Here is a 54,430-nt window from a genome sequence, read left to right as displayed (position 1 = left end):
GCGTGCGCTATCCACGCGAATGGCGTGATTCGGTGGAGGCGTTGCGTCAGCTGCCGATCTACACCTCGCAGGGCGGCCAGCTGACGCTCGGCAGCGTGGCCCGCATACGTATTGCTGATGGCCCGCCCATGCTGAAGAGCGAGAATGCTCGCCCCTCGGGCTGGGTGTACATCGACGTGCGCGGCCGGGACCTTTCGTCTGTTGTTGCAGACTTACGTCAGGCGATCGACAGCGAGGTAAAGCTCGATTCAGGCATGAGCTTGAGCTACTCCGGCCAGTTCGAATACCTGGAGCGGGCGAACGCCCGTCTGGCCTGGGTGGTGCCAGCGACGCTGGCCATCATCTTCGTGCTGCTCTACCTGACCTTCGGCCGCCTCGGTGAAGCACTGCTCATCATGGGCACTTTACCTTTTGCCCTGACCGGGGGCGTCTGGCTGCTCTACCTGCTGGGCTACAACCTTTCAGTGGCCACAGGCGTTGGCTTCATTGCCCTGGCCGGCGTAGCGGCGGAGTTCGGAGTGATCATGCTCATCTACCTGAATAACGCTTGGGCTGAGCGTCAGGCCAACGGCGAAACTACACGAGCAGCGCTGCTCGACGCGATCCGTGAGGGCGCGGTGCAACGCATCAGGCCCAAGGCAATGACTGTGGCAGTCATCGTTGCAGGCCTGCTGCCCATCCTCTGGAGCAGCGGTACCGGCAGCGAGGTCATGAGCCGCATCGCGGTGCCCATGGTGGGCGGCATGCTCACCGCCCCCTTGCTTTCACTTTTTGTAATCCCTGCGGCGTACTGGCTGATCCGTCGCCGCGAACTTGCTGTAACTACCCCCAACCTCTCAGGAGAAATCCAATGAAAAAGCTAATTGTCATCGCAGGCCTGGTCACAGCTTTCGCCGCCAGTGTGCATGCCCAGGACATGGATGGTATGGACATGAAGAAAATGCCAGCCTCCGCCGAGGGTGGCCAAGGCAGCCAGGCGGCGCCCACTGCGCATGCGGAAGGGACAATTAAGGCGCTGGATCCTCAAAGCGGGAAAATCACCTTGGCGCACGGCCCGGTAGCAGAGCTCAAATGGCCGGCGATGACCATGGGCTTCCAAGCTGAGCCTGCACAGCTGAAGGGCTTGAACGTAGGAGACAAGGTGAAATTTGGGTTCCGTATGGAGGGAAGTGTCGCGAAAATCGTGAGCATCCAGAAGCAGTGATTGAAAAGCCTTGAATGATCGGGCACGCCTTCATACCGAGATGATTCGGACAAGCTTACAGAAATGTAATCAATCTTCAGGCCCCCGTCAGGTCGAACGCTACATACCGTCATGAGACGGTGCACTGGCATCTCATCGACCCGATACCGGAGATATGATCATGAACAGTAGCTTTGATGAATGCATCTCGGAATGCATGCGCTGCGCGCTGGCCTGTGAAGTCTGCGCGTCAGCCTGCCTGCGAGAGCAGGACGTAAAAATGATGGCTGACTGCATCAAGCTGGACAGGGATTGCGCAGATATGTGCAAGCTGGCGGCTACCTTGATGACACGAGAAAGCATGCTCGCCAAGGAATTTTGTGCGTTGTGCGCAAGGATTTGCCGCGCCTGCGGGGAGGCGTGCGGTAAGCATAAGGCAGACCACTGTCAGCATTGCGCACAGACCTGTTTGGCCTGCGCTGCATCCTGCGAAGCAATGGCTGCGTAAGCGTTTTCGCCCAGTCAGCTTTCCATGCGCCTGACAAAGGATATGGATACGTCGTTAACCGTCTGGCTAGGGAGACGGGTAGACCGCTGATGTTGAGCATGCGCTCTGGCGGAGCCTAGCTTGGGCAGCCATTCACCAAGGCGCTGCCTTACGGATCTGATGACAAAAAAGCCCGCCTCGGCGGCGGGCTATCAGATGTCTCCCAGGGGAGGCTGTAGGCCAACAAGTCTCGGAGCAAGCATTTGTAGGATACGCCTCTTGGCTCACGCCCACCAGCCAGCTTCGGCCGGAGCGAATGGTTCTACGTCGAGGGCATTGGAAACGGCTTATGTAGGCCCCGTCAATTGGCAGGGCAATCCGCAAAGACAAAGCAGGCCGATTATCCCCTGGCGGTATACCCCCAGGCAGAGTCAAAGGCAAAGCTAGGGGGGAAATCTAGCGGGTACCCCGATTTGAGGGCAGAATCACCAGCTTCACCTACGTTGCACTGGGTTGAGGGGCAGTTTGAAACTGCTATCTAGCGCGACAGCGACCATCGCCGCCATGAGCAAGAGCACAGGTGCGCCTTGAGTACTCAGCACAAAGGCCGTAGCAAACGGCCCCGTGGCCTGCGCCAAGACCATTGGGCGAGCTAATGCTCCCATGCGTGCGCGATACCCTTGCCAAACAGCACCAGAGGCAAGATGACTCTGGCAATAGTGAGAATCCCGATGCCGGCGCCCTACAGCGCTGCTGCAGGGAATGCCAGCCAAGGCACGCCAGGAATGAATAAGCAGATGCCGATGAAGCTCACCAACACGCCGGCACGGCCGACCAGGTTGGGTGAAGATGCCGAGCAAGCGAGAACTCCAATACTCTTGCCACCACCTGGGCCGGCCCAAGGACCATCCCCACCGCCAACACCGTGACCGTTGGAAGGCCAAGTTCCTTGAGCGAGGTGAGAAGATGCACAGAGAGGGTGGCCATGACGAAGGCAATGACCGTGAGTAGCCCTGCAACGAACCAGAAAAGCCGGCGGGCGCCATCATCGTTGAGCGGCGACTGAGCCTGCTTGGTGCTGTAGTCGGGAGGTTAACCTCATCGCCGGCGCACAGTATCAGAGGTAAGCCATGGCGCTGTTAAAAACAATGTCCGCTGAGCGTGCGTCAGCTCTGGCATACGCTTGGCCTTCCGTTACCTGTTGATAATCTATGCTATACCTTATGTCCAGCACACCTCATACGTTTAGTGAGGAAACGCGCGCTAAGGGTCAAAAACAGTATGGCTCGACTTACATGCATGATCCCTGGCTCTGTTTTCATGACTAAGTAGCGGGCGATCAACGCTTCTCAAGCACATAGCCCACACCGCGAAGCGTATGGATCAGCTTCGTCTCGAAAGGGTCATCGATCTTGGCTCTAAGTCTTCGAATCGACACTTCTACAACGTTTGTATCGCAGTCGAAGTTCATATCCCAGACCTGTGAGATGATCTGTGTGCGGCTGAGCACCACGCCGGTATTGCGCATTAGGTAGTGCAGAAGTGCAAACTCTTTCGTCGTCAGATCAATACGCTGGCCGTCCCTGAAGGCCCTGTGACGGCTCTGGTCTAGCTCCAGGTCAGCGACACGAATGATCTCCACAGATGCAGGGTGTTCAGACCTGCGCATTAAGGCGCGAACCCGGGCTAGCAGTTCTGGGAACTCAAATGGTTTGATCAGGTAGTCATCTGCACCGTTCTCCAAACCCCGGACCTTATCTGCCAAACGACTTCTCGCCGTGAGCATCATGATGCGGGAGGGGCAATTTTTACGCCTCAAAAGCTCAAGTACCTGCCACCCATCCATTTCTGGCAGATTGATATCAAGAATAATCAACTCGTATTCGTGTTGCTTGGCTAGGAATAGCCCATCTGACCCGGTATGCACGCAATCGACGACATAACCGCATTCTGTAAGGCCTTGACGCACATATTCCGCAGTTTTTACTTCGTCCTCAATTACCAGAATTCGCATGGGATTTTGTCTCGATATCACTGAGCAATTAACCGCGCACGCGCGCCGGCATTATTGAAAGGAATGGTAAATCAAAATGAGCTGGGTGGGGCCTAAATGACGGATTTGTAATTTCCAGGTAATATGATTGATAGTCTGGAGGTATATCTTTTCGCGGTTTGGGTTCGACAGGTGCGGGCCCTCTCTCCAATAGGTAATTTGACCTTATGAAGTATGTGGTTGTTTTCTTCTTTGTGTTGAGTTTGTTCCGTTCAGATGACGGCGAAGTTACTCATGTCGAGGAAACTGGTCATTGGTGCAGCCATGAGTTTCACCGGCATGCAATGCGTACACTCGAACGGTTGATTGAATTTTAGGTAAAAAAAAGGCGCCCAAAGGGCGCCAAATATCCACCTTTTACCAAAGGAGCACTTAAGCCACTCAAGGTGAATTCGTAATGCACATTTTTCTGAAGAGACCAGTTTACGAATAAACTGATCCCCTTAGAGAATCACAGGATCGAAAGCGGGTACTCAATGATCACACGAGTTTCATCCAGATCCGATTCGAATGCAGTGGCACGCGTGGTGGCCTGGCGCAACCGGAAGGACAGGTCTTTTGCTGGACCAGTTTGCACGACATATTTAACCTCTACGTCACGCTCCCAACGTTTCTGATTGGTGAGCGGATCACCGTTGGCGTCGGTGCGCATGTAGAACTGGTTGGCGTTCGAGTAGTCTGCGCCCGAGCCTCTAGCGTAGCGGGTCATGAACGTCAGACCAGGAATGCCGTAGCTGGTGAAGTTCAGGTCGTAGCGCAGCATCCAGGAACGCTCTTTCGGCGAGTTGAAGTCGCTGTACTGGATAGAGTTGTCGACGAAAATCGAGTCTGACTGACGCAGGTAGTCGAAATCATCGTCGCCGTTGTTGCGTTGGTGCGACAGGGCCAGGGTGTGAGCGCCGTAACGGACCCCGACCTTGGCACTCCAGATATCGTTGTCAAACTCGCCTAGGCGCTGCTTCCCTTCATCCACGGCTTTGTAATAGTTGAAGCCGCCAATCAGCGCAAGGTCGTCATTCAGTGGATAGGCGAAGCTGGTGCCAGCGTAGTACTGGTTCCAGACTTCTTTCAACTGACTGGCGTATACGCTCACGGTCCAGTTATCGTTGATCGCGTAATCACCGCCACCGTAGCCTACCCAAGGCGAGTTAACCGGGCCACCGTAGAAAGTTGCGAAGTTATCATTCAGATTGCTGGAGACCGGCTGGCTCATCGCATGCAGTCGGCCACCCTGCAGGGTGAGGCCCTGGATGCTGGTGTTCTCAACGGTCACACCGCGGAAGCTTTCAGGCAACAGGCGCGAGTCGCCTGATGCAACAACTGGCGTCGACGGGAAAACATCACCCACTTTCACGACCGTATCAAACAAGCGAACTTTAGCCGCCCCGCCAACCTTGGTGTATTCGTCGCGAGCTTCGCCTTTGTTATCAACAGGCATGACGTCGAATGAACTACGACCGCCGTTGCGCCCGTCACCAGTATCGAGCTTAAGCCCTATCATGGCAAAGGCATCAACACCAACGCCGACCGTCCCTTGGGTAAAACCAGAGTTGAATTTGGTGATGATCCCGTGCGCCCAGGCCTCGGAGTAGCCATTGGTGTTGCCCTTGCCGCTGTTGTAAGTGGGAGCTGAGCTGTCGCGGTTATCACGATTGAAATAGAAGTTGCGGTTGAGCACTGTAAGGCTGCTACCTTCGATGAAACCTTCGGGCTTATCTTCAGCTTGAGCAGTAACTGCATAGCTTCCAGACAGCGCCGAAACTGCCGCCAAATACAGTGGTACTTTGATTTTCATCCGATGCTCCTTTGATTTACGGCAGTTTTTATTATGTTTCCGGCGCGGGTGTCGTTATAAGTTCTGAGCCGGCGGCGCGCCTCGCGTAGCGCCGAGCTCATATTTGCAGGCGGAAGATAACGGGATGGTGATAGGAAAATTACAATTTCGTCATCTGGTCGTTATTTTGGTCATTGACGCCGCATGCTAGCCATCTCTCGCGTTCGCAATGAAATTCGGTGGTTCGACTGTGTCATCAGCGTTTTCGGGCATTACAAGCTTTTCTTACGAAATTGTAATTTTCTAGCCACCCCTCTGATAGCTACCGCTCTTTAGAGTGCCATCACCTAATCCAGTGGGGCTTGGCAGCTATTTCGGCGTTCTGGCCAAGCTAACGAAGTTTGTGCACGAGGACCAAGAAAGTGCTCCGGTATAACCGCAATGTCTTATCCAAGACCTACGTCTCACCGTGGAAAATTGCCGCTCTCTGTGCGGTGATTTCCGGGTTGCTGGCACCCACCGCATTTGCCCAAAGCATCAGCTTGCCCCAAGCGCTGTCGACGGCAATGGATGCCAACCCAGACCTCGCGGCGGCACGTCAGGAAATCGGCATCGCGGACGGTGCGCGCAAGCAAGCCGGGCTGATTCCAAACCCCGAAATCTCGTATGAGATGGAGGACACACGGCGTAACACCAGCACAACGACCGTTACGCTAAGTCAGACCTTGGAGCTCGGTGGTAAGCGGGGAGCCCGCGTAGATGTCGCCACATACGGCCAGAGTGTTGCACAACTGGAACTGGACCGACGCGTGAATGGTCTGCGTGCAGACGTCGTGCAGGCGTTTTACGCTGCATTACGAGCCCAAACCGGACTCGACCTCGCTAAACAATCCCTTGAACTTACTGAGCGCGGCCTTCGCATTGTCGATGGTCGAGTTCGCGCAGGTAAATCTTCACCTGTGGAGGCTACCCGCGCCCAGGTTCAACTGGCTGAAGCCCGGTTGCAGGTCCGTCGCGCCGAAACGGAAAAAGCGAATGCTTACCAGCAACTCGCCCAAGTCACGGGGAGTTCTGTGACCATATTCGATCGCCTTGAATCACCAACCTTGTCTCCTGGCTTGCCGCCGCGCACTGAAGAGTTGCTGGCAAAGCTCGATCAGACTCCGGAAATGCGGCAGGCAGTGGTGGAGATTGATAAGAGCGATGCCTCGCTTGGCGCAGAAAAAGCTCAGCGTATTCCAAACCTCACGGTAAGCGTGGGTAGCCAGTACGACCGCTCGGTGCGCGAGCGAGTCAATGTCGTTGGTCTGTCCATGCCTTTGCCGCTGTTTGATCGTAACCAAGGCAACATTCTTTCCGCTTCTCGACGTGCCGATCAGGCCCGCGACCTGCGTAACGCTGTCGAGTTGAGATTGCGCGCCCAAACCCAAACCGCGCTGAACCAGTGGTCCACCGCCATGCAAGAAGTTGAGTCCTACGACAAGACCATTCTGCCCTCAGCCCAGCAGGCCGTGGATACCGCAACCCGCGGATTCGAGATGGGGAAATTCGGCTTTATCGAAGTACTGGACGCCCAGCGCACCTTGATCCTTGCTCGTGGCCAGTATCTCGACTCGCTGGCAGCGGCGACCAATGCGCGTGCGCAAGTAGAAAGGGTTTATGGCGAAGTAGGCTCGACCGCCGGCGCACGCTGAACGGGGCATACATTTTTCTCGGCACTCGGCGTTTAAACCTGCCGGTGCCTACGATCAGCAGGAGTAGCAATGGAAAACAAACGCAAGATCGCCCTCGCGGTAGCCGCTGTGGCAATCCTTGGATTTGGCAGCCTCGCCTGGAACAGCAGTTCCGATCAACAAGCGGCGACTAACGCAGAACATGGTGCTGACGATGGTCATGGCCATGACAAGAAGGCCGGATCAGCTAACAAAGAGAACAGTGAAGCGGAGCATAGTGAAGATGGGCACGGTGAAGAAGGTCATGGCGAGGAGGGCCACAGTGAAGAGGGCGGTGAGGAAGAAGGTAAGCTAACCCTTAGTGCTGAACAGATCAAAGCAGCTGGCGTGACTCTGGAATCGGCAGCGCCTCGTGATTTGGGAACCGTCGTGAGCTTCCCGGGTGAGATTCGTTTTGACGAGGACCGCACTGCGCACGTTGTTCCTCGCGTTCCAGGCGTTGTCGAAACAGTCCAGGCGAATTTGGGTGAGTCCGTCAAGAAGGGTCAAGTCCTTGCGGTGATTGCCAGCCAGCAGATCTCTGACCTGCGCAGCGAGCAACAAGCCGCTCAGCGTCGTGTCGAACTTGCGCGCGTGACTTTTAGCCGAGAGAAGCAGCTCTGGCAGGACAAGATTTCTGCGGAGCAGGACTACCTCCAGGCTCGCCAGGCGCTGCAGGAAGCCGAAATCTCTCTGGCCAACGCCAAGCAAAAAGTCAGCGCGATCGGTGCCTCGGTCAATTCGGTAGGCGGTAACCGTTACGAACTCAGGGCTCCCTTTGACGCCGTAGTGGTGGAGAAACACTTGACCGTCGGGGAAGTCGTCAGCGAGGCGACTAACGCCTTTATTCTGTCCGACCTTAACCAAGTTTGGGCCACTTTCGCTGTACCGCCTACCGATTTGGCCAAGGTCACTACCGGCCGCGCCGTGAAGGTTTCCTCACCTGACATGAACGTGGAGGTCGAGGGCAAGGTGGGTTATGTCGGCAGCCTGTTGGGCGAGCAAAACCGAGCAGCGACCGTCCGCGTTACGTTGACCAATCCCAACGGGGCCTGGCGTCCTGGTCTTTTCGTGAACATCGCAGTCACGTCCCAGACTGATCGCGTGGCGGTGGCTGTCCCGGAACACGCCGTGCAGACCGTTGAGGACAAACCATCGGTCTTCGTACGCACCGCCGAGGGCTTCGACACCCGCCCAGTAAAGCTGGGCCGCCGTGACAGTGGGTACGTGGAAATCACGGACGGCATCGAAGCGGGCGCTCAAGTGGCTACCAATGGCAGCTTCACACTCAAGTCTGAGCTCGGCAAAGCCTCTGCCGAGCACAGTCACTGATGCGAACTGACAGGATGATTTCTTATGTTTGAACGTATCATCAGATTTGCCATTGAACAGCGGATCGTTGTAATGATCGCTGTCCTGATCATTGCCGGTATCGGCATCTACAGCTACCAAAAGCTGCCGATCGATGCCGTTCCTGACATTACCAACGTCCAGGTGCAGATCAACACTGCAGCGCCTGGCTATTCCCCATTGGAAACCGAGCAACGGATCACGTTTCCAGTTGAAACGGCCATGGCTGGTCTTCCAGGTCTTCAGCAGACCCGTTCGCTGTCTCGCTCGGGCCTGTCTCAGGTGACCGTGATTTTCAAGGACGGCACCGACATCTTCTTTGCCCGCCAGCTGATCAATGAGCGGCTACAGGTTGCAAAGGAACAGCTGCCAGAGGGCGTAGATGCCGTCATGGGCCCGGTCTCAACCGGCCTCGGCGAAATTTTCCTGTGGACCGTTGAAGCCGAAGAGGGCGCGGTCAAAGAAGACGGTACGCCCTACACGCCCACCGACCTGCGGGTAATCCAGGACTGGATCATCAAGCCTCAGCTGCGCAACGTACCTGGCGTGGCAGAGATCAATACCATCGGTGGCTTTGCCAAGCAGTTCCTGGTTGCGCCGGATCCGAAGCGCCTGGCTACCTACAAGTTGACCCTGAATGATCTGGTAGCCGCGTTGGAAAGCAACAACGCCAACGTAGGCGCCGGTTACATCGAGCGTAATGGTGAGCAGTTGCTCATTCGTGCACCGGGCCAAGTCGGCAACATCGAAGACATCGCCAACATCGTAATCACCAGTGTGGATGGTGCACCGATTCGCATCAGCAACGTCGCCGACGTCAGCATCGGTAAGGAGCTTCGTACTGGTGCTGCCACTGAGAATGGCCGCGAGGTCGTGCTCGGTACAGTATTCATGCTGATCGGTGAGAACAGCCGCACTGTGTCCCAAGCTGTCGCAGCGAAGCTTGCGGACATCAACCGTACTCTGCCAAAGGGCGTGGTTGCGGTCACCGTTTACGATCGTACCAACTTGGTTGAAAAAGCCATTGCGACGGTGAAGAAGAACTTGGTTGAAGGTGCGATCCTGGTTATCGCCATTCTGTTCCTGTTCCTCGGCAACATCCGTGCAGCGTTGATCACCGCGATGGTGATCCCGCTGTCCATGCTGTTCACCTTCACAGGGATGTTCAATAACAAGGTCAGTGCCAACCTAATGAGTTTGGGCGCACTCGACTTCGGCATCATCGTCGACGGGGCCGTGGTCATCGTGGAGAACGCGATCCGTCGATTAGCACATGCGCAGCACAAACATGGCCGTATGCTCACCAAAACCGAACGCTTCCATGAGGTCTTTGCTGCTGCCCGCGAAGCGCGTCGGCCACTGATCTTCGGGCAACTGATCATTATGGTGGTGTACCTGCCTATCTTCGCCCTCACCGGCGTGGAGGGCAAAATGTTCCACCCCATGGCATTCACCGTTGTGATGGCGCTATTGGGTGCAATGATCCTCTCCGTTACCTTCGTGCCGGCAGCGATCGCCATGTTCGTCACTGGCAAGGTCAAGGAGGAAGAGGGCGTTGTTATGCGCACTGCGCGGCTGCGTTATGAGCCTGTGCTGCAGTGGGTGCTTGGGCATCGGAATATCGCTTTCTCCGCAGCAGTAGCACTGGTCGTTCTCAGCGGTGTACTTGCCAGTCGCATGGGGAGCGAGTTCATCCCAAGTCTCAGTGAGGGGGACTTCGCTCTTCAAGCCTTGCGCGTACCTGGTACTAGCCTCAGCCAGTCGGTGGACATGCAGGAGCGTTTGGAAAAAGCAGTCATCGAGCAGGTACCGGAAGTTGAGCGTATGTTCGGCCGAACCGGTACGGCTGAAATCGCCTCTGACCCAATGCCACCGAATATCTCCGATGCTTACGTCATGCTCAAACCAAAGGACCAATGGGCCGATCCCGACAAGTCGCGGGAGGAGCTCATTGCCGAGGTTCAAAAGGCGGCAGCCAGTGTCCCGGGCAGTAACTATGAACTCTCCCAGCCTATCCAGCTTCGTTTCAACGAACTGATCTCCGGGGTGCGCAGCGATGTTGCGGTGAAGGTTTATGGTGACGACATGGATGTGCTCAACAGCACGGCCAATAAGATCGCCGCAGCGCTCAAAGCGGTACCAGGCTCCTCGGAGGTCAAGGTTGAGCAGACCACAGGTCTGCCAGTGCTGACCATTAACATCGACCGGGAAAAAGCAGCACGCTACGGCCTGAACATTGCGGACGTGCAGAATTCGATCGCGATTGCTGTGGGTGGTCGTACAGCGGGAACGTTGTACGAGGGTGATCGCCGATTCGACATGGTGGTGCGCCTGCCTGAGGCTGTACGCACCGACGTCGCGGGTATGTCTAGTTTGCTGATTCCTGTGCCTGCCAATGCGGCTCAGGGCGCTAATCAGATCGGTTTCATTCCACTTTCGCAGGTCGCTAAGCTGGACTTGCAGTTGGGCCCGAACCAGATCAGCCGCGAGAACGGTAAGCGCTTGGTTATTGTAAGCGCCAACGTCCGGGGCCGTGACCTTGGGTCGTTCGTTGATGAGGCGGCATCTACCTTGTCAACGAAGGTGGAAATTCCAGCAGGCTACTGGACCAGTTGGGGCGGCCAGTTCGAGCAGCTGCAGTCGGCAGCCAAGCGCCTGCAGATTGTGGTTCCGGTAGCCTTACTGCTGGTAATGACCTTGCTGTTCTTGATGTTCAACAACCTGAAGGACGGCATGCTGGTCTTCACCGGTATTCCATTCGCTCTCACTGGCGGGGTCGTGGCCCTTTGGCTGCGTGATATCCCGCTCTCGATCTCGGCAGGGGTAGGCTTCATCGCACTCTCCGGCGTCGCGGTACTGAACGGCCTGGTGATGATTGCCTTCATTCGCGGATTGCGAGAAGAGGGACGAACGCTCAGGCAGGCAGTCGATGAAGGCGCACTCACCCGACTGCGACCAGTGTTGATGACAGCCTTGGTGGCGTCCCTGGGCTTCATCCCAATGGCCTTGGCCACCGGTACCGGTGCGGAGGTTCAACGGCCTCTGGCTACAGTGGTAATTGGTGGGATCCTTTCCTCCACCGCGCTGACTTTGCTGGTCCTGCCGGCCCTGTATCATTGGGCACATCGCAAGGATGAAGACGGCGACGAGGCAGAAGCCGTAAGCTGATCCCCCCAGATACAAAAACCCACAACACGCGTTGTGGGTTTTTTGTTTTATATGAAATAGATGCACTTACCTTTCAAAATTGTAAGTTTCTCGTCATGCCGGTGATGCCTCTGCGTTGCTAAAGTTACGCCCGAGATGATTTGAATTTGAGAGGTTCCTATGAAAAAGCTAATTGTTGCTGCTGCACTTGTTATGTTCTCGATGGCTTCGCAGGCTTATACTTACTCTGAAAGCAAGCAGCTGCAATACATCAAGGAGCATCAGACTGCTGTAGCGAACTATGCCGAGAGAAATGGCAAACCGATGCCGGAGATCCAGGACTACAATTACGGCATGAAGATCGATGTTGCGAAATTCGTGCGTCAGTCCCAAGACCCGCGTACCTGCCAAGTTTACCCGCGATTGATGACCTTCGAGGACTCTCAGGGTACGCTTAAGACGGTTCGCTACTCCATGTACTCGCAATGCATCAACAACAAGTAGTAATTGCTGTGAGTAGAATACTTAGAGAATTCATAAATGCCAGGCAGTGCCTGGCATTTTTTATTGAGCTCGATGAACGTCATTTAGGCTAGATGCCTTAATGACTGCCCCTGGGTTAGCTGTGAAATAAATCTCAACTACACAACAGTAATGTCTTTCAACTGCATAGAGCAGTTTATAGTCTTGCCCCCCAGAAGGGACGAGTTATGAAAAGTTCGCTTGAACGCCCAGATGACCAAGCAGAGCATGAAGGGCTGAGCCATGAGCACGACGGCATCTTTGGCATGAACACCGAGCTGGTTTTCGCGCTGATCTGTGGTGCCCTGCTCGGAGCCGGAGCGCTCGCAGGAAAACTAGGGCTGATCGACTGGCTGCCGCTGGTTCTGTACCTGTCTCGGCGTTGCTCCTGTCCGGTCGGATCAATGAGGTTGGCCGAAGGATCACCAGGGCGCCGCCGCGAGCGTTGATACTGCCAATCATCGGCGTCGACATCATCTATGCCGGGGTGTTGATGCAGAGGCCTCAGAACCAGCGAGATGTCGTTCAGGCCTGGTTGAATGTGCTCAATCGGCCCCTCTGATCTACCCTGGTCGCCGCTCGAATTCCTCGGAGTTCTACAGCAGCGGGAAGTCCGAAAACATCCAGTACCCAGCAAAGTGGCCTCGTGACAGCTCATTCTACCTGTCCCGGCGCTTACTCGACAGCAATGCTGAGCTGCCTGCCAACCTGGGCTGTGTCGAGATCACCGAAGCGAACGCCAGTCAGCTGTTGCTGTGCCGTTGGAAAGACGCCAAGCAAGGTACCGAAGGTCTGGTCGGAGACAGTAATGCGGAAACGCCTCGTACAAACGAAGGTAAAATTCCAGACACAAAAAAAACCAGGTTTTACCCTGGCTTTTTTGTCGATTGCTTTCGTCATTTAAAGTCCTATTTAACCGCCGTTTAGTTATCGGCTTGTTCCTTACCATCCTTGCTTTCTTTCTTTTGCTCTTGAGCGACTTGTTGTTTGTTCTGGTCCGAAGAATCGTCGCTCCATAAGCGAGCCTGTTCATTTCGGAAGTTTTCCTGGAACTGTTTCGCTCGTTCGTAACCACCTTCAGCGTAAGCGGTACCCACGAGACCAAGCAGCAGGCTGCCAATAGCGATAGATTTGACAAATTTCATTGTGTGCCTCGGTTCTTACTAGGCCTGCCTGACTGACGGCCTTTGTTGGTTTGTAGTTTAGGAACGCGAAGCTAACGACAAGGTGAGTCAATAATTACAATTCCGTAATTTAGGCGGCTGGCCGGATGCGCCCAATCTGCAAATCTGGAAGGATCATGTCTATCTCGCTTGTGTCGAGGCTGACTTCAAACTGTTCCGTAAATTACATTTTTGATATCTAACAAAATAAAACCGTGCGCCGTCACCGGCCGCTCTAGGAGATAGCCATGAATGACATAGAGCCTTGGTCAGTTGCCATCGGTGACTTCCGCCGAAGCACTGAAAAACTCACTGTTCAGCTCGATGAGCTGGCCTCCCAGACCAGGGCCTGCAACGCTGTTCTGGAAAAGTCGAACGAGCTGGTGGAGGAGGTTGACCTTGTCAGTCGGCAGATTCAGGAGGAGGTACGAAAGGCTGAGAAAGCCTGGTCCAATGCCGAAGAGGTCGTCATCCGCGCTGCGGCAGAGGCATATTCCGCTGCCGCTCGTGGAGTCGAGACCGCCATCCAACCGCTGATTTCGGAGCTTACTGCCGCGACAAAATTAGCGGATGCCTCGATCCTGGAGCTAAAGCGGGCACCGGTGCTGGCCAAACGTTATGTCATGGTGGTGGCGACAGCATTCTTCATCCTGGCACTGATCTGTGTGTACTCGACCATGCAGTTCATTGAGGCCGCCGGCAGTGTGAGCGCTCAGGAAAAAGTGAATGCCCAATACTTCTCCCACCTGTGGAGAAACGCCAACCCAGAAGAGCAAAAGATCATAAAGTCGGTAATTCTGCGGTCACCTATGGACCCTGTGGTGCTTAGGCACTGAGGCATTGCATAGACAAAAGGCCCGTCGATTGACGGGCCTTTTCAAGTGGGCGCGCTTCAAGCAGCGGTCTTTGCCGACTGCTTTAGCTGGGCTTCGGGAAAGTGAAGGTGGAACCAGGTGAAATTTTCCTCGGTCACTTCCACGCTCGCCGAGCCTTGATGCAGGCTCATGATCGACTGCACGATGGCAAGGCCAAGACCGGTCCCCCCTTCGCTTCGTGCTCGGCTCTTATCTACGCGGTAGAACCGTTCAAACAAATGCGCATGGTGTTCCTTGGCGATCCCGCGGCCCGGGTTGCCGACGCTCAAGGTCGTGCCGCTACCACCGCGTTGCACTTTCACGTAGACCGTGCGACCGCGAGGGCAGTAGCGAATCGCATTTGACACCAGGTTCGAGACGGCTCGTTGAATCATCAGGCGGTTACCGCGCACCACGTCATCACTGCCAGAGATCTGCAGCTGGATCTCGCCATCCTCTGCCGAAATGCTGAAGAGATCACACACCCGCTGAACTTCATCGACCAGGGACACAGGTTCGAACTCCACCATGGATGCCGGATGACTGACCTGAGCGAGGAACAGCATGTCGGAAACCATGCGGCTCATGCGGTCCAGCTCTTCTGTGCACGACTCCAGCACTTCCCTGTACTCGGGAAGGGATCGCTCTCTGGTCAGTGCAACTTGGGCTTTACCCATCAGGTTGGATAGCGGCGCTCGCAGTTCGTGAGCAAGATCGTCAGAAAACTGCGAGAGCTGCTGAACCCCGTCATCCAGGCGAGCCAGCATGATGTTGATACCGTCGGCGAGCTCTTTGAGTTCTGCTGGCATTCCATTAGTCGGCAGACGATGGTCAAGACTCTCGGTGGAGATCTTCGAGGCGACTTTCAGGAACTTGGTCAGAGGCAGCAGACCTCTGCGTACGGTCCACCAGCCGATTGCGAGGATCAGCGCGATGATGAGCGGGGAAATCATCAGGGCCCAGGTGAGCAATGCATCAAGCAGCGCTTCATTGGACGACTGGTCCATAGTCATGTACACGCTGACTTCGGTTCCGTCGCCCAAATTCATGGTGCGAGAAGCTGTCAGCAAGGGGCGGTCCTGGGTGTCGCGCCACTCATGTTCCTTCGGCTGTGCGGATGGTTGAAACTTGTGCACCTCCACGTTGACCTGCTTCGAGCCAATCGAGAGCAGGGGCGTTTCACTCTGCGCCGACTCGAAAATGCTGACGTACAGGTTGTTGTGGCCCATCACCAGATCCACAAGCTGATGTGCGTCTGCGTTGACTCCTGAGATGTCGGAAATCATGGACAGGTTGTGAGCCATGCCCGCCATCTTCACTTCCAGGTCACTGCGGGCATTTCGCTCTAGCGCCTGACCCACCATCAGATACCCGAAGGTGGCGAACAGAAGCAGCAACGCTGCGCTCATCAACCCCACCTTTAATCCCAGCTTTGCAGCCAGGCTGAATGGCCTCATGCGCGTTCCTCAAAAACGTACCCTACGCCACGAAGCGTGTGAATGAGCTTGGTTTCAAACGGGTCATCGATCTTTGAGCGAAGGCGCCGGATAGCGACATCGATGACGTTGGTATCGCAGTCAAAATTCATGTCCCAGACCAACGAAATGATCTGAGAACGAGTCAGCGCTTCGCCCGTCCTGCTCATAAGCAGGTGCAGGAGCGTAAATTCCTTTGTGGTGAGATCGATGCGTGTGCCAGCGCGGAAAACCCGATGGCGCACTGAGTCGAGTTCCAAGTCGGCAATTTTCAGCGAACTCTTCTCGACTAATTCATCACCACGCCGCTGCAGCGAACGGATTCGAGCGAGCAGCTCCGGGAATTCGAAGGGTTTGACAAGGTAATCGTCGGCTCCGCCATCCAAGCCTTTGAGCTTGTCGTTGATGCGACCACGAGCGGTCAGCATGATGATGCGGACCCGGCTGGTTTTCCTGATGGTTTCCAAAAGGTCCCAACCGTCGATGCCAGGAAGGTTTACGTCCAGCAGAACCAACGAATAGACGTTAGTATTGAACAAGTGCAGGGCGTCAACACCATTGTGCACGATATCTACGACATACCCGCTTTCGGATAGGCCCTGCTGAAGATATTCGGCAGTTTTAATTTCGTCTTCCACAACTAGAACGCGCATAACTTATCTCAAGGTGTGAGGAAGGAATTGGCCTAATCCGCCAAGACTGTGGTTGCAGGCAGTTTGAAGGTTCGGCTGAGTGCATGACATCTGGTAGTCGCTACCTCTGTCCATACGCCGGGGTCACCTGAGGACGCTTGAATCTTAACGCGAAGACGCTGGCCGCGGCGAAATCCTACAAATTTGTAATGTAGCCGCAAGATTGCTGACAGTCATGACGGCTTTCCCTACTGAGCTTAGCGGATTCTGTGGCTTGCAGCGGTTATCAGTCCTCAGGACTGACAGGAGGATTCGGCCGAGAGGGGTGGCGTTTCTGCCAAGCTGCTCAGCATTTATGGCGTTCAATCCTACAAGCTCAAGCTCCGAGTGGTAGCAAGCCACCGATCGTTCGCCCCTTTGATAACGGGCTTAAACCGGCCAGCATGCATGGCTTTTCATCTTAATTGGGCAAGAATAATTACTTTACAATCTATTACATGTCCAAATTGTAATTTCACAATCATCTTGTCGTTAGCCGCTTTTGCTAGTTTAAGAACAGCACACAGGCAGCGCTGCTTTGGGCCAGTCTCATCTGAAGCAGCATGGCGGGAGTAACGATACCCTGCTCACGCCAATGCATTCACCTTGGAACCATACGCTCCTTTGGTAAGGTGAATTTTAGCGCCCCGCCATGGGCGCTTTTTTATTAATGGACTTCTCATGAAAACAACTATATCGGCTATTGCCGCGTTCATGCTTTTCTCTGCACTGTCGACAAATGCCCAAAGTAGCGTTCAGATCAACGACGATCTTGAGCAGTCTGCCAGGAAGGCTACAGAACGCTATGCACAGAGCGTGAAGAAACCCATGCCCGAGCTTGAAGATTACGCATACGGTATGGATTTGGACGTTGGCAAGTTGGTGTACGTCTCGCCTAGCGTGCGGTACTGCGGGAATGTGAGAAGCATGATGACTTACGAGGATTCCAAGGGCGAACTGCACATGGTTCGCTACCTCGTGAAAGGTGAGTGCATCAACAGCCGGTAAGCGGTGACCGAGTGCTTTCCTCTACACCCGACTCAAAGCAACTCGATGCCCAATCGCCTTAGAAGTAGGGCAAATCCTCCGAAGCTCGCCATGGTGATGAGGATGCTGGAGATAAGTGTTGGCCAGAATCCCAACTTGGGCAGCAGTGCCGGAAACGCGATAAACATCGGCAGCGTTGGAATCACATACCAGAACGTGTACCAGGCATGATTGGAAATCTTCTCCATGCTCTGGTTCTCCAAGTAGAGCCAGATGAGCGTCAAGACGGTGACCAATGGCAGGGCGGCAACCAAGCCGCCCAGCTTGTCACTGCGCTTTGCCAGCTCAGACACGATAATCACTATCGCGGCAGTGACCAGGTACTTCGTAATGATCCAAGCCATCGCTGAACCTACTTGAGCTAGTGGAGTGGATCTCCTGGGATCATTCGCCAGGCACTCACGACGTGCTTGGGGGAACCGCAGAATTCGGAAAAAATCGTACGCTAAGCTAACGGTGTTCTCGTGACAGCTCTTTGACTAGGCTTTCTAAGGGGTCGTCTCAGAAAACGGAAAATAAAGCACGCTAAGGCATAGCCGAACCTGCCAAGCTTGCTCCACCCTGTAGTGACGCGATCAGCGGGCAGGAAACGTTCCCCCTTCGCGCATGGCAGGCGCACACCAACTCAGACAGCACGGCCTCCATGCGCGCCAGGTCAGCCATTTTCTCGCGCACGTCCTTGAGCTTGTGCTCGGCCAGACTGCTGGCTTCCTCGCAATGGGTGCCATCCTCCAGCCGCAGCAGCTCGGCGATCTCATCCAGGCTGAAGCCCAGCCGCTGGGCTGATTTCACGAAGCGCACCCGCGTTACATCCGCCTCGCCATAGCGGCGGATGCTGCCATAGGGCTTGTCAGGCTCCAGCAACAAGCCCTTGCGCTGATAGAAACGGATGGTCTCCACATTGACCCCGGCCGCCTTGGCGAAAACGCCAATGGTCAGGTTCTCCAAATTGTTTTCCATATCGCTTGACTCCGTACATGAGTACGGAAGTAAGGTTACGCTATCCAATTTCAATTCGAAAGGACAAGCGCATGTCTGAACCAAAAACCGGGCGCGGCGCGCTCTTCACTGGAGGGCTTGCCGCCATCCTCGCCTCGGCTTGCTGCCTCGGGCCGTTGGTTCTGATCGCCTTGGGGTTCAGCGGCGCTTGGATCGGCAACTTGGCGGTGTTGGAACCCTATCGCCCCATCTTTATCGGCGTGGCGCTGGTGGCGTTGTTCTTCGCCTGGCGGCGCATCTACCGGCAGGCAGCGGCCTGCAAACCGGGTGAGGTCTGCGCGATTCCCCAAGTGCGAGCTACTTACAAGCTCATTTTCTGGATCGTGGCCGCGCTGGTTCTGGTCGCGCTCGGATTTCCCTACGTCATGCCATTTTTCTACTGATCGGAGTTCACCATGAAGAAACTGTTTGCCTCCCTCGCCCTCGCCGCCGTTGTTGCCCCCGTCTGGGCCGCCACCCAGACCGTCACGCTGTCCGTACCGGGCATGACCTGCTCCGCCTGCCCGATCACTGTCAAGAAGGCGATTTCCAAGGTCGAAGGCGTCAGCAAAGTTGACGTGACTTTCGAGACACGCCAAGCGGTCGTCACCTTCGACGATGCCAAGACCAGCGTGCAGAAGCTGACCAAGGCAACCGCAGACGCGGGCTATCCGTCCAGCGTCAAGCAGTGAGTCACTGAAAACGGCACCGCAGCACAACGGACGTCATTGTCTGGCGCCACAAACGATAAAGGATCTGTTGCATGACCCATCTAAAAATCACCGGCATGACTTGCGACTCGTGCGCGGCGCACGTCAAGGAAGCGCTGGAAAAAGTGCCAGGCGTGCAGTCGGCGCTGGTGTCCTATCCGAAGGGCACAGCGCAACTCGCCATCGTGCCGGGCACATCGCCGGACGCGCTGACTGCCGCCGTGGCCGGACTGGGCTACAAGGCAACGCTAGCCGATGCGCCACTGGCGGACAACCGCGTCGGACTGCTCGACAAGGTGCGGGGATGGATGGCCGCCGCCGAAAAGCACAGTGGCAACGAGCCCCCGGTGCAGGTAGCGGTCATTGGCAGCGGTGGAGCCGCGATGGCGGCGGCGCTGAAGGCCGTCGAGCAAGGCGCGCAGGTCACGCTGATCGAGCGCGGCACCATCGGCGGCACCTGCGTCAATGTCGGCTGTGTGCCGTCCAAGATCATGATCCGCGCCGCCCACATCGCCCATCTGCGCCGGGAAAGCCCGTTCGATGGCGGTATTGCGGCAACTGTGCCTACGATTGACCGCAGTAAGCTGCTGGCCCAGCAGCAGGCCCGCGTCGACGAACTGCGGCACGCCAAGTACGAAGGCATCCTGGGCGGTAATCCGGCCATCACCGTTGTGCACGGTGAGGCGCGCTTCAAGGACGACCAGAGCCTTACCGTCCGTTTGAACGAGGGTGGCGAGCGCGTCGTGATGTTCGACCGCTGCCTGGTCGCCACGGGTGCCAGCCCGGCGGTCCCGCCGATTCCGGGGTTGAAAGAGTCACCCTACTGGACTTCCACCGAGGCCCTGGCGAGCGACACCATTCCCGAACGCCTTGCCGTAATCGGCTCGTCGGTGGTGGCGCTGGAGCTGGCGCAAGCCTTTGCCCGGCTGGGCAGCAAGGTCACGGTCCTGGCGCGCAATACCTTGTTCTTCCGTGAAGACCCGGCCATCGGCGAGGCGGTGACAGCCGCTTTCCGTGCCGAGGGCATCGAGGTGCTGGAGCACACGCAAGCCAGCCAGGTCGCCCATATGGACGGTGAATTCGTGCTGACCACCACGCACGGTGAATTGCGCGCCGACAAACTGCTGGTTGCCACCGGTCGGACACCGAACACGCGCAGCCTCGCGCTGGACGCAGCGGGGGTCACTGTCAATGCGCAAGGTGCCATCGTCATCGACCAAGGCATGCGCACGAGCAACCCGAACATCTACGCGGCCGGCGACTGCACCGACCAGCCGCAGTTCGTCTATGTGGCGGCAGCGGCCGGCACCCGTGCCGCGATCAACATGACCGGCGGCGATGCGGCGCTCGACCTGACCGCAATGCCGGCCGTGGTGTTCACCGATCCGCAAGTGGCGACCGTGGGCTACAGCGAGGCGGAAGCCCACCACGACGGGATCGAGACCGACAGCCGCACCTTGACCTTGGACAACGTGCCGCGTGCGCTCGCCAACTTCGACACACGCGGCTTCATCAAGTTGGTTATCGAGGAAGGCAGCCATCGGCTGATCGGCGTACAGGCGGTCGCGCCGGAAGCGGGTGAACTGATCCAGACGGCGGCTCTGGCCATTCGCAACCGCATGACGGTGCAGGAACTGGCCGACCAGTTGTTCCCCTACCTGACGATGGTCGAGGGGTTGAAGCTCGCGGCGCAGACCTTCAACAAGGATGTGAAGCAGCTTTCCTGCTGCGCCGGGTGAGAAAAAGGAGGTGTTCAATGAACGCCTACACGGTGTCCCGGCTGGCTCTTGATGCCGGGGTGAGCGTGCATATCGTGCGCGACTACCTGCTGCGCGGATTGCTGCGCCCGGTGGCGTGCACACCAGGCGGCTACGGCTTGTTCGATGACGCCGCCTTGCAACGGCTGTGCTTCGTGCGGGCGGCCTTCGAGGCGGGCATCGGCCTCGACGCGCTGGCGCGGCTGTGCCGGGCGCTGGATGCGGCGGACGGCGACGAAGCGGCCGCGCAGCTTGCCCTGCTGCGTCAGTTCGTCGAGCGTCGGCGCGAAGCGTTGGCCGATCTGGAAGTGCAGTTGGCCACCCTGCCGACCGAGCCGGCACAGCACGCGGAGAGTCTGCCATGAACAACCCCGAGCGCTTGCCGTCCGAGACGCACAAACCGATCACCGGCTACCTGTGGGGCGGACTGGCTGTGCTGACTTGCCCCTGCCACCTGCCCATCCTCGCTGTCGTGCTGGCCGGCACAACCGCCGGTGCTTTCCTCGGCGAGCATTGGGTCATCGCGGCGCTCGGTTTGACCGGCCTGTTCCTTCTGTCCCTGTCGCGGGCGTTGCGGGCATTCAGGGAAAGAGAATGAGCGCTTTCCGGCCGGATGGATGGACGACGCCGGAACTGGCCCAAGCGGTCGAGCGCGGGCAGCTTGAACTGCACTACCAGCCCGTCGTCGATCTGCGCAGTGGTGGGATTGTCGGCGCGGAAGCCCTGTTGCGCTGGCGTCATCCGACGCTTGGACTATTGCCACCGGGCCAGTTCCTGCCCGTGGTCGAATCGTCCGGCCTGATGCCTGAAATCGGCGCTTGGGTGCTGGGCGAAGCCTGCCGCCAGATGCGTGACTGGCGAATGCTGGCATGGCGACCGTTCCGGCTGGCCGTCAATGCTTCGGCGAGCCAAGTGGGACCGGACTTCGACGGGTGGGTAAAGGGCGTGCTGGCTGATGCCGAGTTGCCCGCCGAGTATCTCGAAATCGAGCTGACCGAATCGGTCGCGTTTGGTGATCCGGCGATCTTCCCCGCCCTGGACGCCTTGCGGCAGATCGGTGTGCGCTTCGCCGCCGATGACTTCGGGACGGGGTATTCCTGTCTGCAACATCTGAAGTGCTGCCCAATCAGCACGCTCAAGATCGACCAATCGTTTGTCGCCGGGCTCGCCAACGACCGCCGCGACCAAACCATCGTGCACACCGTGATTCAGCTTGCGCACGGGCTGGGCATGGATGTGGTGGCTGAAGGCGTGGAAACATCGGCGAGTCTTGATCTATTGCGACAAGCGGACTGCGACACAGGACAAGGCTTCCTGTTCGCGAAGCCAATGCCGGCGGCGGCATTCGCCGTCTTCGTCAGTCAATGGAGGGGTGCCACCATGAATGCAAGTGACTCGACCACCACCAGTTGCTGCGTGTGCTGCAAGGAAATCCCGCTCGATGCCGCCTTCACCCCGGAAGGCGCGGAATACGTCGAGCACTTCTGCGGGTTGGAGTGTTATCAACGCTTCGAAGCGCGTGCCAAGACAGGGAACGAAACCGATGCCGATCCGAACGCCTGCGACTCGCTACCGTCAGATTGAGGCATACCCTAACTGGATGTCAGGCAGGGCCGCGCCGCTTAGTCAGAATAGAGTCATCTTTCGCATTTGTCATTTTCAGAAGTCGATTGCACCTAAGGTCAGAAGTCGATTGCACTACTGAGGAAGCCCTCGCTGTTGCGGACTCATGGGCTGGCACGAGAGGATCTCTATAGGTCATGTACATCCGAGCCCCACCCCACCACTCGCAAATTTGTAGGCAAAGGTGTGTCAGGAAAATGAGTAACCTGACGCTAGTCAATCTGGGGTACTGACAGCTATGGCATGCCGCCAGATGGACATTTCATGCTAATAGCGTCTTGCAGGACACGAGTGGTAGCAAATAGACACTAATAGTCGTTGCATAAACTTCCAACATTCAGCATCTTGCAACGGTAACCATGGACGGAGACATTGAGCCGCTTACACCGATGAGCAAGGTTTTTTGGTTGGCAAGCGCGATCACTATGGACGGACTTTCATCGGTTTCCACTTCAGAGCTATTGCCATCGTGCTATTCAATTCTAATAAAAAAAATATCAGCGCCCTGCAACAAACCATCGCCCAGCAAGCCAGTCTGCTCGAAGCCATCAACCGCTCCATGGCGGTAGTCGAATTCGACCTCAATGGCATCGTCCTCCGGGCCAACGACAACTTTTTAAAGACCATGGGCTATCGCCTGGAGCAAGTGCTCGGCCAGCCGCACCGCCAATTCTGCACGCCTGCCTATGCCCGCAGTGGCGAGTACTCACAATTATGGTCCCGTCTCAACGCCGGCCAGTTCGAGTCGGGCACCTTCGAGCGAATTGCCGGCAATGGCCAGACGATCTGGCTGGAAGCCAGCTATAACCCGGTCAAGGACGAGCTTGGTAACGTGGTGAAGGTGGTTAAGTATGCCCTTGACGTCACCTTGTGGGTACAACAGGAGAGTGAAGCCAAAAATAAGTTGCAGGCCATAGACCGGTCCATGGCCATCATCGAGTTCAATCTGGACGGCAGCATTATTGACGCCAACCAGAACTTCTTGGATGTGGTCGGTTACAGTCTGGCCGAACTCAAGGGCAAACATCACAAACTGTTCTGCCGTCCAGCACTGGCCAACGGCAGCGAGTACCAGGACTTCTGGCGACGCCTGAATCAGGGCGAGTTTTTCAGTGGGCAATTCGAACGGGTAGGCAAGCGCGGGCAAACCTTGTGGCTGGAAGCTAACTACAACCCGGTGTATGACGCTAGCGGACGGTTATGCAAAGTGGTGAAGTTTGCTACAGACATCACCGCCAAGATGGAGAAGCATGCGCAGGACGCTCAGAGCGCTAGCGAGGCGTATCACATCTCGGTCGAGACACGCCAAGCGGCTGAACATGGCTCCACGGTGATCCAACAAGCAGCGAGTGAAATGCGGGAGATTGCCTCGAATATCGAAGGTTCGTCAGCCCTCATCACCAAACTTGGCGAACGCTCCGAGCAGATCACCACCATCGTCAACACCATCCGCGGAATTGCCGATCAGACCAACCTGTTGGCTTTGAACGCTGCTATCGAAGCCGCTCGAGCGGGTGAACAAGGTCGCGGCTTTGCGGTGGTGGCCGATGAAGTCCGTCAGTTGGCCGCACGCACCAGTGGCTCGACGGCGGAGATTTCCGGGATGATTGGCATGATCCAGAACGAAACACAGCTAGCCATCAAGAGCATGGAAGGCACCCGTGACCGGGCCACTAAAGGCGTCGACCTGGCGGATCAGGCGGGCGCGGTGATCCAGCAAATTAGCGACGGTGCCAGCAATGCGGTGCAGGCGGTGAGTATGCTGGCCAAGGAGCATGGTCATACCCGGTAGAACTCACGAACAGCCGGATCATCGGCACTGCGCATAACAGACGTGTGGTCAAATCCTATGGGGAGATCTTCATCGTGCTGAAACGTATCGCGGTTACCGAGGTCCGCCTCGGCATGTACATCCATGAGCTTTGTGGTTCATGGATGGACCACCCTTTCTGGAGAGCGCGTTGGTTGCTCCATAGCGAGCACGATCGACAGCGCATCCTCAAATCCAATGTGACGACGCTATGGATCGACACCAGCAAGGGGCAGGACACTGCCCAAGGCCAGGCAAGCAATACGCTCGAAGAAGTTGAGGTTGAAACCGAAGCCCGATTGCTAGCCGTGGACAACACGGCGCTGCCGCCTCTAGCCGGGATGACTGAAGAGCTGTCACGTGCCCTCAAGCTCTGCGCCCGCTCCAAAGTCGCCATTGTCGAGATGTTCAACGAGGCGCGCATGGGCCAAGCTATCAACTTGGAGCACGTCGCGGCGCTGGTGGAGGAAGTTTCCGACTCGGTACTGCGTCACCCCAATGCCTTAATCAGCCTGGCACGTCTGAAGACTTCCGCCGAATACACCTACATGCACTCTGTGGCGGTGTGTGCATTGATGATTGCCCTGGCCCGCCAGCTTGGCCTGTCGGCCGACCAAGTCCGGGAGGCAGGCTTGGCCGGCCTCCTGCACGACATCGGCAAGGTGTCCATACCGGATGCGATCCTCAATAAGCCTGACAAACTGACCGACGCCGAGTTCAGCATCATGCGCAGCCATCCCAGAGCGGGCGGCAGGATGTTGCTGAAAAGCCGCCAGGTCAGCGCGCTCACGCTCGACGTTTGCCTGCACCATCATGAGAAGGTCGATGGCTCCGGCTACCCCTATCGCCTGGTCGGTGAGCAAATCAGTCTGTTCGCGCGCATGGGCGCGGTGTGTGACGTGTATGACGCGATCACGTCGGAGCGCCCCTACAAGAGGGGCTGGGATCCCGCCATAGCGATTCGCAAGATGGCTGAATGGAAGGGACACTTCGACGACCAGGTGTTCCAGGCCTTCGTCAAGTCGGTGGGCATCTACCCGGTTGGCGCCTTGGTGCGCTTAGAAAGTGGGCGTCTCGGCGTCATCATGGAGCAGCACAAGAGTTCACTGCTGACACCCATGGTCAAGGTGTTCTTCTCGACCCGCACGAAAATGCCCATTGCCCAGGAACTGGTTGATCTTAGCAAACTGGCCGGTCGTGACAAGATCGTCGGCCGCGAGTCGGCTAGCGACTGGGGTTTCAAGAACATCGAGGAGCTATGGTCGGGCCTCCCCGCCAGCAAGAGGTCGCATTTCGATTAAACATCGACGGCAATCGCGTCGTGAGGACCAACGCGACAACCGCCTGCTTTGCCTGCCATACCTCACAAAAAGATCACGGCTATGTGTTCAGCCGCTTGCGTGACTGAGGGTGAACCATAATGGACAGAAGGTAAAACAACTTGTCCGTTCGAGCATAAGGTTGAGCGTAATTTAAAAGTCCGGGGTGCCGGTGGCGCCGAGCACCAACCGGTGGTGCAGATGACTATTTGCATTGGAGACCAGATCTATAACGAGCAGTTCTCCTTGAAGAATCAAGGCAAGATGAACTACCCCGTTCTGATCGGGCGTCATACTCTTGAGAATCAGGATTCTGAGCAACTCATTGGGCTCTCTCCAGTAGTTTCGCTCCGTCACGCCGCAGCTCGCCCTTGGGCGAGACATGTCGATAGAGCGTCTGACGGGTAATATCCAGCTCTTCACACAAATCCGACACCTTGGTTTCCGGCTGTCCCATGGCCGCCATCGCTAGGCGTAGTTTGGCAGCGGTCATCTTGAACGGGCGCCCCCCTTTCCTGCCGCGAGCACGCGCCGAGACGAGCCCGGCGACCGTCCGCTCAGAAATCAACTCCCGCTCGAACTCTGCCAGTGCCGCGAAAATCCCGAACACCAGCTTTCCCGCCGCAGTAGTAGTGTCGATGGCCGCACCGTGGCCGGTAAGCACCTTCAGTCCTACGCTACGCGCGGTAAGGTCGTGGACAGTGTTAATTAAGTGGCGAAGGTTACGCCCTAGTCGATCGAGCTTCCAAACCACCAAGGTATCGCCTTCACGCAGGGCCTTCAGACACGCGGCCAATCCGGGCCGATCATCTTTCCGTCCCGAAGCCATGTCCTCATACAGATGTGCAGCTGCCACTCCGGCAGCAATCAAAGCATCTTGTTGCAGAGTAATTGTCTGGGAGCCGTCTGCCTTCGATACTCGCATGTAGCCGATCAGCATACCGCCCCCATTGTCACAAATACGTTCGATTATGTGACAGTTTGCATCGGGATGTCATTTTCAGAAGACGACTGCACCAATCAACGAGACATGAAGCCTGCTGTGCATACGGCTCCTGACAGCCCGATATCAGGACTCCTCTGCACGAAACTCGTCTATGCTCAATACTCGTGTGCACCAAAGCGAGGCGAGCATGGCGACCGATACCGTACCGATTGCCGAGCGCGGCGTAGCCACCCTGTCAGAACAGGCATGGGAGCGTGCTCGCTGCCGCGCGGAGATCATTGGGCCGTTGGCGCAGTCGGAGACGGTCGGGCATGAAGCGGCCGACGCAGCAGCCCAGGCGCTGGGTCTGTCCCGGCGGCAGGTCTACGTCCTGATCCGCCGTGCCCGGCAAGGTTCGGGGCTGGTCACTGATTTGGCTCTTGGACAGTCGAGCGGTGGCAAAGGTAAAGGCCGCTTGCCGGAGTCGGTCGAACGAATCATCCGCGAGCTACTGCAAAAGCGCTTCCTGACCAAGCAGAAGCGCAGCTTGGCGGCGTTCCACCGTGAAGTTGCGCGGGTGTGCAAGCTGCAAAAGCTGCGGATGCCGGCGCGCAACACGGTCGCGTTGCGGATCGCCAGCCTTGATCCACTCAAGACCACTCGACTTCGGGAAGGCCAGGATGCGTCCCGCATCCTGCAAGGTGTTGGCGGTGTTCCTCCGCCAGTCTCCGCACCGCTGGAGCAGGTACAGATCGACCACACAGTCATCGACCTGATCGTGGTGGACGAGCGCGACCGGCAACCGATTGGCCGTCCGTACCTGACCCTCGCCATCGACGTGTTCACCCGCTGCGTGGTTGGCATGGTGGTCACGTTAGAAGCGCCATCTGCCGTCTCGGTCGGCCTGTGCCTCGCACACGCCGGTTGCGACAAGCGCCCTTGGTTGGAAAGGTTGGACGTGGAAATGGACTGGCCGATGAGCGGCAAGCCCGCGCTGCTCTACCTGGACAACGCGGCCGAATTCAAGAGCGAGGCGCTACGCCGTGGCTGCGAGCAGCATGGCATCCGGTTGGACTATCGGCCTCTCGGGCAGCCGCACTATGGCGGCATCGTGGAACGGATCATCGGCACGGCGATGCAAATGATCCACGACGAATTGCCGGGGACGACCTTCTCCAACCCTGACCAGCGCGGGGAATACGCCTCCGAGAAGATGGCCGCCCTGACACTGCGCGAGCTGGAACGCTGGCTCGCATTGGCGGTTGGCACCTATCACGGCTCCGTGCACAACGGCCTGCTCCAACCGCCGGCCGCACGCTGGGCCGAAGCTGTCGCGCGTACCGGCGTTCCAACCGTCATCACTCGCACCACGGCTTTTCTGGTCGATTTCCTGCCCGTCCTCCGCCGCACCCTGACCCGCACTGGCTTCGTCATCGACCACATCCACTACTACGCCGATGCGCTCAAGCCGTGGATAGCTCGGCGCGACCGCCTGCCTGCGTTCCTGATCCGGCGCGACCCACGCGACATCAGCCGCATTTGGGTGCTGGAGCCGGAGGGGCAGCACTATCTGGAAATTCCATACCGTACCTTGTCGCACCCGGCTGTCACCCTCTGGGAACAACGGCAGGCGCTGGCGAAATTGCGGCAGCAAGGGCGCGAACAGGTGGATGAGTCGGCGCTGTTCCGCATGATCGGGCAGATGCGCGAAATCGTGACCACTGCGCAGAAAGCCACGCGCAAGGCGCGGCGCGACGCGGATCGACGCCAGCATCTCAAGTCAACGGAACAACCTGTCAAAACCACGCCACCAGCGGACACGGACATGGCAGACCCGCAGGCGGACAACCAGCCACCTGCCAAACCGTTCGACCAGATTGAGGAGTGGTAGCCGTGGACGAATATCCCATCATCGACCTGTCCCACCTGCTGCCGGCGGCCCAGGGCTTGGCCCGTCTCCCGGCGGACGAGCGCATCCATCGCCTTCGCGCCGACCGCTGGATCGGCTATCCGCGAGCAGTCGAGGCGTTGAACCGGCTGGAAGCCCTGTATACGTGGCCAAACAAACAACGCATGCCCAACCTGCTGTTGGTCGGTCCAACCAACAACGGCAAGTCGATGATCGTCGAGAAGTTCCGCCGCGCCCACCCGGCCAGCTCCGACGCCGACCAGGAGCACATCCCGGTATTGGTCGTGCAGATGCCGTCCGAGCCATCGGTGATCCGCTTCTACGTCGCGCTGCTCGCGGCGATGGGAGCACCATTGCGACCGCGCCCACGGCTGCCGGAAATAGAGCAACTGGCGCTGACACTGCTGCGCAAGCTCGGTGTGCGTTTGCTGGTGATCGACGAGCTGCACAACGTCCTGGCCGGCAACAGCGTCAACCGCCGGGAATTCCTCAACCTGCTGCGCTTCCTCGGCAACGAATTGCGCATCCCGCTGGTCGGTGTGGGCACACGCGACGCCTACCTGGCCATCCGCTCGGATGACCAGTTGGAAAATCGCTTCGAGCCGATGATGCTGCCGGTGTGGGAGGCCAACGACGATTGCTGTTCACTGCTGGCCAGCTTCGCGGCTTCGCTCCCGCTGCGGCGACCTTCGTCGATTGCCACGCTGGACATGGCTCGCTACCTGCTCACGCGCAGCGAGGGCACTATTGGCGAGCTGGCGCACCTTTTGATGGCGGCGGCCGTGGCCGCCGTGGAGAGTGGTGAGGAAGCGATCAACCACCGCACGCTCAGCATGGCCGATTACACCGGTCCCAGCGAGCGGCGGCGGCAATTCGAGCGGGAACTGATGTGAAGCCAGCGCCACGCTGGCCACTGCATCCGGCACCCAGGGAAGCCGAAGCCCTGTCTTCGTGGCTCAACCGCGTGGCCCTTTGCTATCACATGGAAGTGTCCGAGCTGCTGGAGCACGATCTTGGTCACGGCCAGGTTGATGACCTGGACACCGCGCCACCACTGGCGCTGCTGGCGATGCTCTCCCAGCGGAGCGGTATCGAGCTGGATCGGCTGCGCTGCATGAGTTTCGCCGGCTGGGTGCCTTGGCTACTGGACAGCCTTGATGATCAGATTCCAGCCGCATTGGAAACCTATGCGTTCCAGCTCTCGGTACTGCTGCCGAGACTCCGCCGTAAGACGCGATCCATCACGAGCTGGCGTGCCTGGCTGCCCACCCAACCGATACACCGCGCCTGTCCGCTCTGCCTGAACGATCCGGAGAACCAAGCCGTACTGCTCGCGTGGAAGCTGCCCCTGATGCTGAGCTGCCCACTGCATGGCTGCTGGCTGGAATCCTATTGGGGCGTGCCAGGGCGGTTTCTCGGCTGGGAGAACGCCGACGCCGAACCGCGCACTGCCAGCGACGCGATTGCGGCGATGGACCAGCGTACCTGGCAGGCACTGACGACCGGCCACGTGGAGTTGCCGCGCCGACGCATCCACGCCGGATTGTGGTTTAGGCTGCTACGCACGCTGCTCGATGAGCTGAACACCCCGCTTTCGACGTGCGGCACCTACGCGGGGTATCTCCGCCAAATCTGGGAATGCTGCGGGCATCCGCTGCGTGCTGGGCAAAGTCTGTGGCGACCGTATGAAACCCTGAACCCGGCAGTACGGTTGCAGATGCTGGAGGCGGCGGCAACGGCAATCAGCTTGATTGAGGTGAGGGATATAAGCCCGCCAGGCGAGCACGCAAAGCTATTCTGGTCCGAGCCCCAAACCGGGTTCACCAGTGGCCTGCCGGCGAAAGCGCCGAAGCCCGAACCCGTCGATCACTGGCAGCGTGCAATCCAGGCCATTGATGAGGCCATCATTGAAGCACGACACAACCCCGAGACGGCACGCTCGCTGTTCGCGTTGGCTTCCTATGGTCGGCGCGACCCCGCTTCCTTGGAACAGTTGCGCGCCACCTTCGCGAAGGAAGGCATCCCCCCGGAATTTCTGTCACATTATGAGCCTAGCCTACCCTTTGCATGCCTTAGACAGAATGACGGGTTAAGTGACAAATTTTGACGTGCAGAGCTTCCCGATGCAAACTGTCACATAATCGAACGTATATGTGACAGGTACGACATGCTGATAGGCTACATGCGGGTATCGAAGGCGGACGGCTCCCAGGCTACCGATTTGCAGCGCGACGCGCTGATTGCCGCCGGGGTCGATCCAGTACATCTTTACGAGGACCAGGCATCCGGCATGCGCGAGGATCGGCCCGGCTTGACGAGCTGCCTGAAGGCGTTGCGAACTGGCGACACACTGGTCGTGTGGAAACTGGATCGGCTCGGACGCGACCTGCGACATCTCATCAACACCGTGCACGACCTGACTGGGCGCGGCATCGGCTTGAAGGTATTAACCGGGCACGGCGCGGCCATCGACACCACGACCGCCGCCGGCAAGCTGGTCTTTGGCATCTTCGCCGCCCTGGCCGAGTTCGAGCGCGAGTTGATCGCGGAGCGCACGATTGCCGGCCTAGCCTCGGCCCGCGCGCGCGGGCGGAAAGGCGGCCGGCCGTTCAAGATGACCGCCGCCAAGCTGCGGCTGGCGATGGCGGCAATGGGTCAGCCAGAGACCAAGGTCGGCGACCTGTGCCAGGAACTTGGCGTCACGCGGCAGACCCTGTATCGGCATGTTTCACCCAAGGGTGAGCTACGTCCAGATGGCGAGAAGCTACTCAGCCGAATTTGATGCCGGCATGAGGCAACGTAGCGACAGCGTGGTTTGTCTCAATGGGAAGCGCTCATGATCGATCTTTGAAGGCCCGCAGCAGTCGTGTCACAGACAGGACGAACAAACCGGTCAGCGTGAGGGCTGCGATACCCCAGTACTCTCCGATGAACGCGCCGGCCGTCGTGCCGGCCAGCACAATGGCGAGAATCGGCAAATGGCAGGGACAGGTGAGCACGGCCAGCGCGCCCCACAGGTAGCCGGTGATCGGTTTGTGCGTCTCGGACGGCAAGCGCTCGGGGCTGTTCATGGCAGACTCTCCGCGTGCTGTGCCGGCTCGGTCGGCATGGTGGCCAACTGCACCTCCAGATCGGCCAACGCTTCGCGCCGACGCTCGACGAACTGACGCAGAACGGCAAGCTGCGCGGCCGCTTCATCGCCGTCCGCAGCATCCAGCGCCCGGCACAGCCGCGCCAGCGCGTCCAGGCCGATGCCCGCCTCGAAGGCCGCCCGCACGAAGCACAGCCGTTGCAAGGCGGCATCATCGAACAGGCCATAGCCGCCCGGGGTGCACGCCACCGGACGCAGCAATCCGCGCAGCAGGTAGTCGCGCACGATATGCACGCTCACCCCGGCATCAAGGGCCAGCCGGGACACGGTGTAGGCGCTCATTGAAAACCTCCTTTTTTTATCCAGCGCAGCAGGAAAGCTGCTTCACGTCCTTGTTGAAGGTCTGCGCCGCAAGCTTCAACCCCTCGACCATTGTCAGGTAGGGGAACAACTGGTCGGCCAGTTCCTGCACCGTCATGCGGTTGCGGATGGCGAGCACCGCCGTCTGGATCAGTTCGCCCGCTTCCGGGGCCACCGCCTGCACGCCGATGAGCCGTCCGCTACCTTCCTCGATGACCAGCTTGATGAAGCCGCGTGTGTCGAAGTTGGCAAGCGCTCGCGGAACGTTGTCGAGTGTCAGCGTGCGACTGTCGGTCTCGATGCCATCGTGGTGCGCTTCCGCCTCGCTGTAGCCCACGGTGGCGACTTGCGGGTCGGTGAACACCACTGCCGGCATCGCGGTCAGATTGAGGGCTGCGTCGCCGCCGGTCATGTTGATCGCGGCACGGGTGCCGGCGGCCGCTGCCACGTAGACGAACTGCGGCTGGTCGGTGCAGTCGCCGGCCGCGTAGATGTTCGGGTTGCTCGTGCGCATGCCTTGGTCGATAACGATGGCCCCTTGCGCATTGACAGTGACCCCCGCCGCGTCCAGCGCGAGGCTGCGCGTATTCGGTGCCCGACCGGTGGCAACCAGCAACTTGTCAGCGCGCAATTCACCGTGTCCGGTGGTCAGCACGAATTCGCCGTTCACATGGGCGACCTGGCTGGCTTGCGTGTGCTCCAGCACCTCGATGCCCTCGGCGCGGAAAGCGGCTGTCACGGCCTCGCCGATGGCCGGGTCTTCCCGGAAGAACAAGGTGCTGCGTGCCAGGATCGTGACCTGGCTGCCGAGCCGGGCAAAGGCTTGCGCCAGTTCCAACGCCACCACCGACGAACCGATCACGGCCAGGCGTGCGGGAATGGTGTCGCTGACAAGCGCTTCGGTGGAAGTCCAGTAGGGTGACTCTTTCAGGCCCGGAATCGGCGGCACGGCCGGACTGGCACCGGTGGCGACCAGGCAGCGGTCGAACGTTACCTCGCGCTCGCCACCCTCGTTCAAACGGACGACCAGGCTCTGGTCGTCCTTGAAACGCGCTTCACCGTGCAAAACGGTGATGGCTGGATTGCCGTCCAGGATGCCTTCGTATTTGGCGTGCCGCAGTTCATCGACACGGGCCTGCTGCTGGGCCAGCAGTTTGCTGCGGTCAATCGCAGGCACAGTTGCCGCAATACCGCCGTCGAACGGACTTTCCCGGCGCAGATGGGCAATATGGGCAGCGCGGATCATGATCTTGGACGGCACACAGCCGATATTGACGCAGGTGCCGCCGATGGTGCCGCGTTCGATCAGCGTGACCGTCGCGCCTTGCTCGACGGCCTTCAGCGCCGCCGCCATCGCGGCCCCGCCGCTGCCAATGATGGCGATATGCAAACCGGCGCCCTCAAGTGCATCACGGATTTTTGGTTCATCTTTGAAATCACCAACCCGGATCGAGCCTTGATAACCCAATGCGGCGATGGCGGCCAGCAGTTGGTTGTGGCTCACGGCGGTGTCTGCCATGACTTGCGCGCGGCTTTCTGGATAGGACACCACAGCGGCATTCACGCCGGGAATCTTTTCCAAAGCATCTTTGACATGGGTGGCGCAGGATGTGCAGGTCATGCCATTCACGGTGATTTCGGTCATTTTTTTACTCCATTGAATTTCGGGGTGCAGCAGGCATCGGCTTGGCGTTTTCGTTGGATGGCGTAGATGGTCAAGCCGATGAAAATCGCCAGCGCAGGCAGCAGCACATAGTCCAGATAGCCGGTCAGCGCGGACAAGCCGACCACACCGAGCAAAATGACCAGAACAGGGGTGAAGCAACACAGCGCCACGAGGGTTGTGCCAATGATGCTGACCCGCAGCAGTGTCTTCGGGTCTTTCATGATCAGTTCTTGACTGATGATGGGTAGCCCGCATCCTCGGTAGCCTTGGTCAGTTTCTGCACGCTGGTCTTGGCATCATCGAAGGTGACCACCGCTTCGCGCGTCTCGAAGGTCACGTCAACTTTACTGACGCCATCGACCTTGGAAATCGCCTTCTTGACAGTGATCGGACAGGCCGAGCAGGTCATGCCCGGTACGGACAGCGTAACGGTCTGGGTGGCGGCCCACACGGGGGCAACAACGGCAGCGAGGGCAAGGGCGGAAAGCAGCTTTTTCATGGTGAACTCCTGTGATCAATAGAAAAATGGCACGACGTAGGGAAATCCGAGCGCGACCAAAACCAGCACGGCCACGCCCCAGAAAATGAGCTTGTAAGTAGCTCGCACTTGGGGAATCGCGCAAACCTCACCCGGTTTGCAGGCGGCTGACGGCCGGTAGATGCGCCGCCAGGCGAAGAACAACGCCACCAGCGCCACGCCGATAAAGATGGGGCGATAGGGTTCCAACACCGTCAAGTTGCCGATCCAAGCGCCGCTGAACCCCAAGGCGATCAGAACCAGCGGCCCGAGGCAGCAAGCCGAGGCGAGGATGGCGGCCAGCCCGCCAGTGAAGAGCGCGCCGCGCCCGTTTTGAGGTTCAGACATACGTTTGTCCTTTCGAATCTGAATTGGATAGCTTAAGCTTACTTCCGTAGTTATGTACGGAGTCAAGCGATATGGAAAACAATTTGGAGAACCTGACCATTGGCGTTTTCGCCAGGACGGCCGGGGTCAATGTGGAGACCATCCGGTTCTATCAGCGCAAGGGCTTGCTCCCGGAACCGGACAAGCCTTACGGCAGCATTCGCCGCTATGGCGAGACGGATGTAACGCGGGTGCGCTTCGTGAAATCAGCCCAGCGGTTGGGCTTCAGCCTGGATGAGATCGCCGAGCTGCTGCGGCTGGAGGATGGCACCCATTGCGAGGAAGCCAGCAGCCTGGCCGAGCACAAGCTCAAGGACGTGCGCGAGAGGATGGCTGACCTGGCGCGCATGGAGGCCGTGCTGTCTGATTTGGTGTGCGCCTGCCATGCGCGGAAGGGGAACGTTTCCTGCCCGCTGATTGCGTCACTGCAAGGGAAGAAAGAACCGCGCAGTGCGGACGCGGTGTAGCCCGAGGGAACTACGCCTTAGCGTGCTTTATTTTCCGTTTTCTGAGGCGACTCCTTCATCGACCTATGTAAAACGACTCCTTTATCGAAATAGTGCACTCATCGCTCTCCACGGCGATCCCTTCATCGCGAATTGCACCGCCCAAGACGATCTGCACTGAAATCAATACTTTCTGATGCCTCTTGATTAGAGATGCCAGCCATAATAATCTCATCGCCAACGCATACGGCGTTCGGCAGCCAACACACTCTCACTCACTACTGGAAGCTCAGACATGAAAACCATAGGCATTGAAAACTCGAAGTCCAGCGTACAGGCCCACTTAACGCTTGGAACCAAAACTATGGGGCTAGGTATCTATGGCGCGTACTTGGCTCTCGCTATTATTTACTTCTGGTTCGGCGGCATGAAATTTACCCACTACGAGGCCGAGGGCCTGGTTCCACTGGTGAGCAACAGCCCGCTTTTGGGATGGGTGTATAGCATTTTTTCGGTCGACATGTTCTCCAGCCTGCTCGGCATACTAGAGATTTCGATCGGCACTCTGATCGCAGGCCGCATGCTGTCGCCCAAACTATCCGTGGTAGGAGGCGCTCTGTCTGCAGGCCTGTTCTTCACAACCCTTAGCTTTATGTTTTCCACTCCGGGCGTCATTGAGCCTAGTTTAGGGTTTCCGGCGATTTCCGTTGCGCCAGGTCAGTTTCTGCTTAAAGACTTAGGGTTGCTTGCTGTTTCGATATTTGTGGCAGGCCATTCGCTGGTTGAACTGGAAAAACGTAAAATTAATGCATAATTTTTTCAATGGCTTAAGGCAGTAATGCCTTAGGCCTTTTTGCCATCATTTTCCCCCGCCAGATCTTTCAACCAGTCACGAGGGCTCAACCCCGTCTTGCGTCTAAATGCGCGAGACAGCGCCGAAGGACTTTCGTAGCCGACTTGAGCTGCAATCAGCGTAATCGAGCGCCCTTCTCGCATCAGCTTCTGAGCCAGGCTAACTCGCCAACTCAACAAATAATCAGCAGGCGTCTGTCCGATGACACTCTTGAAATGCACGGCATACGCAGCGCGTGACATATTTGACTCACTGGCCAGCTCTGCTATTGACCAGGCATGTTCCGGGGAGTTGTGCATCTGTAAAAGCGATCGGGCAAGCCGCATGTCGGCCAGTCCAGCCATCATTCCGGTGCGCAACTGGTGATGATCGAGCAGGTAACGGAGCAACAGAATGATTAGGAGCTCAAATAAGCGCTCAAGCGCGGCTTCCCTTCCACAATGCACATTTGCCGCCTCGGCAAACATCCACTCCAACGTGTCTGCCAGCATGGGCAGATCATCGAGTGCGAGCACCAAACAGTCCGGTAATGAAGCCGACAAAGGATTATCAATTCCGCCCTCAAACTCCATGGAAGCACACAACAACTTTGCGCCATCGGACTCACCCGCAAACAATTGATGCTTGGCGGGGCGTGGCATAAAAATCAAGCTAGGGCGAGTGAGCTGCAAATCCTTGCGATCGGGACCAAGCAACGTCACGCTGCCGGCCTGAAGCAGATGGATATAACCTCGCCGCTCGGCGCCATCGTAAGATGCAGAGCCGCATAGGTCGCCGTCATAGAACAGATTGGCCCGCACGCCGAACCGCGAGAGCAAATTAGACAAACGATCCATTGGCCGATCCTTGACGAGTCAGAACGCACAGACCATACCATCTGCGTTGTCGTTCAGTGCCTGTAGCGAACATGCCGGCGTAAATCAGCCAACGGATAAAGTGATCACTGAGCAGCTCAGCCTCCCTTTCCAGTTCGGCTGTTAAAAAAACAACACCGTTGTTTGAAAGCACCAGCAAATCAAGTGCTCACTCTTCTATTTTACGGGGTTGTACGCCGGAATCCCAGAAATTTCCGTCAGCCCAGCTCCAGTCCCGCCACGAGCGCATCCAGGTCGATGAACTTGCCGTCAGTCTGGAAGGTGTAATGCCCGTTCAGCAGGATGTGCCGCCAGGCCGCTGGCGACATCTGCGTGATCAACGCCAGCGCCTTGGCATTGCCAGCTGCCTCGTACTTCGTCAGCAGCAGGGACAGGATCGCCGAGTTGTAGAAGATGATCGCGTTGCCGATCAGCCTGGCGCACTGGTTGCTGATCTCGATTTCGATGTCGGTGCGGCCGGTCAATTCCTTCTTCCCACCGACTTGGGCGATGGTCGAGCGTAGCTGGTGATAGGACTCAATGCGGTTCTGCGAGCGGTGAACATTACGCTCCAGTTGCGGGTCGCGCAGGTAGCGCAGTGTGTAGATACTGCGGATGAGCTTGTCGAACTCGAAGATTGCGCGCCGCGTCGGGTTCGGCGCCGTATAGGTGCACAGCTTGCGGATCAGCGTGCTCTGCGTCATTTCCTTCAGGCCCAGTGTGGCGACGATTCGGTCGATGTTCGCCTTCTCACCGACGATGAGTTGCCGGTCGATCTGGCCAGCCGGCCGGATCAGGCATTTCTCGTACAATGCCAGATCATCGGCGCAATACAGCTCCTGCAACTGGTCGTCGAGGTCGGTGAAGCGCGGCTCGAAACGAAGTCCGAACCAGTGCAGGATGGCGAAGTTGGCCTTGTTGATGCTGTGCATGTCGCCGGTGATCGCGCTCGGCACGATGTCCGACGTGTTGCGGTACCAGATGTCGAACACGTGGTGAGCCTCGTACTCGTGTGCGCCTATCAGGTAGCCGTTCAACGGCACGTGATTGCACAGCAGCGTGTAGGCGACGACGCCCTTGCCGCGGCCGAAATATTTGCGCGAGTAGCGCGCCTTCACAGTTGGTCGCTCGACGCCGAATTTCTGCCCATCAACGGCACCGTACAACGAATCGAGGTCGAACGAGTAATGCGGGAAGATCGGCAGTGCGGCGATGGCGTTGCTGATGCAATCGTTGGCCACATGTAGCGTCGCCTGGCGCAGGTACTGCTGGTAGGTACTCTCCAGGACGTGGTACGGGATGTCGCTGGTACGTGCCATAACCTGGTTGCCGTGGTTCATGGCTTGGGCAATGATCACCGCCATCAGACTGTCGGCGTCGGCTACCTTCTTCGCATAGCGTGGCTGCAATGGTGTCAGCGCCGACAGGAACTGGCACTGGCCGTTGACGAAGCGAAACACGTCGGCGACATCGCAGTATGGCAGTTGCTCGTAGAGAGCTTGCTCGCGCGCCTTCTGGTTCTCCCCCTTGGGCTTGCGCCAGGTCAGTCTCTGCGTGTCCTTGTCGTATTCCAGGTGCGTCAGCTTGCCCTGTTTCAGCTCGCGATTGAACGCCACCCATTGCGCACGCAACTCGGTCGCCAGTGCATCGAGCTGGGCACTGACCGGCTGCCGCAGGAAGGGGATGTCCATCTGCGCGAGCACGGCGGCTTTCTCGTCCATCGAAACCAACTCGTCGGACAAATGCCGGTGCTGCAAGCTATCGTCAATGTAGAGCTCGCCCGCCTGGAAGCGTTTCCTGACCTGACGGTAAAGCCAGAATTCGTAACGATCGGCATGCAGGCCTGTCGGCGTGCCTTCGGCATCGAACATCAGCAGGTACGGACGCAAGCGTTTCGGCAGCGTTGCCGCCGGACATTCGTCGAGTGGCCGTTGTGATAGGCGCTGCTGCTTGGCGAACACGCTCTTGGCCCAAGTCAGCGCCGCGAGCCATGGGTTATCGGGGGCCGTGCCGGCGAAGTCGAGCGCGACGTACAGCGGCCGTAGATGGCGTCGAATGCGTTCGGCCAGGCCGTCCACCGCCTGCCAGTGCAGCGCCAGTTTGTTCAGTGGCTTGACGCTCATGCGCTGCGCCGTGTTTTGCAGCAATTCCCTGGACATGATTTTGTAGGCGCGTTGGCGCACCTCGCCGAACGGCGTCGGATCGGCCACGCTGTCGTCCACGTACAGCGACAGCAGGCGGCCAACCTGCGGCGTTTCCTGATGGCGTCGCAGCTGTTCGGCGACAAAGGACTGTTTCGCACCCGTGCGGCTCTCGTCCTCAAGTTTTTTCATGTGGAAGGCCATCGCGTCGACCAGGTTGTCGGTGAGCTGCCGGTAACGTACCCAGGCATAGCACAGCAGGTAGAGCCGGGTCTGCTCCGCCTTCAGGTGGCGCAGGTCATGGACGGTATAGAAGTTCGCCAGGCTCGCGTAGTACAGCAGGTTCTGCTGCGAGATGCCGAGCTTGGGCAGCAGCGCCTTGGCGATCCCGTGCAAGGACTTCAGCGTGGCGCGCTTCTCGCGCTCCCCTGCCATCTGACGCCAGCCGAAATCTTTAGCGTCCTGCTTGAGCGCTGCCAGTTGAGACAGGGTGTCGTCACGCACCAGGAGCTGGCCCAGCGCAGCTTTGGCCGATTCGTCCAACACTTCTGCCAGCAAGCCGCCCAAGCGCCTGCGTTCGGTGGACAGGGCTTCACTGACCAGCTCTTGTAAGGTGGTGTGGCCGGGCCGGATGATTTTGTGCTCGCTGAGCCAAACGATCAGTTCGGCGGCCACGAATCCTGGCATTACGTCGCGCCGCACGATCTGTTCAGCCTGCTGTGCCAGTTGCGGCAGGAAGCTAGCCGCCCACGACCGGTAGCCGAACAGTTCGGCGATCTGACCCCTCTGGCTGTAGTGCTCATGCTTGGTGATCGCCTTGCGTTCGAACGCTTCGCCGTGGAAATAGCGACTCAGCACGAAGGCGCAATCGTCCTCGACCTCATGCCAATCGAAGCGGAAGAAAGCATGCTTGGCCTTGAAGTAGCCGATCTGCAAGACGCAATAGACTTGGGCCTGCAGGCTAGGCCGGCTGCTGGCGAACGCCAGTTCAGATTCGGCCAACGCCAGGTATTCCAGCCGCTGAGCATCGTCGAAGTCCGGTAGGCCGTACAAGGCTTCCTGCTCTGCGTCAGAAAAGACGGTGAGTAGCTTATTCTTGTTGCTCATCGACCGTCCTTCCCGCACCACGCCAACCTGCTCGCGTCAATGTTTCGATCAACGTAGTGCGCTTGACATTGAAGTTGCGGCACACCGCCGCCTTAGACATGCCGCCATCGAGCGCGGCGACGATGGCGTCCAGCTTCTCACCAGTGATCGCCTGCGGCCGGCCGCCGATCCGGCCGCGTTTGCGTGCGGCGGCCAAGCCCGCGACGACGCGCTCCTGAATCAAGGCGCGCTCGTACTGCGCGAGCGCACCGAACACCTGGAACAGGAATTCGCCCGAGGGCGTCGTAGTGTCCAGGTTCTCTGTCAGCGAGCGGAACGCCACCCGCTTGTCCTTGAGCGAAGTCACAATGGCGAGCAGGTGCGACAGCGAGCGACCGAGCCGGTCGAGTTTCCACACCACCAGCACATCGCCGGCTCGAACGAACTCAAGCGCCCGCGCCAAGCCGGCACGGTCATCCTTCGCGCCAGAGGCACGATCCTCAAACAGGTGACGCGGATCGACGCCGGCGGCGAGCAGCGCGTCGCGCTGCAAGTCCGTGCTCTGGCGGTCGGAGTCCGACGACACGCGCATGTAGCCAACCAACATAGGCGGATAACCATCAAAAACAGGTTTCGGGGTTTGGGGAGCAACGGAACAGAAAGTGCACTTAAGCCCTGCCATTTCCTCTCAGCGCCATAATCCAGGACCTTCATCTCCATCTCTCCTTGATTCCGTACTTAACTACGGAGATAGAGTCGGCTCGTGGGTAGAAAACCCGAGAGGAGGCTGTTATGAAATACCTAAGACTACTGCTGATAGTTGGTGCGACTCTGCTGTCATCCACCGTATGGGCCGAGAGCGGGAGCGACCGTTCAATCGAGCGAATCGCCGCTATGCGCGACAAGGCTGAGGCGGCCTTGGTGGCGGAAACCGCCAAGAAGATTGAGCAACTGGGGGCCACGGCGGCTGGCCGGGTCGAGGCGCAGCCCGGCTGTCCGCCTGCAAAGTAGAACATGAGCTGCTGATGCAGTACTAACCTGTGGCCTATGCAAGTGCTCCTTTGGCCATTCAGCGGCGCTCAATGAGCGCCGCTGTTTTGCCAAGCGCAAGCCGACCCCGGAGGTGCCTCACGCATCGGGAAATCCTCGGTTAACGCGCGGAGTCAGCGCAGTTCCTTTTCCCCCTGCAGCGAAACGATCAGCGGACAGGAAACCGTCCCGTGGCTCGCACAACAATCGTGAACCAGCCGCGCCAACACCGACTCGATCCGCCGCAGATCCGCGAGTTTCCCCCGCACATCCTCGAGCTTCTGCTCGGCGAGCACGCGCGCTTCGTCGCAGTGAGCGCCGTCATCCAATCGCAACAGCCCGGCCACCTCATCGAGGCTGAAGCCCAGTCGTTGCGCGGATTTGACGAATTTCACCCGGGCCACGTCCGCCTCGCCGTAGCGGCGAATGCTGCCGTAGGGCTTGTCCGGTTCGGGCAACAGCCCCTTGCGTTGATAGAACCGGATGGTTTCCACGTTGACCCCGGCCGCCTTGGCGAAGGCGCCGATGGTCAGGCTTTCCACAGTGTTTTCCATACTGCTTGACTCCGTACTTGACTACGGAAGTAACCTTAAACCATCGCTCACATGCTCGAAAGGAGAAATGCATGTCTGAACCATCAAACGGGCGCGCCCCTCTTGTCGCCGGGGGGCTTGCGGCGATTCTCGCCTCGACTTGCTGTCTTGGGCCGCTGGTTCTGATCGCACTGGGATTCAGCGGGGCCTGGATCGGCAACCTGACCGTGCTGGAACCTTACCGCCCGCTCTTCATCGGTGCGGCGTTAGTCGCGCTGTTCTTCGCCTGGCGACGCATTTTCCGCCCGGCTCAAGTCTGCAAACCGGGTGAGGTCTGCGCCGTGCCCCAGGTACGCACCACCTACAAGCTGCTGTTCGGGCTGGTAACGGCCTTGGTGCTGGTCGCGCTCGGCTTCCCCTACATCCTTCCCTTGTTCTACTGATCAGGAGTCCGCCATGAAAAAACTGCTTGCATCCTTCGCCCTCGCCACCCTAGTCGCCGCACCTGCCTGGGCGGCCACGCAGACCGTCACTCTGGCGGTGCCGGGCATGACCTGCGCCGCTTGCCCGATCACGGTGAAGAAGGCGCTGACCAAGGTCGAGGGCGTGACCAAGGCCGAGGTGAGCTATGAGAACCGCGAGGCCATCGTCACCTTCGATGATGCCAAGACCAATGTCCAGGCGCTGACTAAGGCGACCGAGGACGCCGGCTACCCGTCCAGCGTCAAGCAGTAGGCGGGCATTCCGATGGCAAACCCTTTCAATTTGTTCACGCGGATCGGTGACAAAGCCGGGTCCGTTGGCGTGCTGATTTCTGCCATAGGCTGTGCCTCGTGTTTCCCCGCCCTTGCCGGTCTGGGGGCCGCGATCGGTCTGGGCTTTCTGAGCCAGTGGGAAGGCCTGTTCATCACCACGCTGCTGCCGTTATTTGCCGGGCTGGCCCTGCTCGTCAATGCCCTCGGCGGGTTCAGTCACCGGCAGTGGCGACGCGCTGCGCCTGGCCTGATCGGCCCGGCCCTGGTGCTGATAGCGGTGTATTTGATGCTGGCTCACGGCTGGCGGAGCGGCTGGCTGCTCTATATCGGCCTGGCCCTCATGTTTGGGGTGTCCATCTGGGATCTCGTGTCGCCCGCCCACCGCCGTTGCTCCCCGACGTCCTGTCCGACTCCGCCAAAATGAAGGAATAACACTATGACCAAACTACAAATCGTCGGCATGACCTGCGCCTCCTGTGTCGAGCATGTGAAAGAGGCCTTGGAGAAGATCCCCGGCGTGCATCGGGCGGATGTTTCCTACGCCAGCGGGAAGGCCGAACTGAAGGTCGACGAGGGCGTAAGCCGTGAACAGATGCAGGCCGCCGTCGAGGCCCTGGGGTATCGAGCGGCGTTCGAAGACGCCACGGCACCTACCCGCTCAGGCCTGCTCGACAAGGCGCGGGGCTGGTTGAGCGGCAGCATTGGCGCCGGGAAAGATGGCGACAGGCTCCACGTGGCGGTCATCGGCAGCGGTGGCGCCGCCATGGCGGCCGCGCTCAAGGCGGTGGAAGGCGGTGCGCGCGTCACCCTGATCGAGCGCGGCATCATCGGCGGCACCTGCGTCAACGTTGGCTGCGTGCCCTCCAAGATCATGATTCGCGCCGCGCATGTGGCCCATCTGCGGCGCGAGAGCCCGTTCGACGCCGGACTGTCCACCACGAGCCTGACCGTCCTGCGCGAGCGGTTGCTCGCCCAGCAACAGGGTCGTGTCGACGAACTGCGCCACGCCAAGTACGAAGGCATTCTGGAGAGCACGCCGGCGATCACCCTGGTACGCGGCACCGCCCGTTTCCAGGACGGCCGCACGCTCAGCGTGGAACTGGCCGAGGGCGGCGAGCGCATCGTCGCCTTCGACCGCTGCCTGATCGCCACCGGCGCGAGCCCGGCCGTTCTACCGATTCCCGGACTCAAGGACACCCCGTACTGGACCTCGGACGAGGCGCTGGCGAGCGACACCATTCCTAAGCGGCTCGCCGTGATCGGCTCCTCGGTGGTGGCGGTGGAACTGGCGCAGGCCTTTGCCCGGCTGGGCAGCAAGGTCACGGTCCTGGCACGCAGCACGTTGTTCTTCCGCGAAGATCCGGCCATCGGTGAAGCGCTGACGGCAGCCTTCCGTATGGAGGGCATCGAAGTGCTGGAACACACGCAAGCCAGCCAGGTGTCCCACGTCGACGGCGAGTTCATCCTGAGCACCAATCATGGCGAGCTGCATGCCGACCGACTACTCGTCGCCACCGGCCGCACGCCCAACACCCAAGGCATGAATCTGCAAGGCGCCGGCGTGAAGCTGGACGAACGCGGTGCCATCCAGATCGACTCGGGCATGCGCACCAGTGCCCCGGATATCTATGCGGCCGGCGACTGTACCGACCAGCCGCAGTTCGTCTACGTGGCGGCGGCCGCAGGCACCCGTGCGGCGCTCAACATGACCGGCGGCGAGGCGAAGCTCAATCTCGACGCCATGCCGGCCGTGGTGTTCACCGATCCGCAGGTGGCCACCGTGGGCTACAGCGAAGCGGAGGCGCACCACGCCGGCATCGAGACCGACAGCCGCACCTTGACCCTGGATAACGTGCCACGCGCACTGGCCAACTTCGACACGCGGGGTTTCATCAAGCTGGTCATCGAGGAAGGTAGCGGACGGCTCATCGGCGTGCAGGCGGTGGCCCCGGAGGCGGGCGAACTGATCCAGACCGCCGCCATCGCCATCCGGGCGCGGATGACGGTGCAGGAACTGGCCGACCAGTTGTTCCCCTACCTGACGATGGTCGAGGGGCTGAAGCTCGCGGCGCAAACCTTCGCCAAGGACGTCAAGCAGCTGTCCTGCTGCGCCGGGTAATGAGCGCGCGAGGTTGAAGCATGAACGACACGGCAAGCGATCTCGGCAGTCGCGACAGCCTGCGCAAGACCTGGCAGGTAATCAGCTTATGGGGGCTGCCTGCCGTCGTGGCGACCATAGCGCTTGTTCTGGCGGATCGACGCCCTGCGTTGTTCCTGGCAGCGAGCGCCGCGCTACTCGTGATGGGCGGCGCCTGCCTGGTCAACGCCGCGCGCTGTCGCCGCCTTCACTGCTACATCACCGGGCCGTATTTCCTGATGCTCGCGCTGGGTGCGCTGCTGGCTTATGGGTTTGCCCCAAACGGCGAGTATCACTCCCGGCTGTGGTTGCTCCTGGCACTAGGGGTTACGCCATTGCTCATCTGGCTACCTGAACGCCTAGCCGGAAGGAAATATCTGAGCGCCCTAGTTTGCGGGGAAGACCGGGAGTGTCGGTGATGAATGCCTACACCATATCCAGACTGGCCGAGGACGCGGGCGTCAGCGTGCATGTGGTGCGCGACTATGTGCTGCGTGGCTTGCTGCACCCCGCGCGGCGCACGGAGAGCGGTTACGGCATTTTCGATGAGCGGTCCCTGGCGCGTCTGCGCTTCGTGCGCGCCGCCTTCGAGTCTGGTATCGGGCTCGACGAATTGGCACGGCTCTGCCGGGCGCTCGATGCGGACGATGGCGCCGACTTGATCGGCTGCGTCGAGTGCCTGCTCCGGCTAGTCACGGCACGGCAGGCGGCCTTAGCCGCAGTGGCAACCCAGCTGGCCGGGCTGACTCATTGCGCCGGCGAAGGTTCTGCCTATGCGTAACGCCGATCACGTTGAGTCAAGCAAGGTCTTCCGCTGGCGTGCTTACACCTGGGGCGTGCTCGCCGCGCTCACCTGCCCTTGCCATCTGCCGGTGCTGGCATTGCTGCTTTCGGGGACAGCGGCCGGCGCGTTCGTCAGCGAGCAGTGGAGCCTCGCGACGCTCGTGCTGGCGGTTTTCTTCATCCTCTTCCTGCGAGCGGCATTGCAGGCCTTTCGGAAGCGACCGTGACCCGCTCGGAGCACGGCGCGACCACCACTGCCGAGTTGGGCAGGGAGGCTGCAGGTCGATCGGCGCTCAGTCACGGGGGGAAAGCGTTGCTAGGTTTTCTTGGACGATGGAGGAACCCCCATCATGAACACAAACAACACCTCCACCATCAGCTGCTGCGAATGCTGCAAGGACATTCCCCTTGACGCCGCACTGACGCCGGAAGGTTCCGAGTATGTCGTGCACTTCTGTGGCCTGGAGTGCTATCAGCGTTTCATGTCGCGAGCAGATAAGAGGGCGGCATCCGAGCCTGATCACCCCTGCACACAAAAGGTCAGTACCCGTCAGGACGGCTAATTCGCGCTGCACCGGAAAAGTGGCTCTTGCTGGTCGCAGAAAGCGTGAGCCCGAGGACTCCGTCAGTCGCAATCCGTCTGAGCTGGAAGTGGCATCGAGTGCGGTGCCCGGCCGATTTCGAACCCAGGCCGTTACACCTACTGGTCGTCGTCCGGATTGCGCAGCGGCCGCAGTTCGCCGCGGGTAACCTCTTCCGGCACCGCGAAGGAGTAACGGCCCAGCATGTTGATGTGCTCGTGGATCAGTGGCGAGAGCCGCGCGACATCCTCCTCCAGCACCGGGTAGCCGTGCTGCCTGAGCCGTTCTACGGCCGCCGTCATGTAGAGGGTGTTCCACAGCACGATGATGTTCACCACCAGGCCGAGGGCGCCGAGCTGGTCCTCCTGGCCTTCGCGGTAGCGCTGGCGCAGCTCGCCGCGTTTGCCGTGGAACACGGCGCGGGCCAGGCTGTGGCGGCCTTCGCCCCGGTTCAGCTGGGTCAGGGTGGCGCGGCGCTTGGACTCGTCGTCGATGTAGGTCAGGGTGTGCAAGGTCTTCTCGATGCGACCGAACTCAGCCAGCGCCTGGGCCAGGCGGGTGGGACGATCCCCTGTTTGCAGGGTGCGCATGATGCCGGTGGCCGGCACTCGGCCGAGCTTGAGCGAGCCGGCCAGGCGTAGCAGGTCGTCCCAGTGCTCGGCGATCAGATCGAGCTTGACCGACTGCCGGGCCAGGCCGTTGAGTTTGCCGTAATCCGCCTCCGGGCGCGTGCGCCAGAAACGGGTACCGCCGACGTCGGCCAGGCGCGGGCTGAAGTGGTAGCCGAGCAGGCGGAACAGCCCAAACACCACATCGCTGTAGGCCCCGGTGTCGGTCATGATCTGCGTCGGCTGCAACTCGGTCTGCTGTTCCAGCACCACGGCCAGCAGCACCAGGCTGTCGCGCAGGGTGCCGGGCACGGTGATGGCGTTGAGGCCGGAGAACTGATCGGAAATCAAGTTGTACCAGGTGACGCCCCGGCCGGTGCCGAAATACTTCGGGTTGGGGCCAGCATGCACGGTGCGCACCGGTACCACGAAGCGCATGCCATCGGCGGAGGCGACCTCGCCGCCGCCCCAGACCTGGGCCAGCTCCAGTTGGCTCTGCGCCCCCACCAGAATGGCGTTTGCCACTGACAGCGTGTCGTCACGGATATAGTTCTGGCTGACCCAGGACAGCCGGTCGCGGCGTAGCGCCTGATTGTCGGTGCGGATCAGCGGCTCCAGGCCGGTGTTGCAGGCCCCACCCAGCAGCACCGCGCAGAGGCTGGTGACCAGGTTGTCGGCCCGCGCATTGCGCTCGGACACATGGGTGAAGGCCTCGGCGAAGCCGGTGCGAGCGGCGATTTCCAAGAGGATTTCCGGCAGATCGACACGCGGCATCAGATCAGCCACGGCTGCTCGCAGTTGCAGCAGCGAGTTCGGCTCCTCCAGCTTGTCCAGTGTGCCGAGCGAGAGCTCGGTCTTGCCCTCGGCGTTCTCGCTCAGCTGGATCGCGGGGTTGTCGGGTAGGCGGGCCGCGACCGCCTGCCAGGTCGCATCCAACTCGGCGCTCAGCGCATCCAAGGTGGTGCCGGCGTCAATGGTCAGGCCCAGCGAGCGGCAGATGATCGGCCGCGCCGCCAGCCATTCGGCACCGTCGAGCAGGCCGAGACGCGGGTCGGCATAGCGCCAACTGGGCGAGACGAACACGTCGCGCCGGCGCAGGGCCGTGCGCAGCGCATCGAGCGTGCAGAACACATAGGCGCCCATGTCGAGGGAGCCATCCTCGCGGGTAATGTGCTTCTGCCAAGCCTTGGCCACGATCTCCTGCGGCGCGTCATCCTCCGGTTTCCGGCGGGGCAGGTTCAGCTGCAACCAATCCAGGCCGGCGACCACGCCTTTGCCGGCCGGGCTGAAGCCGAAGCGGATGTGCTTGAGCAGGTCGGGCAGGAAACGGCGCACACTGCGGTAGCGCGCCTCCAGGGCGAGAAAATACACATCGTCAACCGGGCGGATCAGCGCATTGACATCTTCCAGGGCTTTCTCCAGCGAGGCCCTCGGCAGGTCGTTGAACAGCCGGGCGCGCACGTTGTCATCGCTGATTGAGCTGTCCAGCACGACCTTGCACGCGGCGGCGAGCGTCGCCGCCGAGCGATCCAGGTCTTTCAGGCTGCGCATGCGGGCTTTCTTGTCGGCCTTCTCCGCGTTGCTGAACAGGTCGCGTAACAGCGCTTCCAGGACCTCCAGGGCGTCGTCGTGCGCGGTGGCCTCCAGGCACAGGGCGAACGCCACCAGTGTCGCCATCCGCCGCGACGCCGGCAGCCGGTTGATCGCCGTGACCTTGGCGGTGTTGGCGAAGCGAGCCAGGGCCGCGATACGGCTGGGCGGGATGTGCGCCGCCGCTGGCAAGGCGATGCCGATGCCGCGCACGTCATCAAGCCGGCGCAGCGCCCGAATCAGTGCGGGGCCACTGACCATCACCGGGCCGGAGCGCAGTTGATCCAGCCGGGAACTGCGGTTGCCTTCGGCGACCAGCAGCAAGTCCTGTAGCTGCTGCCGTTGCGCCTCGCTCACACTGCGGCCAAGGGTTAGCCAGAGGCGTTCTTCGACCCGGCTGCGCAGTTGGGCGATGAACCGTTCCAGAACGGTGACGCCGGGCAGTAAAACCTTGTGCGTCAGCAACCAGGTCGTCGCCCGATTGAACAACTCGCCAGGACGATCTGTCCCTGTCCAACAGAGCGCATACAGCCAGCGGGCAAGTCGAAAGCCGACGCTGGAATCAGCAAACACCCGATAGCCGTAACGCTCCTGAATCTCGGCGGCATGACGTTGACGTTGGCGGGTTTCGGCATAGGCCAGGATACAAGTTGGATCGGTAATGCCTAACTGGCGACTGAGCGCTTGCAGCACCTCTTGGGGGACGGCTGAAAAGTCGTCGGGAAAAGTGCCCAGGTAGCGGATGCTGGTCAGTTGGGTGGCGTAGCCAAGGCGGTTGTGCTCGCCGCGCAGCGGTAGGAGGATTTTGTGGTCGTCGTCGCTCAGGTGGAAGTAGCGTTCCAGCTCCTCACGACTGGGGGCATCGACATAGCGGCCAAAACCGTCGCGTTGCTCCTGGGTCAGAAAACCGACCGGCATCGATCACAGCACCTCGGCGCAGAACACGGCGGGCGTGACAATCCGCGTGCGTTCGATGTGCCCGCGTTGCAGCAGGCCGGCGCGGCGATCACCGGTCACCAGGTAGTCCGCATCGCCTGCCAGGGCCATGGCCAGCAGAAACGAGTCATCCGGATCATCGGCTTCGACCTCGATGGTCAGACGCTCCAGTACCACAGCCCGTTGCAGGTTATTGATCATGGCTCCCACTTTGGCGGGCTGAAGGATGGCCTGGAGCTTGGGGTAGCGGCTGGCTCGGCGGATTTCATCGAGCTGCATCCGCGAGGTCACTACCTCGAAACGCGCCGCCCGCCAGGCACGGTAGATCGCATCGGGCGCGCCATGCGGCGAGATCAGTGCGCTGAACAGGATGTTGGTATCCAACACGACCCGCATCAGCGCTTACGTGCCCAGTCGAGCGCTTCGTCAACCGCTTCGGTCAGCTCTGCCTCGCTCAGATGGGCATTAGCGGCCTTGGCCTGTTCGGCCGTCAGTTCCAGGATGTGGGCCCGCACCGCCTCTTCAATGAAGCGCGACAGGTCGCCTTTCCGGCCACCGCCCTGGCTGGCCAGAAACATCCGAAGCGACTGGTCGGTGTCGGCCGAGACGGCGACATTCCAGCGAATCGTATTCATGGCGTTCCCCGCTAGTAGGTGTTTGTGTGTTTATACGCCAATCACAAAGGGCTATGCAATGGTTCAAAAAAACCTTCGTTTTGCCGAACTTTAAGTGGACAGAAATCGGCTGGTTAACCTACCTGCGCTACGGTTCAAATAACTGGTACGCTTAATCAAAGTTCAACTATTACTAACGTAGTCGAGTAAACGGTACTTTTGATGAAGATCGGTTATGCGCGGGTGAGCACTCGGGATCAGAACGCCGACCTCCAGGTCGATGCCCTGAAACAGGCCGGGTGCGAACGCATCTATCAAGACATCGCCAGCGGCGCGAAAAGCGCCCGGCCGGAGTTGGACAAGTTGCTAGCCCATGTTCGAGCGGGCGACACCGTGGTGATCTGGAAGCTGGATCGCCTCGGGCGCTCCCTCAAACACCTGGTCGAGCTGGTCGGCGAGCTGGCAGAGCGCAAGGTCGGCTTGCAGAGCCTGAATGACCCAATCGACACCACCCACGCCCAAGGTCGCTTGGTGTTCAACCTGTTTGCCTCGCTGGCCGAGTTCGAGCGCGAGCTGATCCGCGAGCGGACTCAGGCGGGTTTGTCGGCCGCGCGGGCGCGGGGCCGGATCGGTGGCCGTCCCAAGGGCCTCCCAGCCAAGGCCGAGGCCACCTCCATGGCGGCCGAGACGCTGTACCGCGAGGGCCGCCTGAGCGTCAGCGCCATCGGCGAGAAGTTACACATCTCCAAGAGCACGCTGTACAGCTACCTGCGCCATCGTGGTGTTGAGATCGGCGCACACCAGAAGAGCGCCCAGCCGCGAGGTCAGCAACGCAATGTCGCGTCGCCGGCAGAGCCCGCCGCCGAGCAGGTGGCCACCGTCACGCTGCGCCTGGCGGTGGTGAACAACAGCAAGTTCGTTCGCGGCCGGAAACGGGCCAAGGAAAATATCGAGCGCTACTGCTTGGAGCCCTACAGTATGAAACGGCTGGAGTCGGGCAACTACGAACTGGCCATTCCGTATCGGAGCGACGATGAGCTGGACAAGACCGTGCATGACTTGCTGACCGAGATCAGCCAGGAAGCCGACATGCGCAACTGCTTTATCGAAGCCGATGCCTGGGAAGAAGGCTCTGAACGGCGCTGGTAGGGCTTAAGTGCACTTTCTGTTCCATTGCTCCCCAAACCCCAGTTACAGCTGCTATGATGAATGAGATCGAAAACTGAAATCCCCCACTAGAATTGTTGACTGGAGTCAAAATGAATAAAAAGCGGCCGGTTAATCTTGATATTCGAACCATTCAGCTTCCTCTCACGGCGCTTACATCGATTCTGCACCGGATTTCAGGAATTATGCTCTTTATTTTTCTGGGACTGATACTGTATATGCTGAGCAAATCGTTGGAGTCAGAAAAGGGTTTTAATGAAGTCAAGGAGATTTTTTCTTCACCTTTCGGCAAAGTTAGTTTCTGGTTGGTATACTCTTCATTTATTTATCATCTCGTAGCCGGAATTCGACACCTAGTTATGGATGTGGGTGTTGGTCATACTTTGAAAGGCAGCAATCGCGCCTCTACTATTGTTTTAGTAGTGTCGGGTGTTTTAATGGTTGCTGGCGCCGTATGGATTTGGTAGCTGTGGAGTCGTAATGCGTATTTACAAGGACTAAAAGCGTCCTTTAAAGCTAACTTACGAAAGTATTTATAATCGACGGTTCACGCTTAAACGGTTGAATCCTTTCGGGCTTCCGAATAGCTGTTAGCTGAAAGCTATCATGAGCTAAGTTTTCTGTGCATCATCAAATGTGTTAATGGGAGCGCCATAGTACTAGGTACAAATATGGCTCTAGGACAATGTTAGATGTTTTGGATTTTGAGGCGGATCGCTCTTATCGAAGATCGTCTAATTCGCTCTGAAGCGCAGGTTTTTTGAAACTATCACCTGGTTGGCACACTGTGCGAATCAACATCAGATATGAGAAAGCCAATCAGGTGAACACTACCCTCGAGGGCTCATCTGTCCAGTTAAAGCCTCGAGTCTTTCTGGGTGCGCAAAAGACAAGAAGGTTATATGGGAAAATTATGAGGCCTGGATACCATGCGTCATGGGCGTGCCGATGCTGTGAGTGACAGAGCGAGAAGCAAGTGAAAGTCCCTGAAGTAGGGGCGGGATGCGCCCGAGTGGCATTTTTTGTCTTAAGGTAGATCGCGTAGCTGTTCTTCAGAATAATCTTCAGAGCGTTGACGACAGCCATCGCTGTGCATTCCTCAAGAATAGAATGTGTCGGAAGGGTGGCGTCATTGGTGTTAGTCATCGCTTAGGATTTCTCAATCTGGCTTACACGGGCGCCTGTACCGATATCCCCGCGGATGGCGACGTATCGATGTTGAATTCCTCGCCAGACGAAGTGCAATGAGCTGCGGCTATAGGCTTGCGCAGCCTTAGATAGCCGGCCGTCGCAGGCGCGCCGGTTGGCCGGGATCTTCTTCTGCCCGTCAGGTGTCCGGTCGGAACTCCAGCACGAACGCTACGACCTTTTCGGCGGACATTTCGCACGGCTTCAACAATGTCCTATCTGATGTAACGCGGAAGAGGTTGAAGCTGACAATGTCAGTCCCGTCCAACTCCCTGGCGAACAGACTGTTGCGACGTCCGTCCCCAGATCGCCGGACGATCAAGCTGAAACGCCGGCCTTCATAAGTCCCTTCTCTGTATCCCTCCGCAAGCTTCGCGAAAGCGGCATCGAACTCGGAATGCTCCATGTCATCCATCCTTATTGATAGAACAGAGGCGCGGCGGGTGCGAGACCGCCAGTGCCGGGTCGCGCTAAGGTGCCGGGCAGATTCCTGCAGCCGACGAGGCCCGGGGTGGGCAGGATAATTGAGATGTCGGCGCCCGCATGGCTATCAGCGAAGTCGTCCGTCCAGTCTGCTAGGCAACGTCCACGCCTTTCCAGAAAGCGATGTAATCCCGGATACCCTCGGCATCCGGAGTGGGGGCGGGATAGGTCCAAGCGGCGTTCACGTTGAGCGCGTCACCCGCGCGAACATGAAAGAAGCGCGCGGCGCCTTTGATCGGACAGACAGATGTGTGCGGGCTCATCTCAAGCAGGCTCAGGTCGACTCCTGACGGTGGGAAGTAGTGATTTCCCTCGACGATGACTGTTTCGTCGCTTGTGGCGATAGTAGTGTCTTTCCAGATGGCTGAGACCAACGGACTCTCCTTTTGTATTCATCAACCGGCGAAGGCTCGCGGGCTGGCTGCCCCAAGCCGCACCTCCTCAGGTGGCAGGCGGGTTGCGTCCGAGAAGTTTGTCGAGCTCGCCTCTGACATCGAGCGCGAATAGCTCATCGGAGCCACCGATAAGGGTGCCATTGATGAAGATCTGCGGCACGGAGCTTCGCCCCGACGCTTCCGCCATGGCCTGCCGGTGAGCCGGATCCGCCTCAATATCGAGCTCCTTCCATCGCACGCCCTTTTCCTTGAGGAGCGCCTTCGCTCGGCGGCAGAACGGGCACCAATTCGTGGTGTACAGCAATACATCAGTTGTCATATTGCATCTCCGGCAGTTGCACGCGGATCGCTGTCATGGCGTTGATCTCCAATTCGCGGCGTTCAAAGATGGCGACTGCACCTTGGCCGACATCGGAGCAGATGCTGACGATTGGCCGCTATCCAGGCGACATGGCCCAAAGTGCTTTCACCGCCAGGCAGAGGCCGCACGCGCCTCCTGTAGCGCCGAGCCGATGCTCTAAGGTAACCGAGCCTCGATTGGGACGGAAGCGGTCCCGCTCGAATCGCCCATCATGCTGGTCGAGCATATCAGGACGACGGATAGTGCAGGAACTTTCAAATTGAGCTTGATGTCGAGCCAGGTATCGCGAGCGAAGGCGTTCTAGAGGCCGGGGGGTACGAAGACTGTGTTCGGCAAAACGGTTCACGTTGATCGCCAAAGCTTCCCAGGGCGCACGTCTACGATCGGCGCGACGTGAGATAGCTCGCGCCGCTAGCCCCCGTAGCGCTCCGTCTTGATGATGGAGGCGTCCAAGCCCGCCAGCAGCGCGCTATCGGTTGCGATGTTGACGAATCCGTTAGACCCGCAGACGAACACTTGCGTCGGCTTTCCCTGAAGCCTGGTTAGAATTTCTTGGACCATCATGCCGTCGATCCGTCGCGCAAAGTCCGATGCGCGAACCGGTTTCTCGCGCGTAATCGCGAGCGCCAGGACGAACGCCGGATCGCTGATTTCGATGCAATGAAGTTCTTCTGAGAAGAGAACGTCCTCGGCGGTTCGTGCGGACAGGAGCAACGCTGTCGGAACGGCTTGGGCCAATGCGCGGCGCTGCCGGATCATTGCCATCAACGGCACGAGGCCGGAGCCTCCCCCGATCAACAGAACCGGATCTATGGCAGGCTCAGGCCAAAGGAAATGGCCACCGAGCGGACCGCGAACTTCGATTTCGTCACCAATCGCCGCGATGTCGTGAAAAAACGGCGAAACTTCGGCATCCGGCATGCGCTCGATAGCTATCTCGACGATCGGGGTCGAAACTGCCGATGACGCGATCGAGTAGCTGCGCATTGCACTGTAGCCGTCGGGCGCGGTCAGCCGGATATCGACGTGCTGACCTGCGGTGTGCGCGAACGGCTTGCTCAACCGAAGGAAGAAGCTCTTGATACTCGGTGTTTGCTGGATGATGTCGTCGATCACGCATGATTGCCACGAACGGACTTGCGCTTCGTTTTCAGTCATGGGTGTATCGTTGTTCGCGCCACGGATCGCCGTAGATGTGATAGCCGTGCAGCTCCCAAAAGCCGGCCTCGTCACGCGTCGTGAATTGCAGCGCATTCACCCATTTGGCGGATTTCCAGAAGTAAAGGTGCGGCACTAGAAGACGCGCCGGCCCCCCATGATCGCGGGAAAGTGGCTTGCCCGCATAACTGAGGGCGACCATCGCTTTCCCGGAAAGCAGATCCGTCAGAGGGACGTTTGTC

The 54,430-nt window shown here is 59.0% G+C and carries 61 protein-coding genes and 2 pseudogenes (2 of these 63 cut by a window edge); 36 read left to right on the top strand and 27 right to left on the bottom strand.

All coding sequences use genetic code 11. From position 1 onward, the window contains the following. From GEV39_RS25715 to GEV39_RS25705, 3 genes are all read left to right on the top strand, one after another. On the top strand, nt 1-854 hold the 3' end of the coding sequence (locus tag GEV39_RS25715) for an efflux RND transporter permease subunit (protein ID WP_013974884.1). 2,305 nt of this gene lie to the left of the window's left edge; the window shows 854 of its 3,159 coding nt (coding positions 2,306-3,159); its start codon lies off the left edge, out of view; it ends in the stop codon at nt 852-854. Continuing rightward, nucleotides 851-1,204, top strand: a complete 354-nt coding sequence (locus GEV39_RS25710; RefSeq protein ID WP_047595905.1) for a copper-binding protein — start codon at nt 851-853, stop codon at nt 1,202-1,204. Before GEV39_RS25715 ends, GEV39_RS25710 begins: the two co-directional genes overlap by 4 nt. A gap of 160 nt (nt 1,205-1,364) precedes the next feature. Next, a complete protein-coding gene (locus GEV39_RS25705) occupies nt 1,365-1,691 on the top strand; it encodes a four-helix bundle copper-binding protein (protein WP_085982928.1) in 327 nt (108 codons plus the stop codon). Nucleotides 1,692-3,009: 1,318 nt separating this feature from the next. On the opposite strand, the gene GEV39_RS25700 is transcribed toward GEV39_RS25705, so the two are convergent. Both GEV39_RS25700 and GEV39_RS25695 read right to left on the bottom strand, forming a co-directional pair. Next, on the bottom strand, nt 3,010-3,684 hold the full coding sequence (locus GEV39_RS25700) for a heavy metal response regulator transcription factor (protein WP_013974882.1): 675 nt from the start codon (nt 3,682-3,684) through the stop codon (nt 3,010-3,012). 490 nt (nt 3,685-4,174) lie between these two features. Further along, nucleotides 4,175-5,518 carry an OprD family porin gene (locus GEV39_RS25695; RefSeq protein ID WP_013974881.1) on the bottom strand — a complete coding sequence of 448 codons (1,344 nt, stop codon included), beginning with the start codon at nt 5,516-5,518 and terminating at the stop codon, nt 4,175-4,177. A 401-nt stretch (nt 5,519-5,919) separates the two neighbouring features. Between GEV39_RS25695 and GEV39_RS25690 the strand changes: the two genes are divergently transcribed. The 5 genes and pseudogenes from GEV39_RS25690 to GEV39_RS25670 form a co-directional block, all read left to right on the top strand. After that, on the top strand, nt 5,920-7,191 hold the full coding sequence (locus GEV39_RS25690; protein ID WP_080563836.1) for a TolC family protein: 1,272 nt from the start codon (nt 5,920-5,922) through the stop codon (nt 7,189-7,191). Nucleotides 7,192-7,260: 69 nt separating this feature from the next. After that, nucleotides 7,261-8,541 (top strand): efflux RND transporter periplasmic adaptor subunit, encoded by a 1,281-nt coding sequence (locus GEV39_RS25685; protein ID WP_013974879.1) that lies wholly within the window; start codon nt 7,261-7,263, stop codon nt 8,539-8,541. Between the two features lie 24 nt (nt 8,542-8,565). Further along, entirely contained in the window at nt 8,566-11,727 is a 3,162-nt protein-coding gene (locus GEV39_RS25680; protein WP_013974878.1) for a CusA/CzcA family heavy metal efflux RND transporter, read from the top strand. Nucleotides 11,728-11,886: 159 nt separating this feature from the next. Continuing rightward, nucleotides 11,887-12,210: a DUF2790 domain-containing protein gene (locus GEV39_RS25675; protein ID WP_013974877.1), complete on the top strand. Its 324-nt coding sequence runs from the start codon at nt 11,887-11,889 to the stop codon at nt 12,208-12,210. A gap of 206 nt (nt 12,211-12,416) precedes the next feature. After that, nucleotides 12,417-12,605: pseudogene (locus GEV39_RS25670) on the top strand (hypothetical protein); the annotation flags it as partial. A gap of 298 nt (nt 12,606-12,903) precedes the next feature. Here the strand turns inward: GEV39_RS25670 and GEV39_RS26700 are convergent. Continuing rightward, on the bottom strand, nt 12,904-13,128 hold the full coding sequence (locus tag GEV39_RS26700; RefSeq protein ID WP_044047187.1) for a hypothetical protein: 225 nt from the start codon (nt 13,126-13,128) through the stop codon (nt 12,904-12,906). 23 nt (nt 13,129-13,151) lie between these two features. Further along, nucleotides 13,152-13,373: a hypothetical protein gene (locus GEV39_RS25660; RefSeq protein ID WP_013974874.1), complete on the bottom strand. Its 222-nt coding sequence runs from the start codon at nt 13,371-13,373 to the stop codon at nt 13,152-13,154. A 266-nt stretch (nt 13,374-13,639) separates the two neighbouring features. Here GEV39_RS25660 and GEV39_RS25655 point away from each other — a divergent pair, with 266 nt between their 5' ends. Further along, a complete protein-coding gene (locus tag GEV39_RS25655) occupies nt 13,640-14,227 on the top strand; it encodes a hypothetical protein (protein WP_013974873.1) in 588 nt (195 codons plus the stop codon). A gap of 56 nt (nt 14,228-14,283) precedes the next feature. Here the strand turns inward: GEV39_RS25655 and GEV39_RS25650 are convergent, their stop codons facing one another. Both GEV39_RS25650 and GEV39_RS25645 read right to left on the bottom strand, forming a co-directional pair. Beyond that, entirely contained in the window at nt 14,284-15,702 is a 1,419-nt protein-coding gene (locus GEV39_RS25650; protein WP_013974872.1) for a heavy metal sensor histidine kinase, read from the bottom strand. Beyond that, the gene (locus GEV39_RS25645; protein WP_044047186.1) at nt 15,699-16,373 is read right to left on the bottom strand and encodes a heavy metal response regulator transcription factor; all 675 of its coding nucleotides are present in this window, start codon (nt 16,371-16,373) and stop codon (nt 15,699-15,701) included. The genes GEV39_RS25650 and GEV39_RS25645 overlap by 4 nt, the downstream gene beginning before the upstream one ends. 699 nt (nt 16,374-17,072) lie before the next feature. Here GEV39_RS25645 and GEV39_RS25640 point away from each other — a divergent pair. Next, nucleotides 17,073-17,399: a DUF2790 domain-containing protein gene (locus tag GEV39_RS25640; RefSeq protein WP_013974870.1), complete on the top strand. Its 327-nt coding sequence runs from the start codon at nt 17,073-17,075 to the stop codon at nt 17,397-17,399. A gap of 32 nt (nt 17,400-17,431) precedes the next feature. Here GEV39_RS25640 and GEV39_RS25635 read toward each other — a convergent pair whose 3' ends face one another. Further along, nucleotides 17,432-17,782: a DUF3147 family protein gene (locus GEV39_RS25635; protein ID WP_044047185.1), complete on the bottom strand. Its 351-nt coding sequence runs from the start codon at nt 17,780-17,782 to the stop codon at nt 17,432-17,434. Nucleotides 17,783-17,963: 181 nt separating this feature from the next. Then, complete coding sequence (gene merR / locus GEV39_RS25630; protein ID WP_003131969.1) at nt 17,964-18,398, bottom strand: mercury resistance transcriptional regulator MerR; 435 nt, start codon at nt 18,396-18,398, stop codon at nt 17,964-17,966. 71 nt (nt 18,399-18,469) lie between these two features. Between merR (GEV39_RS25630) and merT (GEV39_RS25625) the strand changes: the two genes are divergently transcribed. From merT (GEV39_RS25625) to GEV39_RS25585, 9 genes and pseudogenes are all read left to right on the top strand, one after another. Continuing rightward, nucleotides 18,470-18,820 (top strand): mercuric ion transporter MerT, encoded by a 351-nt coding sequence (merT, locus tag GEV39_RS25625; RefSeq protein ID WP_003131974.1) that lies wholly within the window; start codon nt 18,470-18,472, stop codon nt 18,818-18,820. Between the two features lie 12 nt (nt 18,821-18,832). Continuing rightward, nucleotides 18,833-19,108, top strand: coding sequence for a mercury resistance system periplasmic binding protein MerP (gene merP, locus GEV39_RS25620; RefSeq protein ID WP_003131987.1), 276 nt, complete (start codon nt 18,833-18,835; stop codon nt 19,106-19,108). A 71-nt stretch (nt 19,109-19,179) separates the two neighbouring features. Beyond that, nucleotides 19,180-20,865, top strand: a complete 1,686-nt coding sequence (merA, locus tag GEV39_RS25615; protein ID WP_003156770.1) for a mercury(II) reductase — start codon at nt 19,180-19,182, stop codon at nt 20,863-20,865. Nucleotides 20,866-20,882: 17 nt separating this feature from the next. Next, nucleotides 20,883-21,248: a mercury resistance co-regulator MerD gene (gene merD, locus GEV39_RS25610; protein WP_000995360.1), complete on the top strand. Its 366-nt coding sequence runs from the start codon at nt 20,883-20,885 to the stop codon at nt 21,246-21,248. Next, nucleotides 21,245-21,481 (top strand): broad-spectrum mercury transporter MerE, encoded by a 237-nt coding sequence (gene merE, locus GEV39_RS25605; RefSeq protein WP_003132004.1) that lies wholly within the window; start codon nt 21,245-21,247, stop codon nt 21,479-21,481. The genes merD (GEV39_RS25610) and merE (GEV39_RS25605) overlap by 4 nt, the downstream gene beginning before the upstream one ends. Then, nucleotides 21,478-22,467 (top strand): DUF3330 domain-containing protein, encoded by a 990-nt coding sequence (locus GEV39_RS25600; RefSeq protein ID WP_012314201.1) that lies wholly within the window; start codon nt 21,478-21,480, stop codon nt 22,465-22,467. The genes merE (GEV39_RS25605) and GEV39_RS25600 overlap by 4 nt, the downstream gene beginning before the upstream one ends. Before the next feature lie 508 nt (nt 22,468-22,975). Beyond that, entirely contained in the window at nt 22,976-24,298 is a 1,323-nt protein-coding gene (locus GEV39_RS25595) for a methyl-accepting chemotaxis protein (protein ID WP_049277574.1), read from the top strand. Nucleotides 24,299-24,372: 74 nt separating this feature from the next. Further along, the gene (locus tag GEV39_RS25590) at nt 24,373-25,617 is read left to right on the top strand and encodes a cyclic di-GMP phosphodiesterase (protein WP_049277576.1); all 1,245 of its coding nucleotides are present in this window, start codon (nt 24,373-24,375) and stop codon (nt 25,615-25,617) included. A gap of 150 nt (nt 25,618-25,767) precedes the next feature. Continuing rightward, a pseudogene (locus tag GEV39_RS25585) lies at nt 25,768-26,043 on the top strand (putative ATP-dependent zinc protease); the annotation flags it as partial. Here GEV39_RS25585 and GEV39_RS25580 read toward each other — a convergent pair. Further along, nucleotides 25,958-26,575 carry a recombinase family protein gene (locus GEV39_RS25580; protein ID WP_049277571.1) on the bottom strand — a complete coding sequence of 206 codons (618 nt, stop codon included), beginning with the start codon at nt 26,573-26,575 and terminating at the stop codon, nt 25,958-25,960. The pseudogene GEV39_RS25585 and the gene GEV39_RS25580 sit on opposite strands and share 86 nt — an antisense overlap. A 193-nt stretch (nt 26,576-26,768) precedes the next feature. On the opposite strand from GEV39_RS25580, the gene GEV39_RS25575 reads away from it, so the two are divergent. The 4 genes from GEV39_RS25575 to GEV39_RS25560 are packed head-to-tail and all read left to right on the top strand — an operon-like array spanning nt 26,769 to nt 31,251. Then, nucleotides 26,769-28,451: a TnsB C-terminal domain-containing protein gene (locus tag GEV39_RS25575; protein ID WP_011494284.1), complete on the top strand. Its 1,683-nt coding sequence runs from the start codon at nt 26,769-26,771 to the stop codon at nt 28,449-28,451. Nucleotides 28,452-28,453: 2 nt separating this feature from the next. Continuing rightward, the gene (locus tag GEV39_RS25570; RefSeq protein ID WP_013741668.1) at nt 28,454-29,362 is read left to right on the top strand and encodes a TniB family NTP-binding protein; all 909 of its coding nucleotides are present in this window, start codon (nt 28,454-28,456) and stop codon (nt 29,360-29,362) included. 20 nt (nt 29,363-29,382) lie between these two features. Continuing rightward, a complete protein-coding gene (locus GEV39_RS25565) occupies nt 29,383-30,576 on the top strand; it encodes a TniQ family protein (protein WP_176601418.1) in 1,194 nt (397 codons plus the stop codon). A 60-nt stretch (nt 30,577-30,636) separates the two neighbouring features. Further along, a complete protein-coding gene (locus tag GEV39_RS25560; protein WP_000904941.1) occupies nt 30,637-31,251 on the top strand; it encodes a recombinase family protein in 615 nt (204 codons plus the stop codon). Between the two features lie 52 nt (nt 31,252-31,303). Here GEV39_RS25560 and merE (GEV39_RS25555) read toward each other — a convergent pair whose 3' ends face one another. Genes merE (GEV39_RS25555) through merT (GEV39_RS25530) form a run of 6 tightly spaced genes read right to left on the bottom strand, consistent with a single transcriptional unit; the run spans nt 31,304 to nt 34,451 of the window. Beyond that, a complete protein-coding gene (gene merE, locus GEV39_RS25555) occupies nt 31,304-31,540 on the bottom strand; it encodes a broad-spectrum mercury transporter MerE (RefSeq protein ID WP_001087809.1) in 237 nt (78 codons plus the stop codon). Next, nucleotides 31,537-31,902, bottom strand: coding sequence for a mercury resistance co-regulator MerD (merD, locus tag GEV39_RS25550; RefSeq protein WP_003465059.1), 366 nt, complete (start codon nt 31,900-31,902; stop codon nt 31,537-31,539). Before merD (GEV39_RS25550) ends, merE (GEV39_RS25555) begins: the two co-directional genes overlap by 4 nt. Nucleotides 31,903-31,918: 16 nt before the next feature. Next, entirely contained in the window at nt 31,919-33,565 is a 1,647-nt protein-coding gene (merA, locus tag GEV39_RS25545; protein ID WP_000136268.1) for a mercury(II) reductase, read from the bottom strand. After that, nucleotides 33,562-33,807 carry a mercury resistance system transport protein MerF gene (gene merF, locus GEV39_RS25540; RefSeq protein WP_000654684.1) on the bottom strand — a complete coding sequence of 82 codons (246 nt, stop codon included), beginning with the start codon at nt 33,805-33,807 and terminating at the stop codon, nt 33,562-33,564. Before merF ends, merA (GEV39_RS25545) begins: the two co-directional genes overlap by 4 nt. A 2-nt stretch (nt 33,808-33,809) precedes the next feature. Further along, nucleotides 33,810-34,085, bottom strand: coding sequence for a mercury resistance system periplasmic binding protein MerP (merP, locus tag GEV39_RS25535; RefSeq protein WP_000735441.1), 276 nt, complete (start codon nt 34,083-34,085; stop codon nt 33,810-33,812). 15 nt (nt 34,086-34,100) lie between these two features. Further along, nucleotides 34,101-34,451, bottom strand: a complete 351-nt coding sequence (merT, locus tag GEV39_RS25530; RefSeq protein WP_001294667.1) for a mercuric ion transporter MerT — start codon at nt 34,449-34,451, stop codon at nt 34,101-34,103. A 71-nt stretch (nt 34,452-34,522) separates the two neighbouring features. On the opposite strand from merT (GEV39_RS25530), the gene merR (GEV39_RS25525) reads away from it, so the two are divergent. Both merR (GEV39_RS25525) and GEV39_RS25520 read left to right on the top strand, forming a co-directional pair. Next, the gene (gene merR / locus GEV39_RS25525; protein WP_000429838.1) at nt 34,523-34,957 is read left to right on the top strand and encodes a mercury resistance transcriptional regulator MerR; all 435 of its coding nucleotides are present in this window, start codon (nt 34,523-34,525) and stop codon (nt 34,955-34,957) included. Between the two features lie 274 nt (nt 34,958-35,231). Then, nucleotides 35,232-35,750 carry a YkgB family protein gene (locus tag GEV39_RS25520; RefSeq protein WP_003464991.1) on the top strand — a complete coding sequence of 173 codons (519 nt, stop codon included), beginning with the start codon at nt 35,232-35,234 and terminating at the stop codon, nt 35,748-35,750. Between the two features lie 29 nt (nt 35,751-35,779). On the opposite strand, the gene GEV39_RS25515 is transcribed toward GEV39_RS25520, so the two are convergent. From GEV39_RS25515 to GEV39_RS25505, 3 genes are all read right to left on the bottom strand, one after another. Further along, nucleotides 35,780-36,625 (bottom strand): AraC family transcriptional regulator, encoded by an 846-nt coding sequence (locus tag GEV39_RS25515; RefSeq protein ID WP_003464995.1) that lies wholly within the window; start codon nt 36,623-36,625, stop codon nt 35,780-35,782. Between the two features lie 236 nt (nt 36,626-36,861). After that, a complete protein-coding gene (locus GEV39_RS25510; protein ID WP_173891624.1) occupies nt 36,862-39,891 on the bottom strand; it encodes a Tn3 family transposase in 3,030 nt (1,009 codons plus the stop codon). Then, nucleotides 39,875-40,477 (bottom strand): recombinase family protein, encoded by a 603-nt coding sequence (locus GEV39_RS25505; protein WP_010465829.1) that lies wholly within the window; start codon nt 40,475-40,477, stop codon nt 39,875-39,877. Before GEV39_RS25505 ends, GEV39_RS25510 begins: the two co-directional genes overlap by 17 nt. A 185-nt stretch (nt 40,478-40,662) precedes the next feature. On the opposite strand from GEV39_RS25505, the gene GEV39_RS25500 reads away from it, so the two are divergent. Beyond that, a complete protein-coding gene (locus GEV39_RS25500) occupies nt 40,663-40,881 on the top strand; it encodes a co-regulatory protein PtrA N-terminal domain-containing protein (RefSeq protein WP_004574529.1) in 219 nt (72 codons plus the stop codon). Between the two features lie 152 nt (nt 40,882-41,033). On the opposite strand, the gene merR (GEV39_RS25495) is transcribed toward GEV39_RS25500, so the two are convergent. Then, a complete protein-coding gene (merR, locus tag GEV39_RS25495) occupies nt 41,034-41,453 on the bottom strand; it encodes a mercury resistance transcriptional regulator MerR (RefSeq protein WP_004574528.1) in 420 nt (139 codons plus the stop codon). Nucleotides 41,454-41,524: 71 nt separating this feature from the next. Between merR (GEV39_RS25495) and merT (GEV39_RS25490) the strand changes: the two genes are divergently transcribed. From merT (GEV39_RS25490) to GEV39_RS25455, 8 genes are all read left to right on the top strand, one after another. Next, on the top strand, nt 41,525-41,875 hold the full coding sequence (merT, locus tag GEV39_RS25490) for a mercuric ion transporter MerT (protein ID WP_004574527.1): 351 nt from the start codon (nt 41,525-41,527) through the stop codon (nt 41,873-41,875). 13 nt (nt 41,876-41,888) lie between these two features. Then, nucleotides 41,889-42,167 (top strand): mercury resistance system periplasmic binding protein MerP, encoded by a 279-nt coding sequence (gene merP, locus GEV39_RS25485; protein ID WP_004574526.1) that lies wholly within the window; start codon nt 41,889-41,891, stop codon nt 42,165-42,167. 12 nt (nt 42,168-42,179) lie between these two features. Beyond that, on the top strand, nt 42,180-42,611 hold the full coding sequence (gene merC, locus GEV39_RS25480; protein WP_004574525.1) for an organomercurial transporter MerC: 432 nt from the start codon (nt 42,180-42,182) through the stop codon (nt 42,609-42,611). Between the two features lie 12 nt (nt 42,612-42,623). After that, nucleotides 42,624-44,306 carry a mercury(II) reductase gene (gene merA / locus GEV39_RS25475; RefSeq protein WP_004574524.1) on the top strand — a complete coding sequence of 561 codons (1,683 nt, stop codon included), beginning with the start codon at nt 42,624-42,626 and terminating at the stop codon, nt 44,304-44,306. Nucleotides 44,307-44,326: 20 nt separating this feature from the next. Beyond that, nucleotides 44,327-44,743: a hypothetical protein gene (locus GEV39_RS25470; protein ID WP_004574523.1), complete on the top strand. Its 417-nt coding sequence runs from the start codon at nt 44,327-44,329 to the stop codon at nt 44,741-44,743. Beyond that, nucleotides 44,743-45,105, top strand: a complete 363-nt coding sequence (gene merD / locus GEV39_RS25465; protein ID WP_004574522.1) for a mercuric resistance transcriptional repressor MerD — start codon at nt 44,743-44,745, stop codon at nt 45,103-45,105. Before GEV39_RS25470 ends, merD (GEV39_RS25465) begins: the two co-directional genes overlap by 1 nt. Then, nucleotides 45,098-45,334 carry a broad-spectrum mercury transporter MerE gene (gene merE / locus GEV39_RS25460; RefSeq protein WP_004574521.1) on the top strand — a complete coding sequence of 79 codons (237 nt, stop codon included), beginning with the start codon at nt 45,098-45,100 and terminating at the stop codon, nt 45,332-45,334. The genes merD (GEV39_RS25465) and merE (GEV39_RS25460) overlap by 8 nt, the downstream gene beginning before the upstream one ends. A 123-nt stretch (nt 45,335-45,457) precedes the next feature. After that, nucleotides 45,458-45,670 (top strand): DUF3330 domain-containing protein, encoded by a 213-nt coding sequence (locus GEV39_RS25455; protein WP_004574520.1) that lies wholly within the window; start codon nt 45,458-45,460, stop codon nt 45,668-45,670. 137 nt (nt 45,671-45,807) lie between these two features. On the opposite strand, the gene GEV39_RS25450 is transcribed toward GEV39_RS25455, so the two are convergent. Genes GEV39_RS25450 through GEV39_RS25440 form a run of 3 tightly spaced genes read right to left on the bottom strand, consistent with a single transcriptional unit; the run spans nt 45,808 to nt 49,457 of the window. Beyond that, entirely contained in the window at nt 45,808-48,804 is a 2,997-nt protein-coding gene (locus GEV39_RS25450; RefSeq protein ID WP_004574519.1) for a Tn3 family transposase, read from the bottom strand. Nucleotides 48,805-48,807: 3 nt separating this feature from the next. Further along, entirely contained in the window at nt 48,808-49,218 is a 411-nt protein-coding gene (locus GEV39_RS25445) for a putative toxin-antitoxin system toxin component, PIN family (RefSeq protein ID WP_004574518.1), read from the bottom strand. Continuing rightward, a complete protein-coding gene (locus GEV39_RS25440) occupies nt 49,218-49,457 on the bottom strand; it encodes a ribbon-helix-helix domain-containing protein (RefSeq protein ID WP_004574517.1) in 240 nt (79 codons plus the stop codon). Before GEV39_RS25440 ends, GEV39_RS25445 begins: the two co-directional genes overlap by 1 nt. Before the next feature lie 201 nt (nt 49,458-49,658). Between GEV39_RS25440 and GEV39_RS25435 the strand changes: the two genes are divergently transcribed. Both GEV39_RS25435 and sdhC read left to right on the top strand, forming a co-directional pair. Next, on the top strand, nt 49,659-50,585 hold the full coding sequence (locus GEV39_RS25435) for a recombinase family protein (protein WP_004574516.1): 927 nt from the start codon (nt 49,659-49,661) through the stop codon (nt 50,583-50,585). Between the two features lie 110 nt (nt 50,586-50,695). Beyond that, a complete protein-coding gene (sdhC, locus tag GEV39_RS25430) occupies nt 50,696-51,070 on the top strand; it encodes a succinate dehydrogenase, cytochrome b556 subunit (protein ID WP_005005993.1) in 375 nt (124 codons plus the stop codon). 860 nt (nt 51,071-51,930) lie between these two features. Here sdhC and GEV39_RS25425 read toward each other — a convergent pair. From GEV39_RS25425 to GEV39_RS25405, 5 genes are all read right to left on the bottom strand, one after another. Then, the gene (locus GEV39_RS25425; protein WP_003464988.1) at nt 51,931-52,197 is read right to left on the bottom strand and encodes a hypothetical protein; all 267 of its coding nucleotides are present in this window, start codon (nt 52,195-52,197) and stop codon (nt 51,931-51,933) included. Nucleotides 52,198-52,366: 169 nt separating this feature from the next. Continuing rightward, nucleotides 52,367-52,648 carry a DUF427 domain-containing protein gene (locus tag GEV39_RS25420; protein WP_003464986.1) on the bottom strand — a complete coding sequence of 94 codons (282 nt, stop codon included), beginning with the start codon at nt 52,646-52,648 and terminating at the stop codon, nt 52,367-52,369. A gap of 67 nt (nt 52,649-52,715) precedes the next feature. Further along, nucleotides 52,716-52,988 (bottom strand): glutaredoxin 3, encoded by a 273-nt coding sequence (grxC, locus tag GEV39_RS25415; protein WP_005005995.1) that lies wholly within the window; start codon nt 52,986-52,988, stop codon nt 52,716-52,718. A 453-nt stretch (nt 52,989-53,441) separates the two neighbouring features. Continuing rightward, nucleotides 53,442-54,188 (bottom strand): ferredoxin reductase, encoded by a 747-nt coding sequence (locus GEV39_RS25410; protein WP_002118292.1) that lies wholly within the window; start codon nt 54,186-54,188, stop codon nt 53,442-53,444. Beyond that, nucleotides 54,181-54,430, bottom strand: the end of a protein-coding gene (locus tag GEV39_RS25405) for a sulfite oxidase-like oxidoreductase (protein ID WP_002118288.1). The gene runs 398 nt beyond the window's last position; only the last 250 of its 648 coding nucleotides appear in the window; its start codon lies beyond the right edge, outside the window; its stop codon occupies nt 54,181-54,183. The genes GEV39_RS25410 and GEV39_RS25405 overlap by 8 nt, the downstream gene beginning before the upstream one ends.

Source organism: Pseudomonas sp. NY5710, from assembly GCF_013305665.1.
In the GTDB taxonomy this organism is placed as follows: domain Bacteria; phylum Pseudomonadota; class Gammaproteobacteria; order Pseudomonadales; family Pseudomonadaceae; genus Aquipseudomonas; species Aquipseudomonas juntendi.
This window is presented reverse-complemented; position numbering and strand designations above follow the sequence as displayed.

Bases quoted from the DNA above. Each gene is read 5' to 3' on its own strand.
- GEV39_RS25710 (WP_047595905.1), top strand. From the start codon at position 851: ATGAAAAAGCTAATTGTCATCGCAGGCCTGGTCACAGCTTTCGCCGCC.
- GEV39_RS25705 (WP_085982928.1), top strand. From the start codon at position 1,365: ATGAACAGTAGCTTTGATGAATGCATCTCGGAATGCATGCGCTGCGCG.
- GEV39_RS25700 (WP_013974882.1), bottom strand. From the start codon at position 3,684: ATGCGAATTCTGGTAATTGAGGACGAAGTAAAAACTGCGGAATATGTG.
- GEV39_RS25695 (WP_013974881.1), bottom strand. From the start codon at position 5,518: ATGAAAATCAAAGTACCACTGTATTTGGCGGCAGTTTCGGCGCTGTCT.
- GEV39_RS25685 (WP_013974879.1), top strand. From the start codon at position 7,261: ATGGAAAACAAACGCAAGATCGCCCTCGCGGTAGCCGCTGTGGCAATC.
- GEV39_RS25680 (WP_013974878.1), top strand. From the start codon at position 8,566: ATGTTTGAACGTATCATCAGATTTGCCATTGAACAGCGGATCGTTGTA.
- GEV39_RS25675 (WP_013974877.1), top strand. From the start codon at position 11,887: ATGAAAAAGCTAATTGTTGCTGCTGCACTTGTTATGTTCTCGATGGCT.
- GEV39_RS26700 (WP_044047187.1), bottom strand. From the start codon at position 13,128: ATGACGAAAGCAATCGACAAAAAAGCCAGGGTAAAACCTGGTTTTTTT.
- GEV39_RS25660 (WP_013974874.1), bottom strand. From the start codon at position 13,373: ATGAAATTTGTCAAATCTATCGCTATTGGCAGCCTGCTGCTTGGTCTC.
- GEV39_RS25655 (WP_013974873.1), top strand. From the start codon at position 13,640: ATGAATGACATAGAGCCTTGGTCAGTTGCCATCGGTGACTTCCGCCGA.
- GEV39_RS25650 (WP_013974872.1), bottom strand. From the start codon at position 15,702: ATGAGGCCATTCAGCCTGGCTGCAAAGCTGGGATTAAAGGTGGGGTTG.
- GEV39_RS25645 (WP_044047186.1), bottom strand. From the start codon at position 16,373: ATGCGCGTTCTAGTTGTGGAAGACGAAATTAAAACTGCCGAATATCTT.
- GEV39_RS25640 (WP_013974870.1), top strand. From the start codon at position 17,073: ATGAAAACAACTATATCGGCTATTGCCGCGTTCATGCTTTTCTCTGCA.
- GEV39_RS25635 (WP_044047185.1), bottom strand. From the start codon at position 17,782: ATGGCTTGGATCATTACGAAGTACCTGGTCACTGCCGCGATAGTGATT.
- merR (WP_003131969.1), bottom strand. From the start codon at position 18,398: ATGGAAAACAATTTGGAGAACCTGACCATTGGCGTTTTCGCCAAGGCG.
- merT (WP_003131974.1), top strand. From the start codon at position 18,470: ATGTCTGAACCAAAAACCGGGCGCGGCGCGCTCTTCACTGGAGGGCTT.
- merP (WP_003131987.1), top strand. From the start codon at position 18,833: ATGAAGAAACTGTTTGCCTCCCTCGCCCTCGCCGCCGTTGTTGCCCCC.
- merA (WP_003156770.1), top strand. From the start codon at position 19,180: ATGACCCATCTAAAAATCACCGGCATGACTTGCGACTCGTGCGCGGCG.
- merD (WP_000995360.1), top strand. From the start codon at position 20,883: ATGAACGCCTACACGGTGTCCCGGCTGGCTCTTGATGCCGGGGTGAGC.
- merE (WP_003132004.1), top strand. From the start codon at position 21,245: ATGAACAACCCCGAGCGCTTGCCGTCCGAGACGCACAAACCGATCACC.
- GEV39_RS25600 (WP_012314201.1), top strand. From the start codon at position 21,478: ATGAGCGCTTTCCGGCCGGATGGATGGACGACGCCGGAACTGGCCCAA.
- GEV39_RS25580 (WP_049277571.1), bottom strand. From the start codon at position 26,575: ATGCTGATCGGCTACATGCGAGTATCGAAGGCAGACGGCTCCCAGACA.
- GEV39_RS25575 (WP_011494284.1), top strand. From the start codon at position 26,769: ATGGCGACCGATACCGTACCGATTGCCGAGCGCGGCGTAGCCACCCTG.
- GEV39_RS25560 (WP_000904941.1), top strand. From the start codon at position 30,637: ATGCTGATAGGCTACATGCGGGTATCGAAGGCGGACGGCTCCCAGGCT.
- merE (WP_001087809.1), bottom strand. From the start codon at position 31,540: ATGAACAGCCCCGAGCGCTTGCCGTCCGAGACGCACAAACCGATCACC.
- merD (WP_003465059.1), bottom strand. From the start codon at position 31,902: ATGAGCGCCTACACCGTGTCCCGGCTGGCCCTTGATGCCGGGGTGAGC.
- merA (WP_000136268.1), bottom strand. From the start codon at position 33,565: ATGACCGAAATCACCGTGAATGGCATGACCTGCACATCCTGCGCCACC.
- merF (WP_000654684.1), bottom strand. From the start codon at position 33,807: ATGAAAGACCCGAAGACACTGCTGCGGGTCAGCATCATTGGCACAACC.
- merP (WP_000735441.1), bottom strand. From the start codon at position 34,085: ATGAAAAAGCTGCTTTCCGCCCTTGCCCTCGCTGCCGTTGTTGCCCCC.
- merT (WP_001294667.1), bottom strand. From the start codon at position 34,451: ATGTCTGAACCTCAAAACGGGCGCGGCGCGCTCTTCACTGGCGGGCTG.
- merR (WP_000429838.1), top strand. From the start codon at position 34,523: ATGGAAAACAATTTGGAGAACCTGACCATTGGCGTTTTCGCCAGGACG.
- GEV39_RS25520 (WP_003464991.1), top strand. From the start codon at position 35,232: ATGAAAACCATAGGCATTGAAAACTCGAAGTCCAGCGTACAGGCCCAC.
- GEV39_RS25515 (WP_003464995.1), bottom strand. From the start codon at position 36,625: ATGGATCGTTTGTCTAATTTGCTCTCGCGGTTCGGCGTGCGGGCCAAT.
- GEV39_RS25510 (WP_173891624.1), bottom strand. From the start codon at position 39,891: ATGAGCAACAAGAATAAGCTACTCACCGTCTTTTCTGACGCAGAGCAG.
- GEV39_RS25505 (WP_010465829.1), bottom strand. From the start codon at position 40,477: ATGTTGGTTGGCTACATGCGCGTGTCGTCGGACTCCGACCGCCAGAGC.
- GEV39_RS25500 (WP_004574529.1), top strand. From the start codon at position 40,663: ATGAAATACCTAAGACTACTGCTGATAGTTGGTGCGACTCTGCTGTCA.
- merR (WP_004574528.1), bottom strand. From the start codon at position 41,453: ATGGAAAACACTGTGGAAAGCCTGACCATCGGCGCCTTCGCCAAGGCG.
- merT (WP_004574527.1), top strand. From the start codon at position 41,525: ATGTCTGAACCATCAAACGGGCGCGCCCCTCTTGTCGCCGGGGGGCTT.
- merP (WP_004574526.1), top strand. From the start codon at position 41,889: ATGAAAAAACTGCTTGCATCCTTCGCCCTCGCCACCCTAGTCGCCGCA.
- merC (WP_004574525.1), top strand. From the start codon at position 42,180: ATGGCAAACCCTTTCAATTTGTTCACGCGGATCGGTGACAAAGCCGGG.
- merA (WP_004574524.1), top strand. From the start codon at position 42,624: ATGACCAAACTACAAATCGTCGGCATGACCTGCGCCTCCTGTGTCGAG.
- GEV39_RS25470 (WP_004574523.1), top strand. From the start codon at position 44,327: ATGAACGACACGGCAAGCGATCTCGGCAGTCGCGACAGCCTGCGCAAG.
- merD (WP_004574522.1), top strand. From the start codon at position 44,743: ATGAATGCCTACACCATATCCAGACTGGCCGAGGACGCGGGCGTCAGC.
- merE (WP_004574521.1), top strand. From the start codon at position 45,098: ATGCGTAACGCCGATCACGTTGAGTCAAGCAAGGTCTTCCGCTGGCGT.
- GEV39_RS25455 (WP_004574520.1), top strand. From the start codon at position 45,458: ATGAACACAAACAACACCTCCACCATCAGCTGCTGCGAATGCTGCAAG.
- GEV39_RS25450 (WP_004574519.1), bottom strand. From the start codon at position 48,804: ATGCCGGTCGGTTTTCTGACCCAGGAGCAACGCGACGGTTTTGGCCGC.
- GEV39_RS25445 (WP_004574518.1), bottom strand. From the start codon at position 49,218: ATGCGGGTCGTGTTGGATACCAACATCCTGTTCAGCGCACTGATCTCG.
- GEV39_RS25440 (WP_004574517.1), bottom strand. From the start codon at position 49,457: ATGAATACGATTCGCTGGAATGTCGCCGTCTCGGCCGACACCGACCAG.
- GEV39_RS25435 (WP_004574516.1), top strand. From the start codon at position 49,659: ATGAAGATCGGTTATGCGCGGGTGAGCACTCGGGATCAGAACGCCGAC.
- sdhC (WP_005005993.1), top strand. From the start codon at position 50,696: ATGAATAAAAAGCGGCCGGTTAATCTTGATATTCGAACCATTCAGCTT.
- GEV39_RS25425 (WP_003464988.1), bottom strand. From the start codon at position 52,197: ATGGAGCATTCCGAGTTCGATGCCGCTTTCGCGAAGCTTGCGGAGGGA.
- grxC (WP_005005995.1), bottom strand. From the start codon at position 52,988: ATGACAACTGATGTATTGCTGTACACCACGAATTGGTGCCCGTTCTGC.
- GEV39_RS25410 (WP_002118292.1), bottom strand. From the start codon at position 54,188: ATGACTGAAAACGAAGCGCAAGTCCGTTCGTGGCAATCATGCGTGATC.